Consider the following 56,591-nt stretch of genomic DNA (forward strand, 5'->3'; position numbering starts at 1 on the left):
AGACATCGTCCGGCGGGCCCGCGACGGCAAGCTGACCGCCGAGGACTTCAGCGGCGTCACCATCTCGCTGACCAACCCGGGCACCATCGGCACCGTGCACTCGGTGCCGCGCCTGATGCGCGGCCAGGGCGCCATCATCGGCGCCGGCGCCATGGAGTACCCGGCCGAGTTCCAGGGCGCGAGCGAAGAGCGCATCGCAGAGCTCGGCGTCGGCAAGCTCATCACCCTGACGTCGACCTACGACCACCGCATCATCCAGGGCGCCGAGTCCGGTGACTTCCTGCGCACCGTGCACCACCTGCTGCTCGACGACGACTTCTACGACGAGATCTTCCGCGAGCTGGGCATCCCCTACGAGCCGGTGCGCTGGCGCATCGACAACCCGGACTCGATCGCCCACAAGAACGCCCGCATCATCGAGCTGATCGCGGCCTACCGCAACCGCGGTCACCTGATGGCCGACATCGACCCGCTGCGGCTGGACAAGACCCGCTTCCGCAGCCACCCCGACCTCGACGTCAACACCCACGGCCTGACGCTGTGGGACCTGGACCGCGAGTTCAAGGTCGACGGCTTCGCCGGCAAGCAGTTCATGAAGCTGCGCGACGTGCTGTCGGTGCTGCGCGACGCCTACTGCCGCCACGTCGGTGTCGAGTACACCCACATCCTCGAACCCGAGCAGCAGAAGTGGCTGCAGGAGCGCGTCGAGGTCAAGCACGACAAGCCCACGGTCGGCGAGCAGAAGTACATCCTGTCCAAGCTCAACGCCGCCGAGGCCTTCGAGACCTTCCTGCACACCAAATACGTTGGGCAGAAACGCTTCTCGCTGGAAGGCGCGGAGGCCGTCATCCCGATGATGGACGCCGCCATCGACCAGGCGGCCGAACACAACCTCGACGAAGTGGTCATCGGCATGCCGCACCGCGGCCGCCTCAACGTGCTGGCCAACATCGTCGGCAAGCCGTACTCGAAGATCTTCAGCGAATTCGAGGGCAACCTGAACCCGGCGCTGGCGCACGGCTCCGGCGACGTCAAGTACCACCTCGGCGCCACCGGCCACTACCTGCAGATGTTCGGCGACAACGAGATCGACGTGTCGCTGGTCGCCAACCCCAGCCACCTCGAGGCCGTCGACCCGGTTCTGGAGGGCCTGGTCCGTGCCAAGCAGGACCTGCTCGTCGGCGACGAGCACGACGACAGCGACGCCCATGGCCGCTTCTCGATCATGCCGATGATGCTGCACGGCGACGCCGCGTTCGCCGGCCAGGGTGTGGTCGCCGAGACCCTCAACCTGGCGCTGCTCAAGGGCTACCGCACCGGCGGCACCGTCCACATCATCGTGAACAACCAAATCGGATTCACCACGGCGCCAACGGATTCGCGCTCCAGCGAGTACTGCACCGACGTGGCGAAGATGATCGGCGCGCCGATCTTCCACGTCAACGGCGACGACCCCGAGGCCTGCGCCTGGGTGGCCCGCCTCGCCGTCGACTTCCGTGAGGCGTTCAAGAAGGACGTCGTCATCGACATGCTGTGCTACCGCCGCCGCGGTCACAACGAGGGCGACGACCCGTCGATGACCCAGCCGTACATGTACGACGTCATCGACACCAAGCGTGGCGTCCGCAAGACCTACACCGAAGCCCTCATCGGCCGTGGTGACATCTCCATGAAAGAGGCCGAAGACGCCCTGCGCGACTACCAGGGCCAGCTGGAGCGGGTCTTCAACGAGGTCCGCGAGCTCGAGAAGCACGAGCTCGCGCCCAGCGAGTCGGTGGAAACCGACCAGACCATCCCGCAGCGCCTGCTGACGGCGGTCGACAAGTCGCTGCTGGCCCGCATCGGCGACGCGCACCTGGCGGTGCCAGAGGGCTTCAACGTCCACCCGCGCGTCAAGCCGGTGCTGGAGAAGCGCCGCGAGATGGCCTACGAGGGCAAGATCGACTGGGCGTTCGCCGAGCTGCTCGCCCTGGGCTCGATGGTCGCCGAGGGCCGGCTGATCCGGTTCTCCGGACAGGACACGCAGCGCGGCACCTTCACGCAGCGGCACGCGGTGCTCATCGACCGCGTCACCGGCGAGGAGTTCACCCCGCTGCAACTGCTGGCCACCAACACCGACGGCACCCCGACCGGCGGCAAGCTGCTGATCTACAACTCGGCGCTGTCGGAGTTCGCCGCGGTGGGCTTCGAGTACGGCTACTCGGTGGGCAACCCCGACGCCATGGTGTTGTGGGAAGCCCAGTTCGGTGACTTCGTCAACGGCGCGCAGTCGATCATCGACGAGTTCATCAGCTCCGGCGAGGCCAAGTGGGGCCAGCTGTCCGACGTCGTGCTGCTGCTGCCGCACGGCCACGAAGGCCAGGGCCCGGACCACACGTCGGGCCGCATCGAGCGGTTCCTGCAGGTGTGCGCCGAAGGTTCGATGACGGTCGCCATGCCGTCGACCCCGGCCAACTACTTCCACCTGCTGCGCCGGCACGGTCTCGACGGCATCCACCGCCCGCTGATCGTCTTCACCCCGAAGTCCATGCTGCGCAACAAGGCCGCGGTCAGCGACATCAAGGACTTCACCGAGATCAAGTTCCGCTCGGTGCTCGAGGAGCCGACCTACGAAGACGGCGTCGGCGACCGGTCGAAGGTCACCCGGGTGCTGCTCACCAGCGGCAAGCTGTACTACGAGCTGGTGGCGCGCAAAGCCAAGGACAAGCGCGATGACATCGCGATCGTGCGCATCGAGCAGCTGTACCCGCTGCCCAAGCGCCGGCTCAACGCCACGCTGGACCAGTACCCGAACGTGCAGCAGTACTTCTGGGTGCAGGAAGAGCCGGCCAACCAGGGCGCCTGGCCGACCTTCGGCCTGAGCCTGCCCGAATTGCTGCCCGAGAAGCTGACCGGCATCAAGCGCATCTCCCGCCGGGCCATGAGCGCGCCGTCGTCGGGCAGCTCGAAGGTGCACGCCATCGAGCAGCAGGCGATCATCGACGAGGCGTTCGCCCCGTAGCGTCGAACCTGAGCTTGGGTGCGAACTTCCGCCGGAATTTCGCACCCAAGCTCATTTTCGGCTGAGTATGGGCTCGCTTGTGGGCCAATGCAGCGCCGGCCACCGCAACACGGTCGGCATCGAATCCCGCCGGCGGGCCGGACAGCCCCAGCAGTGCCTGCAGCAGCGTGTCCTCGGCATCGGCCAGCGCCCTCCGGGTGAGGTCCGACGGCTCGGCCCCCACTCGACCGGGTCGCCGCTGTGGTCCCGCGGCCCAGGGCCGCACCACGTCATCGCCGACTCGTCCGACAGCCGACCTGATGGCGGCCAACTCCCGAGCCAGCACGCTGGGCGCCGGGTAGGCGCCGTCGCGTTCCAGCATGACGGCGGGCAGCACGGTTCGGCTCGCGAGCTCGGCGAGCAGATCCAGGATCGGCTCGGCGACGTCGGCGGTGTGGGTGTCGTGCCAGATGCCGTCGCGCAAGGCTCCCCCGGCGACGTGCACATAGGCGATCCGATCCAACGGCAACGTGTCGAGCGCAGCGATCGGATCAGCACCGAAGTTGACGGCGGACGTGTACAGGTTGGCCACGTCCAGCAGCAGGAGCGCGCCCGTGCGCTCGATGATCTCGCACAGGAACTGCGCTTCGGTGAACTCGTCGTCGGGCCAGGACACGACGGAGGCCACGTGTTCGAGGGCCAGCGGGACGGCCAACGCGTCCTGAGCGATCCGGACATTGGCCACGACGACGTCGAGCGCGGCACGGCTACGCGGCACCGGCAGGAGATGCCCGGCCTCGCGGTTTCCGGCGCGCACGAAGGCGATGTGCTCGCTCACCAACGGGGCACCCAGGGCCGCCGCACACGCGCCGAGGTGCTCGAGCCGGGCGGGGTCGGGCCGCTCCGCACCGCCCAACGAGAGCGAAATTCCATGTGGCACAACGGGAATTCCGCGACTACGGACCGCCTCCAGCGAAGCCGGCAGGGCGCCGGGCCGGATGCCTTCGGCGATCACCTCCATGAACTCGACACCGGGCAGTCGCTCGATGGTGAGGTCGATCTCGGGCCGCCAGCCGATACCGACGGCAGGCCCGGGAGCTCCGGTGGTCATCCGCCGCACCCGCCGCAGCCGCCACAGCCACCGCCGCCGCATCCCCCACCGCCACCGCCGCAGCTGCTGCCGCTGCCGCAACCGCCGCCGCCCGCGACACCGACGCTGCCGAGCAACGAGGTACGCAGATCGTCGTCGGTCAGCGCGACGAACCCGAGCAGCGCGACGCCGACCACCTGTGCCTGACGGGCCGCATCGGTGCGTCCGGTCTCGGCCGCAGGTTCGGTCAGGGCCACCCCGGACTCATACCGGTTGCGCATGCCCTGCAGGGCGAGTTGCCCTTCGGCGGACGGGCGGTGTGCCGCATCGGCAAGGAACGCGCGCACCAGGACGAGTGTCGACAGACCGGTTGCCACCAGGAAAACGAACAGCAGAAGGACCTTGTGGTGCAGCTCGATGCCGTTGATCAACCGGAGCACACCGACGACCCACACCGCGCACGGCAGCAGCGCACACGCCCGCAGGATGGTGGTCGACCCGCTGTCGAGAAGCAGGCCCCGGGCACGCAACCGCTCACCGATCGCCACGATCCGGGGATGCTTGCGCAGCCGCTTCATCGCCGTCTTCCGGCGGTGCGTGGCGGACACGCCGTCGGCGACGGCAGCGTCCACGTCGTCGATCAGCGTGGCGCCGGCGGCGACGGTGAGCGTGCCGCCGCGGGAAACCAGAAGCCGGTCGCTCAAGGCCAGGTTCGCGATCGCCGTGCTGACGGTACGGCCCGGCCCGCCGGCCAGATATGCAGTCTCATAAGGGTCCAGTAGCGGTCGCGGATTCGGGGCATCGGTTTCCGCAGTTCCCGAGCGCGTCAACACGGCCCGGAAGCCGTACATCAACGCCAGCGCAAGCAGATACGTGACGAGATAGACGCCCAGAAACTGCGGTCCGGTCAGGCCCCACGATGCTGTCATCGGAATCAACTCCCTGCCGTCGGGTCGAAGAAGAGAAGCAATGCAGCGAGCGTCGCGGCAGGGGCGGCGTGCGTCGATGAAAATGGGCCCGCACCGGCCATTTCCTAGCATGATTCACAGGTTGAGGGCGGTTTGGTACCGTTTGGTACCGCAGCTCTCGCAGCGCCACCCGGTGCTATCCGACACCGGCGGTACCGGCTACTGTCGCTAGCAGCACGCGCATCGACCACAAGGGAGTAAACATGTCGGGCTTCGCCGGGAAAGTCTGTGTCGTCACCGGAGCCGGATCGGGTATCGGTCAGGCCCTCGCCATCGAGCTCGCCCGCTCGGGCGCCAAGCTGGCGATCAGTGACGTCAACACGGAGGGCCTCGCCGAGACCGAGGAGCGGATCAAGGCCATCGGCGCCCCCGTCAAAGCCGACCGCCTCAACGTCACCGAGCGCGAGGCCTTCGCCCTCTACGCCGACGCCGTCGCCGAGCACTTCGGCAAGGTCAACCAGATCTACAACAACGCCGGCATCGCCTTCACCGGCGACATCGAGGTCAGCCAGTTCAAGGACATCGAACGGGTCATGGACGTCAACTTCTGGGGCGTCGTCAACGGCACCAAGGAATTCCTGCCGCACCTCATCGCCTCCGGCGACGGGCACGTCGTCAACGTCTCGAGCGTCTTCGGCCTGTTCGCCGTCCCCGGCCAGGCCGCCTACAACGCCTCCAAGTTCGCCGTCCGCGGCTTCACCGAGGCGCTGCGCCAGGAGATGAAGCTCGCCGGCCACCCCGTCAAGGTCACCACCGTGCACCCCGGTGGCGTGAAGACCGGCATTGCGCGCAACTCCACCGCGGTCGAAGGCATCGACCCGAAGGAACTGGCCAAGACCTTCGACGCGAAGCTGGCCAAGACCACGCCCGAACGCGCCGCCAAGATCATCCTGGAGGCCGTCCGCAAGGGCCACGCCCGCGTGCTCGTCGGACCGGACGCCAAGCTGCTGGACCTCATCATCCGGGCCACCGGCTCGGGCGCATACCAGGATCTGTTCTCCCGCGTCACGTCCCGCGTGATGCCGTCGCGCTCGCACTGACACCCACCACCCAACGCAAAGGAGCGGTCATGGAGGGATTCGCCGGCAAGGTCTGTGTGATCACCGGAGCCGGGTCGGGTATCGGTCAGGCGCTGGCCATCGAGCTGGCGCGCTCGGGTGCGTCGCTGGCGATCAGTGACATCGACACCGAGGGCCTGGCCAAGACCGAGGAACAGGTCAAGGCCATCGGCGCGCCGGTGAAAGCCGACCGGCTCAACGTCGCCGAGCGGGAGGCCTTCGAGCTCTACGCCGACGAGGTGGTCAAGCACTTCGGCAAGGTCAACCAGATCTACAACAACGCCGGCATCGCCTTCACCGGTGATCTCGAGGTCAGCCAGTTCAAGGACATCGAACGGGTCATGGACGTCGACTTCTGGGGCGTCGTGAACGGCACCAAGGTCTTTCTGCCGCACCTGATCGCCTCGGGTGACGGGCACGTCGTCAACGTCTCGAGCATCTTCGGCCTGTTCGCGGTGCCCAGCCAATCCGCTTACAACGCAGCCAAATTCGCCGTCCGCGGCTTCACCGAGGCGCTGCGCCAGGAGATGAAGCTCGCCGGGCATCCGGTGAAGGTCACCACGGTGCACCCCGGCGGCATCAAGACGAACATCGTGCGCAACTCGACCGCGGCGTCCGACATCGACTCCGCGGGCCTGAACAAGCTCTTCGACAGGGCGGCCCTGACCACGCCCGAACGCGCCGCACAGATCATTCTCGAGTCGGTCCGCAAGGGCCACGCCCGGGTGCTGGTCGGGCCCGACGCCAAGATCGTCGACGTGATCGTCCGCATCACCGGGTCGGGCGCCTACCAGGGCCTCTTCGCGGCCATCGCCGGACGGGTGCTGCCGAAGCTCGGTTGACTCCCGGGCCCAGTCGTTCGACTCCTGCCCTCGGGCGCCGAGACACGGAGTGGACTTGTTCACCAACAGCGGCGCGGCGATAAGTCCCTGAGTGCAACCGGGACGACGATCCGCGAGTTGTTGTTGAAGCCAGGGACGTTTCGCGGCGCGGAACGGTGCGTGGCTTCAATCAGGACGGCTACTGCTCCCCCGTGATTGAAACCACGCACTTCGCACCAGGGTCACCCACTACTGGTGAGCAGCGCGAGGGCATGTGAACCCCTGACCGCGGATTGCCCGCGCGGCTAGTGGTCCAGCGGGTGCTGGGCCAGCCACGCACCCGCCACGGCTGCCGGATCGGCACCCTTGTCGACCTGACCGATCATGTCGGTCAGCGTCGCGGTGTCCAGTTCGCCGGCAATGCCGTTGAGCGCCAACACCTGTTGCTCGGCCAGGACATTGCGCCGGTACAAGGGCACCACGTTCTCGGCGCGGATCAGCGACGTCCGGTCGGTCAGCACCGTCACCCCGGACGGTACCGCGGGCGCCGCCGTCGAGGTCCAGGCCACCGTCACCGCACCCGCCTGCAACGCGGCGAAAAGGCTTGCGCTGTCCTTGAATTCACGAGCGGCCGGCAGGATGCAGTCCCCCACCCGAGCCGGATGCGCGTCGCCCGTCACCACCCCGACGGACAATCCGCCGCAGTGCCCCGGCAGCGCCGCGACATCCCGCTTGCCCCAGCGGTCCGCGGTCGCCGCGGTGACCGCGACGGCCGGCTTGTCCTGTGCCGACGCCGTGTAGTCGGCGGCGGCGATACCTTCGGGCAGCGCCGAGATCATCGACCGGTACACCTGCTCGTCGGCCCGTGCCGTGGCATGCGGGACGAATCTGACGAGCAGTTCACCGGTCAGCCCGGGCGCCACCGTCACATCGGCGGAGTCAAGTGCCGCAACAGGATCCGGGACCAGGTGCACCCGGGTCGGGATACCGAAGTACCCCAGCGCCGCCGAGTACAGATGCGCGAGCAGTTTCGACTCGGCGGTCGGCGCCGCGCCGACGGTCAACCCCGGAGGCCCCGGCACGGACTGCCCGCTGCTGCAGCCCGCCGTCGCCGCGGTGAGCAGTGCGGCCAGCGCCACACCGCCCGCCGCGACCCGGCGGCTCATGGTGTTCAGGCTTGCGAGGCAGCCGCCACCGCGGCCGCCACGGCCGGCCCCACGCGCGGGTCGAGCGCGCTGGGCACGATGTAGTCGACCGACAGATCGTCACCGACGACCGAGAAGATGGCTTCTGCGGCAGCCACTTTCATGGCCTCGGTGATCCGGCGGGCACCGGCGTCCAGGGCGCCGCGGAACACGCCCGGGAACGCCAGCACGTTGTTGATCTGGTTCGGGAAGTCGCTGCGACCGGTCGCCACCACCGCGGCGTACTTGCGCGCGACATCCGGGTGGATCTCCGGGTCCGGGTTGGACAGGGCGAACACGATGCTGTTGGGCGCCATCTCGGCGATGAATTCCTCGGGCACCAGGCCGGCCGAGACACCGAGGAAGACGTCGGCGCCGTCGAGCGCCTCGGCGATGCCACCGGTGACGCCACGGGGGTTGGTGCGGCCGGCGAGTTCGGCCTTGAAGGAGTTCAGGTCGTTACGACCGGAGTGCACGACACCCTTGCTGTCGAGGACGATGATGTCGCGAATGCCGCTGGCCAGCATGATGTTGGTGCAGGCCACACCGGCCGCACCGGCGCCGGAGACCACGACCTTGAGGTTGTGCATGTCGCGCTCGAGCACCTTGGTGGCGCCCAGCAGCGCGGCGAGGACCACGATGGCGGTGCCGTGCTGGTCGTCATGCATGACGGGGCAGTCCAGCGCCTCGATGACGCGGCGCTCGATCTCGAAACATCGCGGCGCGGAGATGTCCTCCAGGTTGACGGCGCCGAACGTCGGACGCAGCCGGATCAGGGTCTCGACGATCTCGTCGGGGTCCTTGGTGTCCAGCACGATCGGGATGGAGTCGAGACCGCCGAAGGTCTTGAACAGGGCGCTCTTGCCCTCCATGACCGGCAGCGAGGCCGCCGGACCGATATCGCCGAGGCCCAGCACGGCACTACCGTCGCTGACGACCGCGACCAGGCGATTGGCCCAGGTGTACTTCTTGGCCAGGGTCGCGTCGGCCGCGATGGCACGGCTGACCTGCGCGACGCCGGGGGTGTAGGCGATCGACAACGCACGCTGGGTATCCAGCGGCTCGTTGAGGGCTACGGAGAGCTTGCCCCCTTCGTGGGCGGCGAAAATTTCCGCATCTTCGATGACCACCTGGGGTGTGCGCACAGCACCTGACTTATCTGACACCGCGTCAGGCTACTTCACTCAATTGTTACTCGCCGGTTCCGCGTAGCATTTGCGACTGGTCTACAGATCCGAGAAGTCCGCCCCACGGGAGGTCAGCCGCATGCCCTCGTTCCGCGCGCTCCAACCATCGAACTTCCGTCCCGTCCCGAAAAAGACGCACGCCGGCCCCGATGCCAGCTCCATCCACGTTCCGGTCGCCCGCGCCACTGTCGACTGCGGCGTCTACTCCATGGGCGCGCGGCTGCCCGGCAAGTACACCCACGGTGCCGCCGTCGCCAAGGTGCGCGAACTGCGCGCGGCCGGCGCCGAGGCCTTCGTGTGGATCGGGCTCCACGAGCCCGACCAGCACCAGATGCAGGCCGTCGCCGATGTCTTCGGGCTGCACGAACTGGCCGTCGAAGACGCGGTCTGCGCCCATCAGCGGCCCAAGCTGGAACGGTACGACCAGACCCTGTTCCTGGTGCTCAAGACGGTCAGCTACGTTGAACACGAGTCCGTGGCCAATGCCCGCGAGATCGTCGAGACCGGCGAGATCATGGTGTTCGTCGGGCCCGACTTCGTCGTCACCGTGCGGCACGGCGAGCACAGCGGACTGGCCGGTGTGCGGCACCGGCTCGACGAGTCGCCCACCATCCTCACGCTGGGGCCGTACGCGGTGATGCACGCCATCGCCGACCATGTGGTGGACAGCTACCTCGAAGTCACCGCGCTGGTCGAGACCGACATCGACACCATCGAACAGAGCGTCTTCTCCTCACACACCCAGACCGACATCGAGAGCATCTACCTGCTCAAGCGCGAAGTGGTCGAGCTGCGGCACTCGGTGAATCCGCTGACGATGGCGCTGCAGCGACTGCTGTCCGACCACAACGACCTGATCTCCAAAGAAGTCCGCCGTTACATCCGCGACGTCCACGACCACAACAGCCAGGCCGCCGATCAGATCACCGGGTTCGACGACATGCTGAGCTCACTGGTGCAGGCCGCGCTCGGCAAGGTCGGGATGGAACAGAACGCGGACATGCGCAAAATCTCGGCGTGGGTCGCCATCGCCGCGATGCCCACGATGATCGCCGGCATCTACGGCATGAACTTCGACAACATGCCCGAACTACATTGGCATTACGGCTATTTCGCCGTGCTGACGGTGATGGTGCTGGTGTGCACGGCGTTGTACCGGACGTTCCGCCACAACCACTGGCTGTAAGTCAGCTCGGGAGATGAGCGCGCGCCGTAGCCGCTGACGGCAATTCGCTTGGCACGCAGGGCCCGGGTTGGCTGATGTTGCCGTCCGGCCCAAAACCGATCTCGGATCGATTTTTCCTTGACGGCGACGATCGCCGACACCTAAACTCAATATCGAATCGAGTTTTGGTTTTACGAGCGGGCGGCCAGGAGGCAGCGAGAAATGACCAACCCACAGAGTGTCGACCGTGACGTCGACGTGGTCGTCGTAGGCGCCGGGCTGTCCGGCCTCACCGCGGCGTATCGGCTTTCCCAACAAGGACTTTCGGTAGTGGTACTCGAAGCCGGTGATCGGGTGGGCGGCCGGACCGTCAATGTCGACGTCGGCAACGGCGCCGTCACCGATGGTGGCGGTCAATGGATCGGCGCCCTGCACACGCGGATGTACGCGCTGATCGAAGAGCTGGGACTGTCGACCTTCCAGACGTACACCGCGGGAAACACCATCTACCTGCAGCACGGGAAGCGTCGCACCTACACGGGCACCATCCCGCCGCTGGGCCCCCTCGCCCTGCTCGACTTCGCGCAGGCCCAGTTCCGGCTGGAACGAATGGCCAAGCGGGTGCCCGCCAAGACACCGTGGACGGCGAAGAAGGCCGGCGCCTGGGACAGTACGACGCTCGGCCACTGGCTGGACACGAACTGCCTCGTCGACGAGGCACGACACCTGTTCACCACCTGCTTCACCATGATGTATGCCGAAGACCCGCACCGGGTCTCACTGCTCAAGGTGCTGCACCAGATCGCCACCTCGGGCGGAATCAGCTTCATGGTCAACACCCGAGACGGTGCACAGGACTCCCGGGTGGTCGGTGGCATGCAGCTGGTGTCCACGACGCTCGCCGACCGGCTGGATGACCGGGTGCTGCTGGACTCTCCCGTCACCGAGATTCACCAGCTCGACCACGAGGTGCTGGTCCGGTCGGCGCGTGCGGACGTGCGCTGTCGGCGCGTCATCGTGGCCATGAGCCCGGCCGACGCGGGCCGGATTCGTGTCACTCCCGAACTGCCGGTGCGTCGCTCGGCCCTGCAGCGGGCCTGGCACAACGGCACCGAAACCAAGGTGTTCGCGGTCTACGACAAGCCGTTCTGGCGCAAGCAGGGCTTCAACGGATCGGCCCTCACCGACCTGCCGATCGCGCATTTCGTGGTCGACAACTCCCCGGCGGACGGCAGTGTGGGCGTCTTGCTGGTCTTCGTCGGCACGGCAGGCGCAGGTCCGGGCTTCACCTGGACCGACGAGGTACTCAACGATCCCGCGGCGCGCCACGCGGCATTCGTGCGCGACCTGGTCACGCTGTTCGGCCCCGAAGCGGCGAATCCCGTTGAAGTGGTGGAGAAGTCCTGGGTCGACGAACCGTGGATCAACGGTTGTGTCGGCACGCGCGCACCGGGGGTGCTGACGGGATACACCGACGCCGCGACCGTCCCGGTGGATCGGCTGCACTGGGCCGGCACCGAGACCGCGCCCGAGTTCGAGAGCTACCTCGAAGGAGCGGTACGCGCGGCCGAACGCGCCGTGGCCGAGGTTCGCACCGCGCTGAGTGACACCGTCCTCTAGCAAAACGGACCGCCGGTGACAACCGTTCGGGCATGATCTTCCAATGAAAATTGGGCGCAGCTCCACCGTAGTCGCGTTGGTCGTTGCCAGTGGTGTGCTCACCGGCATCACCGCACCCGCCGCCCACGCCAATGGCGCGGACGCCGTGATCAGAGACCTCGAGGCCGAGGGCTACACCGTCAGGATCAACTGGCTCAACGGCAACAAGCCGGTGCTCCTGCCCCGCTGCACCGTGGTCCGCGTCAACAACCCGTCCTCCGACGAACCGGCCGAGGGTGACGTCGTGTGGGCCGACGTCACCTGTCCGAACAACACGTCCTAGGCCCGAGGTTCGGCGGCCCGGCGTCGCTGATCGAGGACGTCGACGCCGTCCTGCTGCCACGCATCCCGCATGGCGGCGGCGCCTTTGAGCCGCACCCAGGCGGCCTCGGTCGCGGTGATCGGTGTGGCGCTGAGGATCCGCACCGGCTGGTACGGCTCAGGCAGCTCGACGTCACCGATCTCGCTGACGCCCAACAGGAATGCGGTGAACGCCGCCCCCTGCCAGACCGGCTGCTGCAGATCGATCAGCGCATCCGGTTCCAGGATCAGGCCTTCGACGGCCGGTGCCGACGCCAACACCGCGATCGAGCGAGCCAGCGCCGTCGGGGTCGGACCGCGCAGGGACAGCACCGCCTCCGCCCGCGGGCCGCTGATCCCGTCGGCCACCATGTCCATCGGGTCCGTCATGGGGTAGCGCGAACAGCCCAGGGACGCATAGTGATACACGTCCCCGTCGGTCGGCCCGTAACGCAGTACCTCGATGGGGTCGGCACCGAGGAACGTGACGCTGGCGCCCACCGGATCGGCGGTGCTGCCGCGATCGGCGAAATGCGTTGTCAGACGGGCACGAACCGCGCCGAGGACGTCGGTCACTGCGGCAACGACAGGTTGCGGCCCGTGGCCGGGTCGAACAGCGTCAGCTTGGAGGTGTCCAGGGCCAGCTCGATCCGGCTGCCCGCCGTCGAGGGCGACTTGGCCGAAACCCGTGCCACATAGGTGTTTTCGCTCGATCCGGCGTCCGCGGTGTCGTCGGCCAGCTGTTCCAACTGGGCGGCCTGGGCGCCGGCGCCTTCGAGCCGGAAGTGCACGTACTTGTCCGCACCGAGCGATTCCACCAGCTCGGCGTCGACCTCGAAGGTCAGCGACTGGATGCGCGCGTAGGCGTCGATCACCGAGGCGTCGTCGAACTGTTCGGGGCGCACGCCCGCGATCAGGTCGGCCGACGGCCGCTGCCGCTCCAGCGCCGCGCGCGCGTCGTCGCTCAAGGTGACCTCGCCGAAGGGCAGCTGCACGCCGACGTCGGTCCGCGTGGCCGGGAAGAAGTTCATCGACGGGGAGCCGATGAAGCCGGCGACGAACAGGTTCGCGGGCTCGTTGTACAGCTCATCGGGGGTGCCGACCTGTTGTGCGACACCGCCGCTCATCACCACCACCCGGTCCCCCAGCGTCATCGCCTCGGTCTGGTCGTGCGTGACGTAGACGGTGGTGGTGCCGAGGCGGGCCTGCAGCCGGGCGATCTCGGTGCGCATCTGCACCCGCAGCTTGGCGTCCAGGTTGGACAGCGGCTCGTCCATCAGGAAGGCCTTGGGGCTGCGCACGATGGCGCGTCCCATCGCCACGCGCTGACGCTGGCCACCGGAAAGCTGGGCGGGCTTGCGGTCCAGAAGTGCGGTCAGGTCAAGGATTTTCGCGGTCTCCTCGACCTTGGCCGCGATCTCGGCCTTCGGCAGCTTCGCGAGGGTGAGCGGGAACGCGATGTTCTGCCGCACCGTCATGTGCGGGTAGAGCGCGTAGGACTGGAACACCATCGCGATGTCCCGGTCCCGGGGCTCCTTCTCGTTGACCCGCTCGCCACCGATGCGCAGTTCGCCGGAGCTGATGTCCTCGAGCCCGGCAATCATGTTGAGCGTGGTCGACTTTCCGCACCCCGACGGCCCGACGAGGATCAGGAACTCACCGTCGGCGATGGTCAGCGACAGGTCCTGCACCGCGGTCGCCCCGCCGGTGTAACTCTTGGTGACGTGGTCCAAAACGATTTCGGCCATGAACTACCCCTTCACCGCACCGGACGTCAGGCCCGCGACGATCCGTCGTTGGAAGATCAGAACAAAGATGATGATCGGCACCGTGATGACCATCGCCCCGGCGGCGATGGAACCGGTCGGCTCCTCGAATTGCGAACTGCCCGTGAAGTTCGCGATTGCCACGGGCGCGGTGATGGCCCGCTGCGTGGCGGTCAGCGACAACGCCAGCAGCAGGTCGTTCCAGGCGAAGATGAACACCAGGATCGCCGCGGTGACGATGCCGGGCGCCGCCAGCGGCGCGATGACCTTCCGGAAGGCCTGCCCCGGCGTGGCACCGTCCATCTTGGCGGCCTTCTCCAAATCCCAAGGGATTTCCCGGAAGAACGCCGACAGGGTGTAGATCGCCAGCGGCAGTGCGAAGGTGATGTACGGCAGGATCAGGCCCGGCCAGGTGTCGAACAGCCCGACGGTGCGCTCGATGTTGAACAGCGGTGTCACCAGCGAGATCTGGGGGAACATCGAGATCAGCAACGCCAGGCCGACCAGCAGCCGCTTGCCCGGAAAGTCCAGGCGCGCCACGGCGTAGGCGGCCATGCCACCGATCGTGACGGCGATGGCGGTGGTGATGAGCCCGATACCGATCGAGTTGAACAATGCCGAGCCGAAGGCGCCGCCGGTGAAGATGCCCTTGTAGTTGTCGAAGGTGATCTGACGCGGAATCAGGTTGCCGTCCTTGACCGATGACGTCGGCTTGAGGGACAGCGAAAAGATCCAGAGCACCGGCAGCAGCGCGTAGATGACCACCAGGACGTTGACCACGCCCCAGCCGGCCAGCCGGCCGCCACTTCTCTGCCCGCTCATCGCCCCACCCATTTCACTGCACCTCGGCCTGCGCACCGGGCGCCGCAGCACCGAAGATCTTGATGTAGATGAAGGCGATGATCGCGACGGTCGCGAAGATCAGCACGCTGATCGCCGAGCCGAGCCCGATGTTGAACGCCTTGAACAGGTTGTCGTAACCCAGGATCGACACCGAACCGGTGTTGTTGGTGCCGCCGGTGAGCACATAGATGTTGTCGAAGATCCGGAACGCGTCCAGCGTGCGGAACAACAGGGCCACCAGGATGGCCGGTTTCATCAGCGGCAGAGTCACTTTGGCGAACCGCTGCCAGCGGCTCGCGCCGTCCATCTCGGCGGCGTCGAGCAGTTCCCGGGGCACCAGCACCAGCCCGGCCAACAGCAGCAGCGACATGAACGGCGTCGTCTTCCACACCTCGGCGAGCACCACGATGGCCAGCGACGGCAACTGTTCGGTCAGCGGCGCGGTGCCCGTGGGCAGCAGGTTCGCGAGGTATCCGGTGCCCGGCGTCCACGCGTAATACCAACTGTAAGAGGCGGCCACGGTCACGATGCCGTACGGAATGAGGATGGCCGTGCGCACGACGGCACTGCCGAACATGGTCCGGTGCATCACCACCGCCAGCGCCATGCCGAGCACGAACTCGATGGCCACCGATACCACCGTGATGCCGAGGGTGACCACGAACGCCGTCCACCAGTAGTGGTCGGTGAGGATCGTCGTGTAGTTGTCCAGCCCCACGAACCGCGTCTCCGCCGGCGCCGCGAGGTTGTCCCGGTGCAGGCTCAGCCACACCGCATAGGCGACGGGATACGCGGCCACCGCCAGCATGACCAGCACGGCTGGGGCGATCAGGAGGTAGGCGAGCCGGCGCTCGGGGTTGGCTGCCGCGTTCGCAACTCCGGTGTCGCTCACGGGATCAGCCCCTTGCCGTCGATCGCCTGTTGCACCTCGGACGCCAGCTTGTCGGCGGTGCGCTCCGGGTCGATCTTGGTGACCGGGGCCAGCGTCGCCGAAATCCGCGTCGACACCGCCTGATACTGCGGCGTGGCCGGCCGGACCGCGGCGTCGGCGAGCTGGCGGCGGATCACCGCGTACTGCGGGTACTTGGCCTGGAACTTGGCATCGTCATACAGCGACGCGCGGACCGCGGGCAGTCCGCCCTCCACCGACGTGAACTGCTGGTTGGTCGCGCTGCGCATGCACCGGATGGCCTCGAAGGCCTCGGCCTTGTGCGTACTGGTCTTGCTCACCGCAAGATTCAGGCCACCGATGGTGACCTTGGCCGGCACCCCGGGCTGCACCGACGGGTAATCCGCGAAGCCGAACACCTTCTTGCTCTCGTCGTAGGCGGTGGCGAACTGCGCATCGTCGGGTGCGAAGGTGCCGACATCGTTGATGGCGCCCTTGAGCTCCGCGTGCTGATCGAGCGGCAGGAACGGCACGCCGCCCTTGACCGCGTTCTCCAGCAGCGACGGCAGCACGAACGGCCAGTTCACCTCGAGCGCGGCCTTGCCCTGCTCGAGAGCGAGCCGCGCCGTCCCCTCGTCGGTCTGGGTGATCGACGGGTCGGCGCCGGGTGCGGTGGCCACCGACTTGATGACCTGCAGGGCCTTGACCGTCGCGGCGCGGTGCTCAGGGGTGTCGGTCAAGGTGACGGTCTTGCCGTCGTCGGACAGCACGCTGCCGCCGGCACTGGTCAGCAGGGTGTTGAACCAGACCACCAGGCCCTCGTACTGCTTGGCCTGCACGGCAATCCAGCTGGGTCCGCCGGCGGCGTGCAGCCGCGTCGCCTGCGCCACCATGTCGTCCCAGGTGGCCGGCGCTTCGGGCATCAGATCGGCCCGGTACCAGAGCATTTGGGTGTTGGTCGTGATGGGCGCGGCGAACAGCCGGCCCTGCCACTGCGCGGTCTTCAGCGGTCCAGGCAAGGTGTCGTCGGCAGCGTCGGCTTCCGCTTTTCCGGCCGGGTCGTCGGCAAGCGGCACGGCCCAGCCGGCCTCGGCGAACTCGGCGGTCCACACGACGTCCAGGCCCATGATGTCGAGGGTCTTGTCGTTGCCGGTCAGCCGGCGCGCCAGTTGCAGCCGCTGATCGTCGGCGCCCTTGGGCAGACTGACCTGCTTGATGCTGAAGCGGCCGCCGAGTTCGGCGTTGCACCGCCTGGCGAGGGCCGAGAACGTCGCCTTCTCATTCGCCGACGTGTAGACGCTGACGACGGTGCCGCCCCCACCGGAACCGCAGGCGGAGACCAACGTGGCGGCCGTGCACGCCGCCGCACCCGCTGCCAGCGCAGCCCGCAGCTTTCCCGCGCGCACCACGGACGCCTCCTGTCTCACGGGAACCTCCCGCGCGCAAACCGTAGAGCGCCGCGGGTGTGCCGTGCAACATATCGCCGCTCAGTGGCGGATATGGCGACCGAGGCCCGAAGGCCCTAGAGCGACAGGCGGCCCAGCAGGTCGCGGCCCTGTTCGGCGCACACCGGATCGCACAGCACGTCGTAGCGGCCCGCGACGAGTTGCATGGTGGAGCTGAAATCCCTTGTGCCGCGGGACATCGCGTACTGCACGCCCGAGGTGATCAAGCCGAAGAAGATGCCGGCGATCAGGCCGGTGAGCAGCGAGCCCCACGCGTTCGTGCCGAAAAGCCCGAGCACCAGGCCGATGAACAGACCCAGCCACGCTCCGGTCAGGATGCCGCCGGCGAGCACCCGCGGCCAGGTGAGCCGCCCGGTGACGCGCTCCACCTGCATCAGGTCGACGCCCACGATGGTCACGTGCTGCACCGGAAACTCTTGATCCGACAGGTAATCGACGGCGCGCTGCGCCTCGGCATAGGTCGGGTACGAACCGATGGGCCAGCCCTTGGGCGGGGTCGGCAATCCGGGCTGACCACCCGGGCCCGGGGTCCGGTCAGGCTGCAGCGGATTCGTCATGCCCCTGGTCTCCTGTCACTCGCCGCGGAACGCACTTCGGCTACCACGATGCCATGAACTCGTGCGCTAGGTTGGTCGGCATGACAAGTCCGGGCGGGCAGTCGGGCCAACCCTCCTGGGATCCGTCGAGACCGGCCGGATCCGTGCCCCCGCCGACCGGCACCGATGCCGAAGCGACCAGCGACTACCCGGTGTACGAGTACCCGGCGACAGAAGAGCCGGGGCCCACTTCCGCGCCATGGCAGCAGGGTCCGCCCGCGCCCGCGCCACAGGTCCCACCGCAGCCACCGACGGGTCCGTTTCCGGTGCCTCCCGGGCCGCCGTCCATGCCTCCCGGCCCACCGCCGGGGTTCTACGGTGCGCCGCCTGCCGGGCCGTACGGCCCGCCGCCGGGCGCGGCACCGCCGGGATACCTGCCACCGTCCGGCTACCTGCCGCCCCCGCTGTACTCGTCGTATCCGGCGCCGAAGTCGAACGACGGCATGGCCATCGGGTCGCTGGTGTCGTCGCTGGTCGCCTTGCCGCTCTACTTCATCTGCTTCGTATTCGGCCCGGTCGGCTCGGTACTGGGCATCGTGCTGGGCACCGTGGCCTTGGCACAGGCTAAAGGCCGGCCGCGCACCAGCGGCAGAACCATGGCCATCGCGGGCATCGTCATCGGTGCCGTCACGCTCGTCGTCGGCCTGGTCGGCTTCCTGCTGTTGGTCGACTGGGCCTCACGCCAAGAACCGACCTTGTGATCGGCGCCCGCGTGAACCGGCTGGCGGTCGGCTCGATCGTGTGCGCGCTGACCGGCGTGGTGTTCGGCCCCCTGGCGCTCATCGGCGTCGGGCTCGGCGTGGTGGCCTACGAGCGCATCCCCGGCAGCGGCACCCGCGGGAGCCTGCTGGCCCTGACCGGCATCGGGTGCGGCGCGCTGGCGTTCCTGCTCAACCTGTTCCTGGTCGTCCGCGTCCTCGGCGGCTAGCCGGCGCGCTCACGCCGGCGGCGTGAACCGCTCACCGGTGCGCGTCATCCCGGCGGCCCGGCCCTTGCCCGCGATCACCAGCGCCATCTTGCGGCTGGCCTCGTCGATCATCTCGTCGCCCAGCAGCACGGCGCCGCGGGCACCGCCCGCCTGCGAGGTGTGCCATTCGTACGCCTCGAGAATCAGCTCGGCATGGTCGTAGTCGGCCTGCCGCGGACTGAAGATCTCGTTTCCGGCGGCGATCTGGTCTGGGTGCAGCACCCACTTGCCGTCGTACCCCAGCGCCGCGGTCTGCCCCGCGACGCGCGTGAACGCCTCGGTGTCCTTCACCTTGAAATACGGGCCGTCGATTGCGTTGATGCCGTGTGCCCGCGCCGCCACCAGGATCGTCATCAACACGTGGTGATAGGCATCGCCGACGCCGTAACCGACGGGCTGCTCGCCGACGACGAGGGTGCGCATGTTGAGGCTCGCCATCAGATCGCCCGGCCCGAAGATCAGCGCCTGCACCCGCGGCCCGCCGGCGATGGCGTGGGCGTTCACGAGCCCCTTGGCGTCTTCGATCTGCGCCTCGATGCCGATGCCGCCGACCGGCAGCCCGAGCGTGCGCTCCAGTTGGGTCAGCAACAGATCGAGCGCCTGCACGTGCGAGACGTCGCTGACCTTCGGTAGCACGATGATGTCCAGCACGCCGCCGCCGTGCGCCACCGCGGTGACGACCTCGATCACGTCTGCGTACGTCCACGGCGTGGTCCAGTCGTTGACCCGGAGGCCGCGCAGCTGGCCCGCCCAGCCCAGCTCGCACAACGCCTGCGCCACCCGGGTCCGCGCCGCGGCCTTGGCGTCGGCAGCCACCGCGTCCTCGAGGTCGAGGAACACCTGATCGGCAGGCAGCGTCTTGGCCTTGGCGATCATCTTGTCGCTACTACCCGGAACGGACAGGCAGGTACGGCGGGGCCGATACAGGTTCTCCACGACCCCACTCTCTACCCTGTGGAGCATGGTGGCGGTCAGCAGGGTCTACGTGGCCAGACTCGCTGGACTGGTCGTGCTGGGCCCCGACGGAGAGTCGGTCGGCCGGGTCCGCGACGTGGTCGTGAGCATGGGCATCGTCCGCCAGCAGCCGCGGGTGCTCGGCCTCGTCGTGGAATTGACCACGCGCCGAAGGATATTCGTCCCGATCCTGCGGGTGACCTCCATCGAGCACAACTCGGTCACCCTCACGGGAGCGACCATCTCGCTGCGTCGCTTCGAGCAGCGCCCCGGCGAGGCGCTGGTACTCGGGCAGATTCTGGACACCCGCGTCCGCGTCACCGACCCGGAGCTGCAACAGCTCGCCGGCATCGACGTCGTCGTGGTCGACCTCGCGATCGAGCAGGCCCGGTCGCGTGACTGGCTGGTGACCCGCGTCGCCGTGCGTCACCGCCGCCTGGGCCGGCGCACCACGGTGCACGTCGTCGATTGGAAGAACGTCACCGGGCTGACGCCGTCGGCGCTCGCGCTGCCGGGACAGGGCGTGGCGCAACTGCTCGAGCAGTTCGAGGGGCAGCGTCCCGTCGAGGTCGCCGACGCCCTGCGCGACCTTCCGGCCAAGCGCCGTCACGAAGTCGTCAAGGCCCTCGACGACGACCGCCTGGCCGACATCCTGCAGGAGCTCTCCGAACCCGAACAGGCCGAGCTGCTCAACCAGCTGGGTACCGAGCGCGCCGCGGACGTGCTGGAGGAGATGGACCCCGACGACGCCGCCGACCTCCTCGGTGAGCTCGACGCCACCCGGGCGGCCGTACTGCTGGACCGCATGGACCCCGAGGACTCCGAGCCCGTCCGCCGACTGCTGCAGCACTCCCCGGACACCGCGGGTGGTCTGATGACGCCCGAGCCCGTCGTGCTCACGCCGGACACGACCGTCGCCGAGGCGCTGGCCCGCGTCCGCGATCCCGAGCTGACGCCGGCACTGTCGTCGCTGACGTTCGTCACCCGGCCGCCGACCGCGACACCGACCGGTCACTACCTGGGCTGCGTGCACACCCAGCGGTTGCTGCGCGAACCCCCGGCCACCCAGCTCGGCGGCATCATCGACAGCGACCTGCCGGTGCTGTCCCCGACCAGCTCGCTGGCCGAGGTCACGCGCTACTTCGCCGCCTACAACCTGGTGTCCGCACCGGTGGTCGACGACGAGAGCCATCTGCTGGGTGCCGTCACCGTCGACGACCTGCTCGATCATCTGCTGCCGTCTGGCTGGCGGAGCGCAGACGAACCGGGGCCGGATTCGACGCAGGCCATCACTGACAACATCTCGGGAGCGGGCCGGTGAGCGAGCCTTCGGCGCGGCAGCGTCTCGACGTCCCGCGCACGTCCCGCTTCCGGCTCACGCCGCGGGTCGACGTGGAGGCCGTCGGTCAGTTCAGCGAGTCGATCGCGCGGTTCCTGGGCACGGGCAAATACCTGCTCATCCAGACGGTGATCGTCGTCATCTGGATCGCGTTCAATCTCATCGCGGTCAGCCTGCAGTTCGACCCATATCCGTTCATCCTGCTGAACCTGGCGTTCTCGACCCAGGCCGCGTATGCCGCGCCACTGATCCTGCTGGCGCAGAACCGGCAGGAGAACCGGGACCGCGTGGCGCTCGAAGAGGACCGCAGGCGCGCGGCCCAGACCAAGGCCGACACCGAATTCCTGGCGCGCGAACTGGCCGCGCTGCGGCTGGCCGTGGGCGAGGTGGCGACGCGCGACTACCTCCGCCGCGAACTCGACGAGCTTCGGACGTTGATTGCTCAGCAGAACGGCAAGAGCGGATCCGGCAAACGCAAGTCCGGGAAGTCACGGCCGCCCGTCGAAGAGGACGACGCTTTCGGCGGCCCCGCGGCCGAGTCCGCCGACTCCGCCACCGCGCCCGAATGAGAGATTCCACTCTGCGGAATCAATAGGCCGACAACCGACCGCGGAGTAGGTATGGTGACTTGGGTCACAACACAGGTCACCGGGGTCACTCCGGTATTCCACTTTCATAGGATGGCTCAGTGCACATCGGGGGCGACACCGCTGATTCCGCGGACAACGCTGCGCCTACTACTGAATTCCACGCACTTCCCGGCGATTCCGAGCCGGCTGACGACGCCATCGAGGATTACGACGCCGCGGTCGGCGATGACAACGACGCCGTCGCCGAAGCCGAGCCCGGCCGGCGTCGGCAGATCGCCAGGGCGCTGCGCCGGCCGTTGGCCGGTGTCGCGGTCGTCGCGCCGCTCGTCCTGATGCTTGCCGTCGGCGGTTCGGCGCCGACTCGGCAAACAACCGCGCACACCAGCGCCACCACGGGCGTCACGCCGCTGGCGGCCGTCACACCCACCACGCCCGGCCCCCGCAATCGGGCCGGGATGACGGTCGTCGCGTCCGATCAGATTCCCCGCGCGCTGCACATGGACCCGACCACTGCCCTGTCGCCGCCGCCGGCGTCGCTCGTGATGGCCCCCGGCGGGCTGCGCATCCCGCCGATCGTCCTCAACGCCTACCGCACCGCCGAGAAGATCATGGCGACCAGCGCACCGGGCTGCGGTATCAGCTGGAACCTGCTGGCCGGTATCGGCCGCATCGAGTCGGGCCACGCCAACAGCGGCGCCACCGACGCGCGGGGCACCGCGCTCACCCCGATCCTGGGACCCGTCCTCGACGGCACGCTGGCCGGCAACGAGGTCATCGTGCAGAGCATCTCGGCCGGACGCGTGACCTATGCCCGGGCACTGGGGCCCATGCAGTTCCTGCCCGGCACGTGGGCCCGCTACGCCTCGGACGCCGTCGGCGACGGCAAGCCCGACGTGCAGAACGTCTACGACGCCTCCCTGGCCGCTGCCCGCTACCTGTGCAGCGGCGGGCTGAACCTGCGTGATCCGTCCCAGGTGCTGACCGCGATCCTGCGCTACAACAACTCGATGCCCTACGCCCAGAACGTGCTCGGCTGGGCCAAGGCCTACGTCACCGGCATCGCGCCGGTCGACCTGCCGCCGATCGTCGGCCCGCCGCCCGCCATCGGCGACCAGCACCTGGACAACCCCGAGGGACTCGGGCCGGGGCTGCCGATCAACGCGATGGGACTGCCGTCCGACGACCCGCTGGCGATGACGCCCGCACTGCAGATGGGCCGCATGGGTCCGCTGCCCGGGCCGGCCGAACCGAAACAGAACTGCGCGGTCTTCTGCCTGCAGGGCGGCCCCGCGCCGAGCGCCGTGCCCATCCCCGCCCCGGATGCCCCGGCGCTGGACGCACCGGCGCCGAACCCGTTCGGGCTGCCGCCGTTCCAGTTGCCGCCGGCCCCGCTCGCGCCCGCACCCGCGCCCGTCGCGCCGCTGCCTCCGGGTCCCATCCCGATCACCGCGGTCGGCGTCGGCACCCCGGCCGCCGGTCCGGTCGGCGCCGCACCGGGACCCGCGCCCGGCCCGGCAGTGGTCCCGGCAGCGCCGGCTCCCGCCGGCCCGTTGCCCGCGGAAGCCATGGGTCCGCCGCCGCCCGCCTTCCCGGGCCTACCCTGACCAGCTGCCGGTGCGCTGACCGGCAGTTATAAACTCGCGAGTAATGTCTGCTGAGCTGAAAGCCGCTGTGCGCGCCGCACTGGGCAAAGTCATCGATCCTGAACTGCGCCGTCCGATCACCGAGGTCGGGATGGTCAAGGACGTGACGGTCGAGTCCGACGGCGCGGTGCACGTCGAGATCTACCTGACCACGTCGGCCTGCCCGAAGAAGACCGAGATCAGCGATCGGGTCACCGCGGCCGTCACCGATGTGCCGGGCACCGGGGCCGTCAAGGTGACCCTCGACGTGATGAACGACGAGCAGCGCGCCGAACTGCGCAAGCTGCTGCGCGGTGACGACAAAGAGCCGGTCATCCCGTTCGCCCAGCCCGGCTCGTTGACCCGGGTGTACGCGGTGGCGTCGGGCAAGGGTGGCGTCGGCAAGTCCAGCGTGACGGTGAACCTGGCCGCCGCGCTGGCCGCCAAGGGCCTGTCGGTCGGCCTCCTCGACGCCGACATCTACGGCCACTCGGTGCCCCGGATGATGGGTGTGCAGGACCGTCCCACCCAGGTGGATTCGATGATCCTGCCGCCGGTTTCGCACGATGTGAAGGTCATCTCCATCGCGATGTTCACCCAGGGCAACACTCCGGTGGTGTGGCGGGGGCCGATGCTGCACCGCGCGCTGCAGCAGTTCCTGGCCGACGTGTACTGGGGTGACCTCGACGTCCTGCTGCTCGACCTGCCGCCCGGCACGGGCGACATCGCCATCTCGGTGGCGCAGTTGATCCCCGGCGCCGAGATCCTCGTCGTCACCACACCGCAGATGGCCGCCGCCGAGGTCGCCGAGCGCGCCGGCGCCATCGCGGTCCAGACCCGTCAGCGCATCGTCGGCGTGGTCGAGAACATGTCCGGACTGACCCTGCCCGACGGCACCACGATGCAGCTGTTCGGCGAGGGCGGTGGCGCACAGGTCGCCGAAAGCCTCACGCGCACAGTCGGTGCCGAGGTTCCGCTGTTGGGCCAGGTCCCCCTGGACCCGCAGCTCGTGAGCGCCGGCGACACCGGTGTGCCCCTGGTGCTGTCCGGACCGGACACCGCCGCCGGCGCCGCGTTGCGCGGCATCGCCGACAAACTGTCCAGCCGCAAGCGCGGACTGGCCGGGATGTCGCTCGGGCTCGACCCGGCTGGGCGCTGAGCCTCCCCCGTCCGACAGGAATCCACAAGTGACACATATCCATACGCGCAGCGGCGCACAGAACGTCGGCCTGCTGAGCGTGGCGGCCTACCGCCCCGGCCGCGTCGTCACCAACGACGAAATCTGCGAGACCATCGATTCGTCGGACGAGTGGATCTACTCCCGGACGGGCATCAAGAACCGCCGCTTCGCCGGCCGCGACGAGTCGGCGGTCACCATGGCCTGCGAGGCCGGACGACGCGCCTGTGCCGCGGCGGAGCTGTCCGGCTCGGACATCGACGCCGTCATCGTGGCCACCAGCACCAACTTCCGCAACACCCCGCCGTGCGGGCCCCAGGTCGCCACCGAAATTGGCGCGCAGGGCATTCCGGCCTTCGACATCGCCGCGGGCTGCGCCGGATTCGGCTACTCGCTGGGTGTGGCCGCCGACATGATCCGGGCCGGTAGCGCGGGCCGCATCCTGGTGGTGGGCTCGGAGAAGCTGTCCGACGCCATCGATATGACCGACCGCAGCAACGCCTTCATCTTCGCCGACGGCGCCGCCGCGGTGGTCGTCGGACCGACCGAGGAGCAGGGCATCGGGCCCACCGTCGCCGGCAGCGACGGCGAGCAGTCCAGCGCCATCGTGCAGGACCTCAGCTGGATCGACTACACCGAGAACCCTTCCGGCCCACGGCCTTTCCTGCGCATGGAAGGCCAGACCGTCTTCCGCTGGGCGGCCTTCCAGATGGTCGACGTCGGCAAGCGCGCCATCGCGGCCGCGGGCCTCACGGTCGACGACATCGACGTGTTCATCCCGCATCAGGCCAACGGCCGGATCAACGAGCTGCTCACCAAGGGCCTCGGACTCAATCCGGAAACCGTTGTCGCACAAGACATCCAGGATGCCGGCAACACCTCGGCCGCCTCGATCCCCCTGGCTATGTACACCCTGCTGGACACCGGCGAGGCCAAGCCCGGCAGTGTGGCGCTGCTCCTGGGCTACGGCGCGGGCCTGGCCTACGCCGCCCAGGTGATCCGGCTCCCCGGCTAGTCGCTCAGCCGGCCACGGCGGCCAGCTTGCGCTTCTCCTCGTAGAACCGCGCGCGCTCGTCGAGCATCCCGAGGAACCCGATCAACTCCTCGCGAGCCTGCTCACCGACCGCACCGAAATCGTTGCGCTCGAAGATGTTCCAGAAACGCAACACCGGCACCAGCACGTCGTCGTGGTGGATGCGCAGGTCGTAGATGCCGGCCTTGGCGATGGTGAGCGCGTTCTTCGCGAAGTCGGCCATTCCCACCCCCGGCATGGCGAAGTTGATGACCTCGTCGCGAATGGCGGCCATCGCGTCGTCCGGGGCGATGTCGAGCGCCGCGGACATCAGGTTGCGGTAGAAGACCATGTGCAGGTTCTCGTCGGCCGCGATCCGGGCCAGGAGTTGGTCGGCCAGCGGGCAGCCCGACGCCCGGCCGGTGTTGCGGTGCGAGACGCGCGTGGCCAGTTCCTGGAATGACACATAGGCCAGCACCGACAGCGCGCTGCGGTCCCCCGCGTCATAGCCGGCGACGGTGTGCTCCATGCGAAGCCGTTCCAGCGCAACGGGATCGACGCCGCGGGTGACCACCAGGTAGTCCCGCAGCGCGATGCTGTGGCGGCCCTCCTCGGCCGTCCACTGCCCGATCCAGGTGCCCCATGCCCCGTCACGGGAGAACCGGGTGGCGATCTCGCGGTGGTATGACGGCAGGTTGTCCTCGGTCAGCAGGTTGACGGTCAGGGCCGTCTTGGCGACCGGATCGAGCGGCGAGTCCTCCGGCTGCCAGTCCTCGCCGCCGAGGAACGCGAAGTCCCGCCCGCGGCTCCACGGGACGTAGTCGTGCGGGAACCATTCCCGTGACATCTTGAGGTGCCGGTCGAGGTTCTGCGCGACGACGGGCTCCAGTTCGTACAGCACGGCGGCCTGGGTATCCATGGGTCATTCCCTTCATCGGTGGTCGGCGTCAGGTCCACACCCTCTCGAACCTACGGTACCGTAACCTACGGTAGCGTAGGTTAGCGTTCGATGACCAGACGGTGACGACCACTTCATGAAAAAAGCCCGGCCTGTGGCATGACCACAGACCGGGCTTTGCCCGGGTAACCCCGAGAAACCAGTCAGCCCCGCAGCGCCGACACGAAGATCGCGGGCAGCTTGGCCCAGCTCGGCTTGCCGGCGAACGCGGTGAGGAGCCGGCCGGTCGACGCGGCCGTGCGGTTGTTGACGAACCACGGCGGCTTCGGCGAGATCGACAGCTCGCCGCCGATCAGCGAGCGCGGCGACGGGCGGAACGGCCCCCGCACCACGGTGCGCTCCGGCTTCTCGATCAGGAAACCGTTGTGCACCACACCGATTCCGCTCTGCACGTCATTGAGCGTGTGCCCGGGGAAGGCGCCCCAGGTGGCGTGCGGCGTCAGGTAACCGACGCCGGTCCAGGCGTTCACCGCGATGGTGCCGTAGTGCAGCGCCTCGATCATGGCGTCGAAGGCCTTGCCCAGCGCCTTGATGGTGGCGGGCGCCGCGACGATGTTGACGCCCAGCGTGCCGACGAAGTCCTCGTTGGCCAGGCGGGTGGCCTCGCGGAGGAACTCGACGCCGTCGCTGTCGAGGTCGACGACGCCGTACACCGGCGAGAAGTACTCGGTGCCCAGCAGCGCGGTGCGGTCCTCGGGGTCCACCACCAGCACGCGGTCACCGAGGCGCTGGGCTTTCGGGTAGGCGGCCTCGGCACTGGCGACGCGCGCATCGGAGCCCGGGTAGTAGGCGGCGCGGTTGGGCGCGGCGGCGATGGCCTTGGTCAGGGCCGCGACGAACTCGTCGCGCTGCGCCCACTTCGAGGACAGCACCACGACCTGCGACGCCACGCAGTTGTAGCCGTTGTTGTGCAGCCGCTGGGTGGCGATGTGGTTGGCCTGGAACGCGATATCGGCCTTGCTCCACTTGCCGGGCACCACGATGGTCGGCGACACCCCGCCGAGCTCGCTGGTGATGTCCTTGTGGAGGATCGGCTCGCCCGCGGCCTTGCGCCGGGCACCCTCTTCGCCGACGCCGAAGACAATGGCGTCGTGCGTCAGGGCACTGCCCGTCATGTGCACGTGGTCGACCGCGTCGTGCTGCACCAGGTAGGTGCCGACGTCCGCGCCACCGGTGAGAATCCGCACCGCGCCGAGCTCGATGAACGGTGCCAGCACCTTGGTCAGCACCGGCAGGATCGGATCGGTGACCGGGTTGAGCTTGAGCGCCACCACGCGGTTGTTGGCGATCAGCTCGTAGACGGTGTCGAGCGGGGCGATCGACGTGATGTTGCCGGCGCCGAGCACGACGCCGATTCCGTTGGTCTTACCGGGATCCCGCTGCGCCAGACCGGCGGTCCGTAGCGCCTCGTCGCGGCTGACACCCGGCTGCAGCCACACCTCGGCACTGAACCCGGACAGCAGGAGCTTGTCGAAGACGTTGAGCGGCAACACATTCACGGTTGTCCGGCCCGCTGCGGTGCCGAAGGTGGCCCCGTCCAGCGGGCTCTTGCCGGCCTCCAACTTGGCCAGGCTCGCGGACAGCGCGGCGGCCCCGGCCGCCAGCGGGTACGGGCCGGAAATCCATTCCTCACCGACCAGCGGCGACTCCGGATTCAGTTGCTTGATCCGGATCGCGGCCTCGACCCACTCGGCGCCGTGCTGCACCGCCAACTGCTGCACGTCGTCGAGAATCTCCCGCCGGCGCGCCAGAGGCGTTGCCGCCCAAGCCTTCTCGCCTTCAGCGAGCTCATTCAGCGCCTGATCCACCAGGGCCGTGTACGCGATGTCCGTCATGTGCTGAATTCTCCCGGTGGTGCGGTCGGTATGGGCCGGAATCAGCCGGCGTGTGCTTCGAATTCCAGCAGCGCGTCGCTGTGGTTGTGCTCGTACGGCTTGGGGCCCTGCCCGAGTGCCCGCTTGGCCAGCAGCGCCTGATACTGCTCGAACGGCGTGGTCCGGCCCCACTTCGCGCGGGCCTCGGCCGGCGTGTAGGTGACGGGGTTCTGGGCCGGGATCTTCATCAGCGTCGGGCCGACGATCGGCGTGGTGTGCGGGGTGGTGAAGTCCAGGATCGCCAGCTCCAGGCGCGGGATGCCCGCGACCGCCCGCAGCAGTGGCCGCGCGATGAGCTTGGCGATGACGTCGTCGGAGTAGTTCTGCGGGATGCCGCCGAGGGTGCGCATCCACTTCGGCATGGTCGCGATGATGGCCCGGCGCATCGGCCAGTTGAACACGCGGCGCATCCAGCTCGGCACCCGCTCGGGCAGGATGTGATAGCCCAGGTCGACGAGGTAGTTCATCATGTTCTGGGCCACCTCGGAGCCGGCCATCTGCGGCCGGTACTGCTCGAAGTACTGCTGGATGCCCTCGCGCGTGCGCGGCACGTCGTCGGGGTTGATGGTCTGGAATTCCGCGGCCCGCGCGCACTCTTCCCAGTACTGCAGTTCCTCGGCCTCGGTCAGCTTGCCCGGCCCGAACATCTCATAGGTGTAGAGGATCGAGTGCCACGCGGTCAGGTGGATCCACAGCTGCGAGTACGGGTCGTTGGCGTCGAACGGCTTGCCGGTGATCGGCTCGGTGCCGATGGCCTTGCCGTGAATCTTGACCAGAATCTCCGAGGCGTCCAGCACCGCCTCGGCGTCACCGAACGCCACCAGGGCGAAGTACTGCATGGTGCGGTCGTAGCGCAGCCGGGTGCGGGCGTACACCTGACCACTGGCATCGACGGCCGCGGCGAGGTACGGGTCGAGGTGCTCGATGGTCACGGCGCGGGCGAAGCCCAGCAGCAACGAGGTCGGGTAGCTCCACACCCGCCAGGTGACCGAGTCGGGCCCGAAGAATCCGTAGTCGACCGCGGGCGTCAGTTTCGTGTCCGCAACCGGCAGACCGGCGACCCGGCGAAAAGTGGCGACAGCATCCATCGTCGTTCCCCTTTGAACATGAAGGCGCCCACGGCGCGGTTTCGTAGATGGTACGGCACGTACCACTAGATAGCCAGAGTCCCACTGATTGGCTGCATCAGGTAACTCCCGGGCAGGTACATGAGGTAAACAAGGAGCCATGGCGGATGCCACCACCGGTCGCTGGGCCGGCCAACGCGAGCGCAGGCGCGCTGAGTTCATCGACGCTGCCCTCGTCGTGATCGAGCAACACGGGCCCCAGACCTCGACCGAGCAGATCGCCGCGCACGTGGGCGTCAGCCGCACCAAGCTCTATCGGCACTTCGTCGACGCCGCGGACCTGCAACGCGAGGTCGCGCACCGGACCAGCGAGATGATCACCGCCGAACTCGCGCCGGTGTGGCGGCCCGAGGGCAGCATGGCGCAGATCGTCAGGGCCGGCGTGAGCGCGCACGTCCACTTCCTGACCCAACACCCGAACCTGTACCGGTACCTGCAGCGATGCTCTATCGACGAGGGCTTCAACGCGTTCGCCGACATCAAGATCACCATCGCCAACCTGCTGACCGCGGTCCTCAAGGTGTACGTGGCCGCCTTCGATGTGAAGGCTGACGCCGAGCGGTTGTCGTACGGCATCGTCGGCCTCGTCGAGACCGCCGCGGGGCACTGGCTCGAACAACCGCTGCGCGACACCCAGGACGCGCTGGTCGACGACCTGACCCGCTGGATCTGGTTGATGCTCGACGACTCACTGCGCGCGGGCGGCGTCTACGTCGCCGCGGACGAAATCCTGCCGCCGGCAGCAGAGATCGCCGAGAACGCCGATCGCTACCGCGACCCGGCCCGCCTGCAGGCCCTGAATCTCTAACGGCGTCAGGTCGCGTCGGGGTCGAACTGCGGCGTCTGCGACTGCGGGGCCGCCCCGGGAGCGCCCGGTGTGGGCGGGATGCCGTTGACCTCGGGCGTGGTCAGCGGCTTGGTCTGGTCCGGCGGCGCGGGAGTGTCAAAGGCGCCGGTGAGGAACGAGTCGTCACCGTCGAGCAGGTGCTTGGTCAGCGCCGCGCGCGGTGTCATACCGCGCAGTTTCTGCAGCTCACTGAGGGGCTGGCGCAGATCCTCGAACTCCGGCCCGAGATCCTGACGCAGCTGACTGGTCGCACCGCTGAGGTACTCGCGCACCTGCTTGAGGCTGCCGGCCGTCCACCGGATGGCGCCGGGCAACCGCTCCGGGCCCAGGATCACGAGGCCCGCGATGACCAGCACGAGCATCTCGCCCCATCCGATGTTGCCGAACATCAGCTGGCCGGGGTGTCTGCGTTGGGAACGACGGTGAGCGTCACGTGCCGGCCGTCGCGGATCACCTCGATGGGCGCGGGCTGACCGATCTGCAGCTGACGCACCGCGACCACGAACTCGTCGGCGTCGGCGACCTTGCGGTTGCCGACCTTGACCACGACGTCGTTCTCGAGGATGCCGCCCTTCTCCGCGGGGCTGCCGGCGACGACGTTCACGACCTGGGCACCCGAGGCGACCTTGTCGCTGGCCGACTTGGCGTTGAGGCCCAGCGTCGGGTGGAAGATCTTGCCGTCCTTGATCAGGACCTCGACGGTGGCCTTGACCTCGTTCACGGGGATGGCGAACCCGAGACCACTTGCGCTGTCGGACAACGACTTTCCGGCCGTGTTGATCCCGATGACCTCGGAGTTCATGTTGATCAGCGGGCCACCCGAGTTGCCGTGGTTGATCGAGGCGTCGGTCTGGATGCCATCGATGACGGTGTCGGTGTCGGAGCCTTCACCGGACAGCGGCACCGGACGGTGCAGTGCGCTGATGATGCCGTGCGTGACGGTGCTGCGCAGACCCAGCGGGGCGCCGGCCGCGATGACCTCGTCGCCGACCTTGACCTTCTCGGCGTCACCGAACTTCGCCACGGTCAGGTTGTCGACGTTGTCGACCTTCAGCACCGCGAGGTCGGTCTTGGGATCCCGGCCGACGAGGTTCGCCGGCACCTGCTTGCCGTCGTTGAACACCACGGAGATGTGGTACTGGCTGGGGTTCTTGGCCGCGTCGGAGATGACGTGGTTGTTGGTGACGACGTAGCCGCGGCCGTCGACCACGACACCGGAACCCTGCGATCCGTCGGTGTCGCCCATCGCCTCGATGGTGACCACCGAATCCGCCACGGCGGCAGCGACTTTCGCGAACCGCCCCTCGGGCAGGTCGCCGCCGTCACTGGTCTTCAAGGTGACCTTGGACGTGGTGAAGGCCTCGACCACCTCGGCGGTCTTGCGCCCGACGACACCGCCGAGCACGCCGATGACCAACGCCAGCAGGGCCAGCACCGCGAGCGCCGTCATCGAGACCTTGCGGCCGAACAGCACGTCACGCACACCGAGCTTGCCGACAGGAGCGGCGACCACCACCGGCGGCGGCGGGGGCAGTGCCGGGGTGCCGAGCGACGGCGCGGCCGACGGATCCCGCCACGGGTCGGCAACAGCGTCGTCGTCGTCCTGGGCCTCGGCCTCCAGCGCGCCGGCGTCGGCGGGGTGGCGCTGCAGGGAATCGACGCCACCGGCGGGCCGGCCGAAGGCTTCGGCGAGCACGGGATCGGGCGCCTGGTTGGTCGGGGTGTACTCGCCCTGGTTACGAATCTGATCCTCGGCGAGGAAGGAACCGGTGAAGCCCTCTGGCCGGCCGAACGCGCGCTGCGACGCCGGGTCCACCGGGGTACGCGTCACCGGACGCGGAGCCAGACGGGGGCGATCTCCGGACATGTCCTGATTCGTCACCGGTTTTCCACTCCCCATCTGCTGGCTCTATCCGCACGACCCGCATTGACGGGCGTCTCGGTCACTCAAAATTCAGGGTCAACCCTACCGGCGCCGACGACGTTCCCGCGGCGGCCGATCGGCAAAGTCCTGGTCATCGATTCCGGATGTCTGGATTTCCGCGAACTGCATCGATGTGTCGTTGGGGATGTTCGCCAACGCACCCAGCAACGCAGTGGGCGCGATGATCGGGCACGAATCGCGCAATGCGCTCCGGGCTTGCCCCTGGGCATCGACCTCGGCGGCGCAATCCGGGCACTGAGACAGGTGATGGGCGGCGCGCAGATGCGCACCCATCTGCAGCTCACCATCGACGAATGCGGCGATGGCCTCGATCGACAGGTGCTCCGTCGACCCGAAGCGGCGTGGGCCGACGGGTCCGTCAGTCTGGGAGGCGAACTGCGCGGGCAGCCAGGAGAACGCACGACGGAACAACTGTCCCCGGTCGACCATCACCGAGCTCCTCTCCGCGCCACGCCTTCGTCCGTGTTGCCGTTACTACTGAATGTAGCGCGACAACCTGGGACGGATACGTCACAACGCTCAGGCGGACTTGGCGGAGATGGCCGCGGCCGCCTCGGAGTAGTCACCCGGATGGCTGGCGAGGTACTCGCGCAGCGCCTGCCGGCCCCGGTGGATACGGCTGCGCACGGTGCCGAGCTTGACGTCGAGCGTCGCGCCGATCTCCTCGTACGACAGACCCTCGATGTCACACAGCACCACGGCGGCGCGGAACTCCGGCGGCAGCGAGTCGAGCGCGGCCTGCAGGTCCGGTCCCAGCCGCGAGTCGTGGTACAGCTCCTCGGGGTTCGGGTCGTCGGCCGGCACGCGGTCGTAGTCCTCGGGCAGCGCCTCCATACGGATGCGGGTGCGGCGGCGGACCATGTCCAGGAACAGGTTGGTGGTGATGCGGTGCAGCCAGCCTTCGAAGGTGCCGGGCTGGTAGTTCTGCACCGAGCGGAACACGCGGATGAACGTCTCCTGCGTGAGGTCCTCGGCGTCCTGCGGGTTACCCGACAGGCGGTAGGCCAGCCGGTACACCCGGTCGGCGTGCTGGCGGACCAGTTCGTCCCAGGACGGCATGGTGGCCACATCACCGGTGGCATCGAAGACGGCGGTGCCCGTCAATTCGTCGCTGACTTCAGCCCAATCCACTTCGGCTTCGGCGACCGGGACATGCGACATGTGGGTCGGGGCGAGCTTTGTGGGGGCCGGCATGGCGGTCGTGGCAATCTCCAGTTCCGTAGTTTCCGCGTCGTTGGCACATGACGCATCAGCAGAAACCGGTACCTGGAGTCCGATATTCCCGATCCCGCGGATGTCCGGCGACTGCCGGACTCCGGAATCGGCTTGCAGATCGTTCACACTCGCGTGCATGGCGATTACGGTTCCCCACCCTGGTGAGGTTGATGTATGAGCAAACTGAACTTTTCCTGAGAAACCCCGCGTCAGCTCCATGACCTGCGAATACCCGTTAAATGTTCGCCAAAACTCAACCTTGCGTCTCGGGCGTGGCGCGTCGCCGCTCAGGATTGCTCCGCCGCCGCCCGAGAGCGCGGCCGTATTGCGCGTGTACTGAGCGGCGGCACGCTGGGCGTTCGTTACGCTGCGCACATGTCCAGCACCGATGACCCGACGGTTTCGGCCGGTAGCAACCAGCCTGATCCGGCGCAGCCGGCCCCGGCGGCACCCGCGCAGGCACCGGCCCAGCCCGTCGCTGCTGCCGCTCCCAAAGCGAGCACGGCCGAGGCCATCGTCAAGCACGCCGAGCGGTCCATCACCGAGGAACCCATCACCGCCGCGGCCCGGGAGCGGGCCGAGGAGAGTGGGGCCAACCCCGTCACCCCGGCGGTCGGCGCACTGCTGAGCGTGCTGGCGAAGATCGCGTCGGCCAAGGCCGTCGTCGAGGTCGGCACCGGCGCCGGCGTCAGCGGGCTGTGGCTGCTGTCCGGCATGCGCGAAGACGGCGTGCTGACCACCATCGACATCGAGCCCGAGCATCAGCGGCTGGCCAAGCAGGCGTTCGTCGCCGCGGGTGTCGGGCCGTCGCGGACCCGGCTGATCGTGGGCCGCGCGCAGGAAGTGCTCACCCGGCTGGCCGACGAGTCCTACGACCTGGTGTTCATCGACGGCGAGCCCGTCGACCAGCCGCAGTTCGTCACCGAGGGCGTCCGCCTGCTGCGACCGGGCGGCGTGATCGTGGTGCACCGCGCCGCGCTCGGCGGCCGTGCCGGCGACGCCGCCGCCAATGACCGCGACGTGACCGCCGTGCGGGAGGCCACCCGCGCCATCGCCGAGGACGAGCGGCTGACCCCGGTCCTGGTCCCGCTGGGCGACGGGCTCCTGGCCGCCGTCCGCGACTAGCCATTCCCGCGAGCGTGCGTGTCTGCACCTAGACACGCCGCTCCACCCGTGCTGTTCGCGCACGTTCGCCGCCGCTGAGCGGGACCAAAATGCACACGCCTGACGGCGTGGCGGCTGCAGACACGCACGCTCGCCGCTGGATCAACGGCCGCCAAGCACCGGCTCACGCCGTGCCGTTGACGTCGCTGTCGAATCTTTACGGGCTCTTGACGGGTCAGATCCTTGACGACCGACTGAACGCGCGTTTAGCGTATTGAACATGCGTTCAGTCGAGGACCTCACCACCGTCGCCCGTATCCGCGATGCGGCCATCGAACAGTTCGGCCAGCACGGGTTCTCGGCCAGCGTCCGCAGCATTGCGACGGCCGCCGGAGTCAGTGCGGCGTTGGTGATCCACCACTTCGGCTCCAAGGAGAAACTGCGCGAAGCCTGCGACGCCTACGTCATCGAGACCGTCCGGGCCGCCAAGACCGCGTCGATGCAGAACGCCAGCCCGAGCGCGTGGTTCGCGCAGCTCGCCGAGATCGAATCCTTCGCACCCATGACCGCCTACCTGATGCAGGCATTTCAGACCGGCGGCGAACTGTCGAAGTCGCTGTGGCAGAACATGATCGAGAACACCGAAGGCTATCTCGAAGAGGGCGTCCGCGCCGGCACCATCAAGCCGAGTCACGACCCCAGGGCGCGCGCCCGCTTCCTGGCACTGACCAGTGGCGGCGCCTTCCTGACGTACATCCAGCTACACGACAACCCGAAGGACTACCGCCAGGTGCTGCACGACTACGCGCAGGACATGGTCCTGCCCGCACTCGAGCTGTACACCGAGGGCCTGATGGCCGATTCGACGATGTACGAAGCCTTTCTGGCACAACAGGAATCAGGCCAACCCATCGTCACCAGCACTGAGGAGTGAATGTGAACGCCGCTATCGAAATCGACACCCTGACAAAGAGCTTCGGGGCGGTCCGGGCACTCGACGGACTGAACCTGAGGGTCGAGCGGGGCGAGGTGCACGGCTTCCTTGGGCCCAACGGCGCAGGCAAGTCGACGACGATCCGCATCCTGCTGGGGCTCGTCCGCGCCGACTCCGGTTCGGTCCGGCTGCTCGGCGGTGACCCGTGGACCGACTCCGTGGCATTGCACCGCCACATCGCTTATGTGCCAGGCGATGTCACGCTGTGGCCGACGCTGACCGGCGGCGAGACAATCGATCTACTGGCCCGGATGCGCGGTGGCATCGATGAAAAACGCCGCGCCGAACTCACCGAGCGGTTCGACCTGGACCCCACCAAGAAGACCCGTACGTACTCCAAGGGCAACCGGCAGAAGGTCTCCCTGGTCTCGGCTTTCGCCTCCAACGCCGACCTGCTGTTGCTCGACGAACCCAGCAGCGGCCTGGATCCGTTGATGGAGAACGTCTTCCAGCAGTGCGTCGCGGAGGCCGCCGGCCGCGGCACCACCGTCCTGCTGTCGAGCCACATCCTGGCCGAGACCGAGCGACTGTGCCAGCGGGTGACGATCATCAGGGCCGGCCGGACCGTCGAGAGCGGAACGCTGGAGTCGATGCGGCACCTGTCGAGCACCACCATCAAGGCCGACATGATCAACAACCCGGGCCGGATCGACCACCTCCCAGGGGTTTCCGACATCTTCTTCGACGGCCGGATGCTCACGGCCCGCGTCGAATCGGAGAGTCTCGGCGCGGTCATCAAGGCACTCGGCGACGCCGGTGTGCGCTCACTGGTGAGCCAGCCGCCCACGCTGGAGGATCTGTTCCTGCGGCACTACGACAGTGGCCGGAACCGCCGCGAACCCGAGCAGGTGCGGGCATGACCGCCGTCCTGGACCGCCCGGCCCGGCCCGCCCGACCGGCCGCCGGGGCCTCCAGCTTCACCGGAACCCTTGGGCTGCTTCGTCTTTACCTGCGCACCGACCGTATCGTGCTGCCCCTGTGGGTGCTGCTGCTGTCTCTGCCACTGTCCACGGTGTACATCGGCAGCATCGAGGCCGTCTACCCCACCGCGGCGGCCCGCGCCGGGTTCGCGGCGAGCATCATGGCCAGCCCGGCCCAGCGCGCGATCTACGGCAACATCTACAACGACAGCCTGGGCGCGGCCGGCATCTGGAAAGCCGGCATGTTCCACGTGTTGATCGCCGTCGCCGTGATCCTCACGATGATCCGGCACACCCGCGCCGATGAAGAGGCCGGCCGCACCGAGCTCATCGACTCGACGGCCGTCGGCCGCAACGCGAGCCTGACCGCCGCGCTGCTGTTGACCGGTGGCGGCTCGCTGCTCACCGGTTTGCTCGGCTTCCTCGGCCTCCTGAATACCGATGTGCCCGTGGCGGGTTCACTGGCGTTCAGCTGCGCGCTGGCCGCCTCCGGGTTGGTGTTCACCGCCGTCGCCGCCGTGGCCGCGCAGCTCTCGGCCGGCGCGCGCGTCGCCCGCGGTATCGCCTTCGGCGTTCTCGGCGCCGCGTTCACACTGCGCGCGGTGGGCGACGCCAGTGGCAGCGAACTGTCCTGGGCATCTCCCCTGGGCTGGTCACTGCTGGTCCGCCCGTATGCCGGTGACCGGTTCGGTGTGCTGGCGCTGCACGTGACGCTGACCGTCGCCCTGGTGGTACTGGCGTACCAATTGCAGGGCGCCCGCGATGTCGGCGCCGGGATGTTCGCCGAGCGACGCGGCCGGCCTCGGGCCACCGGAATGCTGAGCGGCCCAACAGGGTTGGCCTGGCGGCTGACCCGCGGCTCGGTCCTGGTATGGACCGTCGGGCTGGGGCTGTACGGGCTGCTCGTCGGCAGCGTCGTACACGGCATCGGCGACGAGCTGGGCGGCAGCGGCTCGGCACGCGACATCATCACGCGTCTCGGCGGTACCAGCGCACTGGAGGAAGCGTTCGTCTCGATCGCCTTCAACATGCTCGGCATGGTCGCCGCCGCGTTCGCGGTATCGCTGGCCCTGCGGCCGCATCAAGAGGAGACCGGCCAGCGCGCCGAGACGTTACTCGCCGGAGCCGTGAGCCGGATCCGTTGGCTGACCGGCTATCTGGCGATCGCGCTCGCCGGCACCACGGTCGCGATGCTGACGTCGGGCCTGCTGGCCGGCCTGACGTACGGCGCGGCGGCCGACGACATCGGCGGCAAACTGCCCCTGGTGCTGGGTTCGGCAGCAGTGCAGCTGCCCGCCATCTGGCTCCTGATCGCAGTGACGACCGTGTTGTTCGGGGCGGCGCCGCGATTCGCCCCGGTGGCGTGGGGCGCCCTGGTCGGCTTCATCGCGGTGTACCTGCTTGGCTCGCTGGCGAATTCACCGCACTGGGTGCTGGACCTCGATCCGTTCAGCCATATCCCGCGGGTCGGTTCGGGCAGCTTCACCGCGACGCCGCTGGTCTGGCTGCTGGCTCTGGACGCAACTCTGATCATCCTGGGCGCCTTGGCTTTCCGGCGCCGCGATCTACGGTAGGAGAAATCATGAAACTCGCTTTGCAGGCGCTCGCCTCGGCGGCCGGGGGCATCGTCTTCTTCGCGGTGCTGCTGTGCGTGCCGGCCGGCACCATCCACTATTGGCAGGCTTGGGTTTTCATCGCGGTCTTCATGGTCGCCACCATGGGCCCGAGCATGTACCTGGCCATCAAGCACCCCGAGGCGCTGGCGCGACGGATGCACGGCGGCCCGACGGCCGAGACCCGCCCGATTCAGAAGGTGGCCATCTGGGCGATCCTCGCGTCCGTGATCGGGACCGGCATCGTCAGCGCACTCGACTGGCGTTTCGGGTGGTCCTACGTGCCGACGGCCGTCGTCATCCTCGGCAACGTCGTCGTCGCGGTGTCACTGCTGGCGGCCCAGTGGGTCGTCATCCAGAACAACTTCGCGGGCGCGAGCATCTCGGTCGAGGAAAACCAGCCGGTCATCTCCACCGGCCTGTACGGCATCGTGCGGCACCCGATGTACATCTGCGCGCTGATCATGATGCTCGCGACCCCGCTGGCGCTGGGCTCCTACTGGGGGCTCATCCCGGTGCTGGCCGCCGCCCCGGCGCTCATGGCGCGCATCTTCGACGAGGAGAAGATGTTGCGCGCCGAACTGCCCGGCTACATCGACTACACCCGCAAGGTCCGCTACCGGTTGCTCCCCTACGTCTGGTGACACCGCGGGATTTGTGCACGAAAATCCGCGGACAGCGCGGGAAATCGTGCACAAGTCCCGGAGACTGATCGGGTGGAACTGTTCACCGGGCTCGGTCTCGCCACCGCGTCGGGCCTCAACGCCTACATTCCCCTGCTGGCGATGGGCCTGCTGGGACGCTTCACCAACCTCGTGGAGCTCCCGCACCCGTGGGCGTGGTTGACCAACGGCTGGGTGATCGGCATCGTGGCCGTGCTGTTGGTCGTCGAGATCGTCGCCGACAAGGTGCCCGCCCTCGACAGCATCAACGACGTCATCCAGACGTTCGTGCGGCCGACCTCCGGCGGCATCGTCTTCGGCTCCGGCACGGCCGCACAGACCGCTGCCGTCACCGATCCCGGCGCGTTCGCCAGTTCCGGTCAGTGGATTCCCGTGGTGATCGGGGCCGTCACCGCGCTCGTGGTGTCGCTGACCAAGTCGACGGTGCGGCCGGTCGCCAATGTCGCCACCGGCGGGCTCGCGGCGCCCGTGCTGAGCACGGTGGAAGACGTGGCCAGCGTCGGGCTGGTGATCGTCGCGATCGTGCTGCCGGTGCTGGTTGTCGTCGCGCTCGCGCTGCTGGTCTGGGCAGCGGTGGCGCTGCTCCGCCGCAGACGCCGCCGGACGCCCGATGCGGCCGTCTAGATCCAGACGCCCTTACCGACCGCGACCACCCCGCCGGCACTGACCGAGAAGCGTTCGCGGTCCTTCTCCAGGTCCACGCCGACCATCTCGCCCGGGCCGACGACGACGTTCTTGTCCAGGATGGCGTGCCGCACCACGGCACCGCGACCGACGCGGGCGCCGGGCATGATCACGCTGCCCTCCACGATGGCGCCGTCGTCGATCACGACGTTGGACGACAACACCGAATTGCGCACCGACGCAGCCGAGATGATGCTGCCCGCGCCGACGACCGATTCCTGCGCCGAGCCGCCGTTGACGAACTTGGCCGGGGCCAGATGCTCCGACTCACCGAGGATGGGCCAGCGCCGGTTGTAGAGGTTGAACACCGGGTGCACCGACACCAGGTCCATATGGGCGTCGTAGAACGCGTCGAGCGTGCCGACGTCGCGCCAGTAGCCGTGGTCGCGCTCGGTGGCGCCGGGCACCTCGTTGTCGTTGAAGTCGTAGACGGCGGCCATTCCGTCGGCCACCATCTGCGGGATGATGTTTCCGCCCATGTCGTGGTCGGAGTCGTGGTTCTCGGCGTCCACCCGGATGGCGTCGATGAGCGCCTTGGTGGTGAACACGTAGTTGCCCATGGAGACGAACGTCTGCTCGGGGTCGTCGGGCGTGCCCGGCGGGTCGGCCGGCTTCTCGACGAAGCTGCGGATGCGGCCGGACTCGTCGGCGTCGATGCAGCCGAACGCCGACGCCTCGGCGCGCGGCACCCGGATGCCGGCGACCGTCGCGCCCGCTCCGCTCTCGATGTGGAACCGCACCATCTGCTCGGGGTCCATGCGGTACACGTGGTCGGCCCCGAAGACCACGATGTAGTCGGGGTCCTCGTCGTAGATGAGGTTCATCGACTGATAGATGGCGTCGGCCGAGCCGGTGTACCAGCGCGGGCCCAGGCGCTGCTGCGCCGGGACCGGGGTGATGTACTCGCCGGCCAGGCCCGACAGCCGCCAGTTCTGCGAGATGTGCCGGTCCAGCGAGTGCGACTTGTATTGCGTCAGAACACAAATCCGCAGGTATCGGGCGTTGACGAGGTTCGACAGGACGAAGTCGATGAGGCGGTAGGCGCCGCCGAACGGGACGGCGGGCTTGGCGCGGTCCGCCGTCAGCGGATACAGCCGTTTGCCCTCACCGCCGGCCAAGACGATTCCCAGCACCTGCGGCTGTTCCCTCATGCCACCAAACCTAGTAGCCACCAACCGAAGCGGCCAGACATACGCCCCAACCCGTCGCACGCGTTAACGTCATCGACATGCGGGTGGCGATGATGACGCGGGAGTATCCACCGGAGGTTTACGGCGGCGCGGGCGTGCATGTGACCGAGCTCGTCGGGCAGCTCACGAAGCTGTGCGACGTCGACGTGCACTGCATGGGCGTACAGCGGCGGGACGCCTTCGTGGCCCAGCCCGATCCCCTGCTCGCCGGCGCCAATGCGGCCCTGACGACGCTCTCGGCAGATCTGGCGATGGTCAACAACGCGTTCGCCGGGCCGGCTGCCATGCCGAACGTGGTGCATTCGCACACCTGGTACACCGGGATGGCCGGGCACCTCACCGCGCTGCTCCACGGCATCCCGCACGTGCTGACCGCGCACTCGCTCGAGCCGCGGCGGCCGTGGAAGGCCGAGCAACTCGGCGGCGGCTACCGCATCTCCTCGTGGGTCGAGCGCACGGCGATCGAAGCGGCCGACGCCGTCATCGCGGTCAGTGCCGGCATGCGGGCCGACGTCCTGGCCACCTACCCGCAGCTGGACCCCGCGCGAGTGCACGTGGTGCGCAACGGGATCGACACCGACGACTGGTATCCGGTCGAGGCGGGCCAGACCCTGGTTGACCTCGGGATCGACCCGGACCGGCCGATCGTGGCGTTCGTCGGGCGGATCACCCGGCAGAAGGGTGTCGGTCACCTCATCGCGGCGGCCCACCGGTTCGACCCCGACGTGCAGCTGGTGCTGTGTGCGGGCGCACCCGACACCCCGGAGATCGCGGCCGAGGTGGCGGCCGCGGTGAAAGAGCTCAGCGCGACGCGCGCCGGCGTGCACTGGATCCAGGAGATGCTGCCGCTCGAGAAGATCCGCGAAATCCTGGCGACGGCAACAGTTTTCGTCTGTCCGTCGGTCTACGAACCGCTCGGCATCGTCAACCTCGAAGCGATGGCCTGCGGCACCGCCGTGGTCGCCTCGGACGTCGGCGGCATTCCCGAGGTGGTCGACGAAGGCAGCACAGGGTCACTGGTGCACTACGACGCCGCGGATGCGGTGGGGTTTGAGACAGGGCTCGCGGACGCGGTCAATGCGTTGGTCCGGAACCCGGAACAGGCCCGCGCGTTCGGGCAGGCCGGCCGTCGGCGGTGCATCGAGGAGTTCTCCTGGATGCAGGTCGCCCAGCAGACGCTCGACATCTATCGGAGCGTCTGCGGCTGAACTAGCTGGTGACGTTCTTCAGTTCGTCGCCCAGGGCTGCGGCCTCATCCGGGGTCAGCTCGACCACCAGACGACCGCCACCCTCCAGCGGTACCCGCATGACGATGCCGCGCCCCTCTTTGGTTGCTTCCAGTGGACCGTCGCCGGTCCGGGGCTTCATCGCCGCCATCGGGTGCTCCCTCCGCACGCGCCCGGACCGCATCCACGGTCCCGGATCAAGGCCGGATCTACCCACTCAGTGGGTCGGATCACGGCACTGAACTGCAACTGAACTATGTCTATTGTTCCCTATCGCTACCTGAGGGTGTGAAAGACCCGCCCGTCACGCCTCCGACAAGCTGTAACGGGGCACCCAACAGGCCTCGACATGGTCGTCCACCATCCCGGTGGCCTGCATCAACGCATACGCCGTGGTCGGGCCGACGAACCGGAAACCGCGGCGCTTCAGCTCCTTGGCCATGGCCACCGATTCCGGTGTGGTCGCCGGAACCTGCGCCAGGTCGGCCGGCCGCGGCCGCGCCGGTGGCGCGAACGACCACAGCAGCTCGTCGAGGTCCAGGCCCCCGTCGATCACGCGGGCGTTGGCGATGGTCGCCTCGATCTTGGCGCGGTTGCGGACGATGCCCGGGTCGGCCAACAGCCGGTCGATGTCCTTCTCCCCGAAGCCGGCGACCGTGGCCACGTCGAACCCCTTGAACGCCGCCCGGAAGTTCTCCCGCTTGCGCAGGATGACCAGCCACGACAGGCCGCTCTGGAACGCCTCCAGCGAGACCCGTTCGAACAGCGCCTGGGTGCCGCGCAACGGACGGCCCCATTCGGTGTCGTGGTAGTCGCGGTACAACACCGCGTCCGCCGACTCACCGATGTTGACCCACCCGCAGCGGGTCCGCTCGGCACTCGTCACTGCTCGGCGTCCGCGGTCTGCGCCCGCAGCGTTGTCAGCTCGCCGCGCAACGAGTCCAGTTCCTGCGCCAGCCGGTCCAGCACCCAGTCGACCTCACTGGTCTTGTAGCCGCGCAGGGTCTGCGTGAACTTGACGGCGTCGACGTCGGCGCCGGTGACACCGGATGCGGGTAGCACGGTGGCCGTGGTGCCGCGTGCCAGCGGCGGCAGCTGCTCGCTGCGACCGAACAGCACGGTGCCCAGCGCGAAGAGCACCACCGCGACGAGGATCAGCACCACGAGGTAGATCAAAATCAGTGTCACACCGACGATCCTGCCGGATGGCACCGACAAGCGCCGCCAGGGCGGGTCAGCGCAGGGTGTTCATGGCGGGACGGTCGATCAGTGACACCGTCGACGTGCGCGGCGTGAAGGTGTCACCGTCGGCGAAGAACTGCGTCAGCCCGACGCCCGAGTCGCTGATGCCGCAGCGCGACAGCAACGTCGCGATCACCTGACGGCTCATCGAGGCCAACTCGTTCAACGGCCGGTTGCGGTGCGTGCGCACCCCGAGATTGACCTGCGCGATGGCGTCGAGGCCCAGCTTGTCGTAGGTGTCGATCAGCAGACCGATCTCGACGCCGTAGCCCGGCGCGAACCCGACCGACGTCAACAGCTCCCGGGTACCGGCGTATTCGCCGCCCAGCGGCTGCAGCAGGCACGTCAGCTCGGGCCGCAGGGATGCCAGCAGGGGCCGTGCCACGAGTTCGGTGACCCGGCCGCCGCCGTTGGCGTCTTCGGTGCCGCCGACCTTCAGCGGCCGCCGGTAGAAGCCCTTGACCAGATGCACCCCGTCGGCGAGCAGCAGGGGGCCCAGGAGCTTGGGCACGAACATCGGGTCGGGGTCGAGCAGGTCGGAGTCGACGAACACGATGATGTCGCCGGTGGTGGCCGCCAGCGAGCGCCACAGCGCCTCACCCTTGCCGGGCTGTACCGGCACCTCGGGCAGCGCCTGTTCCCGGCTGACGACCCGGGCGCCGGCCTCGATGGCACGCAATTCGGTCTCGTCGGTGGAACCGGAGTCGAGCACGACGAGCTCGTCGACCAGACCACCCAGCAGCGGGCTGATGCTGTCGATGACGTCGGCGACGGTGTCTTCCTCGTTCAGCGCGGGCAACACGACAGAGACGGTGCGGCCGGCCTTGGCGGCCTCGAGCTCGGCGATGGTCCACGCCGGCCGGCTCCAGCTGCGTTCGGCCAGCCACGCATGGCGAGCGATGGATTCAGCAGTCATCTCGGGCATTAGGGTCACGCGAGTCCCCTCACTGTTCGGCTCGGTGGACGCCCGCCCTGGATCGACGCGACCATTTCCAGCACGCGTCGGGTGGGGCCCACCTCGTGCACCCGGAACATGGCGGCGCCGTCAGCGGCGGCGAGTGCCGTCGCGGCCAGCGTCCCCTCCAGGCGCTCGGTCAGTTCGACACCTAAAGTCTCCCCCACGAAATCCTTGTTACTGAGGGCCATCAGGACTGGCCATCCGGTATTTACAAGATCTTTTACGTGGCGCAACAAACTAAGACCGTGGTAAGTGTTCTTGCCGAAATCGTGCGTCGGGTCGATCAGGATGGCGTCCCGCGCGACGCCGACATCGACGGCGTGCTGCGCCGCTGAGGTGACCTCGGCGATGACGTCGTCCACCACACCCCGTTCGGTGACGCCGTAGTTGACGCGAAAGGGCCGGGTTCGCGGCACGGCCCCGCCAGTGTGCGAGCAGACCAGCCCGGCGCCGAATTCGGCGGCCACCTCGGGCAGTCCCGGATCGGCGCCGGCCCAGGTGTCGTTGATCAGGTCGGCCCCGGCCGCGCAGGCCTGCTTGGCCACGTTCGCGCGCCAGGTGTCGACGCTGATGAGTTGGTCGGGGTACTCGCCGCGGAGCCATTCGATGAACGGCACGACGCGCGCGATCTCCTCTTCGGCGTCCACGGTGCTGCCCGGACCCGCTTTGACGCCGCCGATGTCGATGACGTCGGCCCCGTCGGCGATCTTCTGGTGCGCGGCGTCCTTGGCCGCGCCGTCGCTGAAGGTCGCCCCCCGGTCATAGAAGGAATCCGGGGTGCGGTTGACGATCGCCATGATCAGCGCGCGATCGCCGGCCACCTGGCGACCCAGGAACTGGCCCCTTGCGGAGGACTGCACGACTCCCAGGCTATCGGGCTGCCGCAAATCCGCTGATTCCGCGGCCACCGCTGTGGCAAATGCCGCGAAGTGTAGGGAATTCCCTGATTCGAGGAGGTGCCGCGGTCAATAGGTTCGATTCACGTCCAATCGGATCGAGAGCAAACTCCCAGGAGGCCGCAGATGAGCAAGCGAGCACTGTATTTGACGCGCGTCGCCGTCGTTGCCGCGATGACGAGCTTCCCCGTGTTGGCACCGGCGCCCGCCGGGGCCTTACCCAACGGTCTCGACGTGAACTGCAATCAGGAACCCGGCGAGATCACCACCGCGATCTGCGTCATCAGCGGCTGCCCCCGGGTGCACGGCGACTATGTCGTCGACGCGGTGCACTGGAAGATCGACGGCGGCGAGCAGCAAGAAGAGGGCTTCAAGTGCATCAACGGCGCGACCACCCGATTCACGCTCGGCGGCGGCCCGGGTGCCCACTGGAACATCGCGGTGCAGGGGTGCCGCAAGAAGGATCTCGAGGGCGACTGGTGCGGTCCGTGGTCGAACACGACGTTCACCATGCCCGGGGACGCGAAACCCACCCCAAAGGCACCGCCGGTCGTGACCCCGCCACCGGCGGAGAAGCCCCCGGTGCAGTGCCCCGCGGGCTCGCCCACCCCGACGGTGCCGGCCGGCCAGACCTGCGCCCCGATTCCTGACGTCACCAACGCCATTCAGGCGTCGTTCGGTGCACCCGGCGTGTCCAGCATCGCGTTCAACGTCACCAACACCTCCAACATCACGGCGACGTGCAACTACACCGCGACAGCGGATTCGATCAACCCGCTGGTCCCGAAGAAGACGACGCGGCAGTTCAACGTTCCCGCCAACGGCAGCCACACCGAATCCTTCAGTGGCGCACCAACATTGAGCACCTACAACGTGGTGCTGTCGTGCAAGGACGCCAGCGGCAAGCAGAAAGCCGAACTCGGCCACGTCGAGACGTCGGTGACGTGGTGAGCAGCTGACCAAATTCGGCTCGCCACCATGTGATTTGTGCACGATTTTCCGCGGTAAGCGCGGAAAATCGTGCACAAATCCCTGACTAACGCGGCTTCTTGCCGTCCTTCACCTCGGCGGGGTACTCGGGGTAGAACGGCACGTAGCCCTCGTCGCGGCCGGCCAGCACGTAGATCGGGTCCTTCACCTCGTCGCCGTAGCCCTGCTTGCGCAGGTCGACCTTCTGGCTCTTGAACGTCGAGGTGTGTGCCAGGGCGGGCACGACCCGGATGAACAGCGGTACCGCGTAGGCGGGCAGGTGCTCGAAGCCGGCCTTGGCCAGGCGGGCTCCGTCGAACTCGGCGCCCTCGCGCAACTGCACCGACGCCATGCCGGCGCGGCCGCCGCAGCCCGGCACCTCGACGCCGTACACCGTGCACTCCTCCACCTGGTCGTCGGCGCCGAGCGCGGCCTCGACCTCGGTGGTGGCGACGTTCTCGCCCTTCCACCGGAAGGTGTCGCCGAGACGGTCGGCGAACGCGGCATGCGCGAAGCCCTGCGACCGCATCAGGTCACCGGTGTTGAACCAGACGTCGCCGTCCTTGAATGCATTGCGCACCAACTTCTTCTCGCTGGCGGCCTTGTCGGTGTAGCCGTCGAACGGCTGCAGGTTGTTGACCTTGCTGAGCAGCAGGCCCGGCTGGCCGCGCTTGACCTTGCGCAACCGGCCGTCGGGTCCGCGGGTCGGCTCGCCGGTCTCCAGGTCGTATTCCACGTAGACGACGGGCGACGGGCAGATGCCCGTCGTCTTGTCGATGTTGAAGACGTTGACGAAGCCGGTGTTGCCCTCGCTGGCGGCGTAGAACTCGCACACCCGCTTGATGCCGAAGCGCGAGGTGAACTCGTCCCAGATGGCGGGGCGCAGCCCATTGCCGGCGATGACCCGGACCTTGTGTGCCCGGTCGGTGGGCTTGGGCGGCTGGTTCAGCAGGTAGCCGCAGATCTCGCCGATGTAGATGAACGCGGTGGCGTCGTACTTGATGACCTCGTCCCAGAACCGCGAGGCGGAGAACGACTTGCCCAGCGCGAGCGCCGCACCGGCGTTGAGGGCCGACGACGTCGCCACCGTCAGCGCGTTGTTGTGGTACAGCGGCAGGCAGCAGTACAGGGTGTCGCTGCTGTTCAGACGCAGCCCCAACCCGCCGAACCCGCCGAGGGCGCGCAGCCACCGGTAGTGGGTCATGACACTGGCCTTGGGCATGCCGGTCGTGCCCGAGGTGAAGATGTAGAACGCCTTCTCCTTGGCCAGGATCTGGCTGGTGCCCACCGGGTTGGCGGTCGACTGGCCGACGGCCTGCTCGCGCAGCTCCTCGACCGACATGAGACCCGCGGTCAGCTCCGGAGCGGCACCGCACTCGATGACGGGCTCGTGGAAGTCCGGCTCGGTGACGAGCACCTTGGCGCCGAGCAGGCCCAGGCTGTGCGCCAGCACGTTGCCGCGCTGGTTGTAGTTGATCATTCCGGCGATCGCGCCGCACTTGACCGTCGCCAGCATCAGCAGGACGGCGTCCGGCGAGTTGCGCAGCATGATGCCGACGACCGAACCCGGGCCGACGCCCTTGGCCGCCAGCACCGCCGCGTAGCGGTTCACTGTCGCGTTGGCCTGGCCGTAGGTGATGCGCTGGTCCTCGAACTTGATGAAGACCTTGTCCTTGTTGGCCTCGGCGCGTTCCTGGAAAACCTTGCCGATGGACGTCTTCGCCGTCGGGGTCGCACCGAAGCCGGTGATCAGGCCGCGCAGGATCACCGGGGCGTCGGACAGGAAACCGGGCAGTTGCTTAGCAATATCGAGCAGCCCGACGCCGGTGCGTGATGTCTCGTCACTCATGCCCGGTGAGCCTAGTGAGCGATGTCACGCGGCGCACAAGCAGCCATGGCCGCGTCCACGTCTTTCACGACGATGAGCCGGTCGAGCGCGGCCCGCTGGACATAGCCGGTGTCGACCAGCGTGTGCAGCCACGCCAGCAGGCCGTCGTAGTGGCCGTGCGGGTCGAGCATCACCAGCGGCTTGTCGTGCATGTTGAGGTAGCCGGCCGTCCAGGCCTCGAAGAATTCCTCGAGGGTGCCGATCCCGCCCGGCAGCGCGATGAACGCGTCGGACCGGTCCTCCATGATCTGCTTGCGCTCGCGCATGGTGTCGGTGACGATCAGCTCGCTGGCGTTCACATCGGCCAGCTCACGGTGCACCAGCTTCTTCGGGATGACACCGATGGTGCGGCCGCCGTTCTCCCGGGCTCCGTCGGCGACGGCGCCCATGGCCGAGACGTTGCCGCCGCCGGACACCAGCGTCCAGCCCCGGGCCGCGATCGCCCGGCCGACATCGCCGGCGAGGGTGAGCAATTCGGGATGACGGGGACCAGCGGCGCAGTAGACACAGACGGCGTAGGCGTTTTCGGTTGTCACACCGCAACGCTAATCGAGCCGTGCCGGGCATCGCGCAGCCATAGGATCGGACCGTGGTGCTGAGCCAGCTCGAAGCGGGCGTCGAAACCCGGTCCGGTGCGCTGCTCACCGGTGCCCGCGGGTCCGGCAAGACCACATGGGCACGGGCCGCATACGACGAGCTGGCGCCCGGCTTCGAGCGCGCCGCCTGGATCACCGGCACCGCGGCCGACTCCCGCGTACCGTTCGGCGCCTTCGAGCGGTTGTTCACGGTGCCCGAGACCGGCCGGACGGTTCAGGTGCTGAGCGCGGCCCGCGAGGCCCTCGGGACCGGACTGCTGTTGGTCGTCGACGACGGGCATCTGCTCGACCGGTTGTCGGCGTCGCTGGTCTACCAGCTCGCGGTGTCGGGAGCGGCCCGGGTCATCGTCACCGCGGAATCGAATCAGTCTCTGCCCGAGGGCATTTCGTCACTGGTACGGGACCGGCTGGTGGTGCCGGTGACCGCCGACGGGCCGGTCCCTCCTGCCGAGTCCCCCGCTGCCGACCCGCTGCCGGCGCCGGACGACGACGGTGTCGTCGGCCGGCTGCGGCGTGCGGTGCGGGCACTCGACGGCGGTGACGCCCTACCCGTCGCCGAGCTGGCTGCCGCCGCCGACGATGCCCTGCGGCTGGGTGATCTCGAGCTGGCGGAACGCCTGGGCCGCGCCGCGCTGCCGGGCGGCGGCCTGGCCACCCGGGTGACGCTGAGCTACGCCCTGGCCTGGCAGGGTCGCGGTCCGGATGCCGATGCCGTGCTGGCCGAGGTCGACGCGACCGCACTGACCGAACCCGCGTTGCTGATGTGGGCGCTGCCCCGCGCGGCCAACCAGTTCTGGATGCTGTCCGAGCCCGAGCGGGCGACGGCCTTCCTGCGCACCGTCCGCAGCCGGGTCCAGACGCCGACGGCGCAGGTCACCCTGGACGCCTTGTCGGCGACGTTCGCGATGAACGCGGGCAATCTCAATCGGGCGATGCAGCTGGCCGACTCGGTGCTGTCCAGTCCTGATCCGAGCGATACCGCCGTCGGCTGGGCGGCATCGGCGGCGGCGCTGAGCTGTGCCCGCACGGGCCGGTTGACCGAGGTGGACGGCCTCGCCGAGCGCGCGCTGGCCGCCGGCCAGCCGGGCCTGTTGCGGTTCACCAGTGGCTTCGGGCAGACCACGGCCCTGCTGTTGGCCGGTGAGCCCGACACCGCGCAGCGGCTGGCCCGGGAGCTGATCGATTTCACGCAGTCCCAACAGCCCGGGCGGGCCATCGGTGAGGTGCTGTTGGCCGATGTGTTGATCTCGCGGGGCGAACTCGACTCGGCGATCGAACTGCTCGAGAACGCGGCGAAAGCGCTGGCGCGCACCGGTTATTCGTGGGGCCCGCTGGCATGGATGCTGCTGGCGCGAGCCCTCGGACAGCGCGGGGCGACCGCCGAGGCGGGCCGGGCACTGGCCCGCGCCGAGGCCAGGCACGGCTTGAAGTCGATGTTGTTCGCTCCCGAACTGGCCCTGGCTCGCGCCTGGACCAACGCGGCGCGGCGGGACCGGCACGGCGCGATCGCCGCCGCCCGCGAGGCGTTCCGTGCCGCCGAGCGCGGCGGCCAGTCGGCCGTGGCGCTGCGTGCGTTGCACGACGCGGCGTTGTTGGGCGATGTCCGCGCCGCAGACTGTTTCGGCCGCGTCGGCGTCGACTGTGCGTTCGCCAGGCAGGCTCGCGCGGTGGCGGCGGAGGTTGCCGCCGATCGCACCTGACCATTTGCCGCAGGGCAGGTCGTCGACGCCGCCATAGGATTGACCGCAACAGATCTTCGAGGGGTCAGGTCATGGGCGATCCGCTGTACGTCAATACCGAGGGTGTGCTGGGCATGGCCCGGGTGCACGACGCCGTGGCGGCCGGGCTCGGTCAGCTGCAGAACGGCGCGGGTCTCGGCCAGTCGGTCGGCCCGGCCGGTCCGGCGGCGACGCACGGGCTGATCGCCCACGGCATGAATTCGGCACTTGGTGGGGTCATGGCGCGACGCGACAGCATCCTGCAGTCGACGGGCGCCGCCGGTCAGCAGCTGTCCGAGCAGCTGCACCGTGCCGCCGAGGCCTACCGCGCCGGTGACGAGCAGGGTGCGCGTGGGCTGTCCTCGGCCGCCGAGGGCATTCCCGGCGGTGGTGGCGGTGGTGGCGTCAGTGCCGGCGCGCCCGGGGGACTCGGTGCCGCGGTGCCGGGTTCCCCCGCCGCCGGTGGTGGTGACGCCGCGCAGACGCTCGGGCAGGTGGGCCAGCAGGCCGGTCAGATCGCGCAGGGTGTGGCGCAGACGTTGGGCCAGATTCCGGGGCAGATCGCCCAGGGCGTGAGTGGCGTGTTGGGCGGGCTGCTCGGCGGACTGGGCGGGGCTGACGGTGTCGGCGCCGGCCATGCGGCGGGCACGGGACTGGGCGGACCGCGCGGCTCGGGCGGCGTGGATTCCGTTGGGGAACATGACAAGCCGGACATTGACGACCGGGACCGGGAACGCCGGGATCCCGAACGCCACGAGAAGGGTGACGACGACAGGCGGATCCTGTCGGTCGAGCACCGCGGTCCGGCAAGCGGCACCGGCGACGGGAGCGGAGATCCGGCAGCCGGTCCGTCGGGCGTCGCCGCTCCCCCGCCACGCCGCCCGGCCCAGACCCGGCCGCAGGACATCTAGATCGGGCCGGGCCTCACCCGGTGACCCGGAGCTGTCACCAAACCCGACATTGTCAGCCGATGTTGACAGTTTCAAATCGCAAGCGCCGCAGGAGAGCCGACACGCGGACCCGTGCACGCCGGTTTCACTCCAGCGTCATCCGCCGCTCGATGCCGATCGCATCGAGGAAGCGCTCGTCGTGACTGACCACGATGAAGGCGCCGCGGTAGGCGTTGAGCGCCGACTCCAGCTGCGCCACGCTGACCAGGTCCAGGTTGTTGGTCGGTTCGTCGAGCAGCAGCAGGTGCGGCGCCGGTTCGGCGTACAGCACGCAGGCCAGTGTGGCGCGCAGCCTCTCGCCGCCGGACAGGACCGACACCGGTAGGTCAATCCTGTTGTCCTGGAACAGGAACTGCGCCAGCAGATGCCGCCTGCGGGTGATGCTGAGGGTCGGCGCCCAGGCCATCAGGTTCTCCAGGACACTGCGCTCCTCGTCGAGCAGGTCCAGGCGCTGCGACAGGTAGGCGATGCGGCCGTCGCCCCCGGTCAGGGTTCCGGCGTCGGGTTCGAGGTCGCCGTTGATCATCTTGAGCAGCGTCGACTTGCCCGCACCGTTCCGGCCGGTCAGAGCGATCCGCTCGGGTCCACGAATGTCGAGGTCGATTCCGTTGCCGGCGAACAACGTCCGGCCGCCGCGCTGGATGTTCAGGCCGGTCGCGCTCAGCACCGTCCGGCCTGCGGGCACTTCCGTGTCCGGCAGGTCGAGGGCGATGACGTCGTCGTCGCGCACCGCACGCTCGGCGGCGTCGAGGCGCGCCCGGGCATCGTCGACGCGCCGGGCGTGCACCTCGTCGGCCCGGCCTGCCGATTCCTGGGCATTGCGCTTGAGTTGTCCGGCAATGATTTTCGGCAGCCCGGCGTCCTTGACGTTGCGGGCAGCAGTGCCGGCCCGGCGGGCGGCGCGCTCGCGGGCCTGCTGCATCTGCCGCTTCTGCAGCTTCAGTTGCGACTCGGCGTTACGCATCTCATCGACAGCCGCTCGCTGCAATTCAGCGATCGCATCCTGGTACGCCGTGAAGTTGCCGCCGTAGAACTGGACGTCACCGTCACGCAGTTCGGCGATGCGGTCCATGCGGTCCAGTAGTGCACGGTCGTGACTGATCAGCAGTAGAACGCCCGGGTAGCGGTCCAGCTCGTCGTACAGCCGTTGTCGTGCAGCGGAATCCAGGTTGTTGGTCGGTTCGTCGAGCAGCAGGACATCGGGACGCCGCAGCAGTTGCGCGGCCAGGCCGAGGGTGACGACCTCACCGCCCGACAGCGTGCCGAGCACCCGATCGAGCGGGGCGTCGAGACCGAGCCGGGCCAGCTGCGCCGTGCTGCGTTCCTCGATGTCCCAGTCGTCACCGATGGTGGCGAACACGGCCTCGGAGGCGTCACCATCGGCAAGTGCCGCCAGGGCGGCCAAAACGGGTGCCACACCGAGCATTTCGGCGACGGTCAGATCGGTGGCGAACGGCAGTGTCTGCGGCAGGTAGCCGAGCGTGCCGTCGACGGTCACATTGCCGCCAGTCGGCTGCAGTTCTCCGGCAATGAGTTTGAGCAGCGTGCTCTTCCCGGCACCGTTGGGCGCAACCAGTCCGGTGTGACCGGCACCGACCGTGAACGACAGATCCGAGAACACTTCGGTGCCATCGGGCCAGGAAAACGACAAATGGGAACAGGTGATAGAAGACATGCAAGAGCTCTCGTGAGAGTGACAGGGCGAGGGCGTACTCCGGTTATCCGGAGATGTCTTCTCCCAGCATGTTTTCGGCCCACCTCGGTTGACAGCAGTTGCAAGACCCACAGTACTCACGGGCGCAACTGATTTATTGCCGCTCAGTACCCGCGCAACTGATCCAGCTGTCGCCGTTCACGTTTGGTGGGCCGGCCGGCTCCGCGATCCCGGACGGGCACTGCAGGCATCGTCTCCTTGGCCGGTGGCGGCGGGCTGCGGTCGATCAGGCATTCCGGCACGACGGCCGCGCCGACCCGCTTGGCGATCGGGCGGATGACCTCGACGATGCGCTCGCGGCCTTCCAGCCGGACCCGAACCTCGTCGCCCGGGCTGACCAGCTGCGCCGGTTTGACGGTGACGCCGTTGACGCGGACGTGGCCCGCCCGGCAGGCGGCGGCCGCCAAAGACCGGGTCTTGGTGATCCGGACGGCGAAAATCCAGCTGTCGACGCGGACGCTACTCAACTTGTCAGATACCGCCGCAGCATCTCGGTGACGGCGGTGATGTCCGCCGTCGTCACGCGCTCGTCGACCTTGTGCGCCAGGTTCGGGTCGCCCGGTCCGTAGTTGACGGCCGGAATACCAAGGGCGGCAAAGCGTGCCACGTCGGTCCAGCCGTACTTGGCCCGGACCTGTCCCCCGGCCGCGGCCACCAGCGCGGCGGCGGCCGGCTGCGTCAGACCGGGCAGCGCGCCGGCGGCGGAGTCGGTGAGCTCGATGCGGACATCGACACCGGCGAACACCTCGTGGACGTGCGCGAGGGCCTGCTCGACGCTGCGGTCCGGCGCGAACCGGAAGTTGACGGTGACCGACGCGGCGTCGGGGATGACGTTGCCGGCGATGCCGCCGTCGATCCGGACCGCGGACAGTCCCTCGCGGTAGACGCAGCCGTCGATGTCGACCGAGCGTGCCTGGTAGGCGGTGAGCCGGTCGAGGACGGCACCGAGCTTGTGAATCGCGTTGTCGCCCAGCCACGATCGCGCCGAATGCGCGCGGGTACCGGTGGCGTGGATGATGACGCGCAGGGTGCCCTGGCACCCGGCTTCGATGAGACCACCCGACGGCTCGCCGAGGATCGCGACGTCGGCTTTGAGCCAGTCGGGCAGTTCCCGCTCGATGCGGCCGAGACCGTTGGCGCTGGATTCGATCTCCTCGCAGTCGTACATGACGAGGGTGATGTCGTGCGTCGGCTCGGCGATGGTGGCCGCCAGGTGCAGGAACACCGCGTCGCCGGCCTTCATGTCGGAGGTGCCGCAGCCCCAGAGCTCGCCGCCGACGAGCCGACTGGGCAGGTTGTCGGCCGCCGGGACGGTGTCGGTGTGCCCGGCCAGCAACACGCGCGACGGCCGGCCCAGGTTGGTCCGGGCCAGCACCGCGTCGCCGTTGCGGATCACCTCGAAGTGCGGAGCCTGGGCCTTGATCGCGGCCTCGATCTCGTCGGCGATGAGCTGCTCGTGCCGCGATTCGCTGGGGATGTCGACCAGGGCGGCGGTCAGAGCGATCGGGTCGGCGGTGAGATCCAGCATTCAGCCAGATTAGCTGGTCACCTTTCACCCGCGAGCAGACGCAAAACTGTCGTTTTCACGGCCGAAAACGACAGTTTTACGTCTGCTCGCGAGGGAGAGTGCCCCAGCTCACGAGGTTCAGGCGACGGCGCGCAGGGCCCGGATGGCAGGCGCCGTCGAGGCGCCGAGCAGCGTCGAGCGGTCGGCCGGGTAGCGCACGTCGATGACGGCGTCGTCACCGAACCGGTAGGGCTTGCCGAGAATCAAGCCCGCCAACTGCTTTCGCATCCGGGACAGCTCGGCCCGCACCGTGACCACCCGGCTCCGGTCGCCGTACAGGTCCTCGGCGAGCTCCGATGCCGAGCGCCCGTTCCGGTGGATCGCCAGCACCAGCAGGATTTCGGCGTGCCGCAGCGAGATGTCGTGGCGCCAGCCGCCGAACTGCCCGGCCATCTCGAGGACCGGGGCGGCGCGCAGGTCCAGGACGACGCGGGTGGCGGTCGCGTCGTCGTCGGTCGCGGCGGTCGACGGCCGGACCAGCCACCCGCCGGGCAGCATCTCGACGTCGCACCGCCCGAGGGTCGGTATCCACGCCCGCCCCGGGGCCAGTTCGTCGGGCAGCAGAATCCGATTGTGCAGTGGCATCTGATCGACGGCGGCCACCCACCCGTCGGCGTCGACCGCCAGCGCCGGGCTGCCGATGCGGGCCAGGATGGGCGCGGCGACCATCCGCAGCCGGTTCAGCGTGCCCTCGTGCTGCTCGCGCAGGTGCGCTTCGGCCAGCCGGGCGACCGCGTCGACGAGCGCGACGGTGGTGGGATGCACCGTCGCGGCCGGGCCGGAGACGTCGACGACGCCGATGACCTGGCCGGTGCGCGGGTCACGGACCGGGGCGCCCGCGCAGGTCCAGGCGTGGTGGCTGCGCAGGAAATGCTCGGCGGAGAACACCTGCACGGCCCGGTTGGACGCCAGCGCGGTCCCGATGGCGTTGGTGCCGACGGCGCCCTCGCCCCAGTTGGCGCCTTCGACGAACCCGAGCCGGTCGGCCTTGCCCAGCACGGCCGCGGACCCGGACCGCCACAGCACACGACCCCGCGCGTCCGCCAGCACGAGGATGTTGTCGCCTTCGGCGACAATGGATTCCAGCCCGCGCGACACGTCGTCGAGCACGGCGAGCAAACCCGACGACTTGCGCAGCGCATCCAGACCGGACGATTCGATGACCGGCGGGATGTGGGTGTCGGGGTTGACGCCGCGGGCCAGCATCCGCTGCCACGACTCGCCGATGACGTCGCGGGGCCGCGCCGGCGCGCGGCCGCCGGACATGGTCGCGTCGTAGACAGCCGACATCAACCGCGCGTAACTGCGCGGGTCCTCGCCAACAGCTACCGCTGGTTCAGGCACGGCCGGGCTCTGCATCAACGCCGATTGTGCTCCGCATGTCAGCGATAAACCAGGCCGCCGTCGATGAGACCAGCCTGCCCGGTCATGTAGTCGGCGTCGGGCCCGGCCAGGTACGACACGAACCCGGCGACGTCATCCGGGGTTTCCGCACGGCCCAGCGCGATGCCGCCGACGAACTTCGCGTACGTCTCGCCGACCGGGGCGCCGGTGAGTTCGGCGAACCGCTTGTCGATCTCCACCCACATGTCGGTACCCACCACGCCGGGGCAGTAGGCGTTGACGGTGATGCCGTCGGCGGCGTGCTCCTTCGCGGCGGCCTGGGTCAGGGCGCGTACGGCGAATTTGGTGGCGCTGTACGGCCCCAGCATGGCGAAGCCGTCATGCCCGGCGATCGATGAGGCGTTGATGATCTTGCTGACCTTGCCGTGCGCCTGGTTGCCGAGTTCCTTGAATTTCGCGACCGCGGCCTGGATGCCCCACAGCACGCCGTCGACGTTGATCGACCACAACCGCTGCAGGTCCTCGGGCGTGACGTCGGCGAGCGGGCCGACCAGTGCGACACCGGCATTGTTGACCATGATGTCGAGCCCGCCGAGTTCGGTTGCCACATAGTCGACGGCGGCGAACACCTGGTCCCGAGCACTGACATCGGCGACGAAAGTGGTTAATTTGGAACCGATTTCGGATATCTCGGCGGCCACCTCCGCCAAGGGATCGGCTTCGACGTCGACGAGCG

General features: G+C 68.5%; 55 protein-coding genes (2 of these 55 running past the window's edge). 24 read left to right on the forward strand and 31 right to left on the reverse strand.

The genetic code is table 11. The features are described 5' to 3' along the window. On the forward strand, positions 1-3,001 hold the 3' portion of the coding sequence (locus tag VXD91_RS28370) for a multifunctional oxoglutarate decarboxylase/oxoglutarate dehydrogenase thiamine pyrophosphate-binding subunit/dihydrolipoyllysine-residue succinyltransferase subunit (RefSeq protein WP_212812606.1). 722 nt of this gene lie to the left of the window's left edge; the window shows 3,001 of its 3,723 coding nt (coding positions 723-3,723); its start codon lies beyond the left edge, outside the window; the stop codon is at positions 2,999-3,001. On the opposite strand, the gene VXD91_RS28375 is transcribed toward VXD91_RS28370, so the two are convergent. After that, a complete protein-coding gene (locus VXD91_RS28375) occupies positions 2,976-4,091 on the reverse strand; it encodes a DUF692 domain-containing protein (RefSeq protein ID WP_318986601.1) in 1,116 nt (371 codons plus the stop codon). The two genes, VXD91_RS28370 and VXD91_RS28375, sit on opposite strands and share 26 nt — an antisense overlap. Continuing rightward, the gene (locus tag VXD91_RS28380; RefSeq protein ID WP_318986602.1) at positions 4,088-4,999 is read right to left on the reverse strand and encodes a TIGR04222 domain-containing membrane protein; all 912 of its coding nucleotides are present in this window, start codon (positions 4,997-4,999) and stop codon (positions 4,088-4,090) included. The genes VXD91_RS28375 and VXD91_RS28380 overlap by 4 nt, the downstream gene beginning before the upstream one ends. A 242-nt stretch (positions 5,000-5,241) precedes the next feature. On the opposite strand from VXD91_RS28380, the gene VXD91_RS28385 reads away from it, so the two are divergent. Further along, positions 5,242-6,078, forward strand: coding sequence for an SDR family NAD(P)-dependent oxidoreductase (locus VXD91_RS28385; protein WP_318986603.1), 837 nt, complete (start codon positions 5,242-5,244; stop codon positions 6,076-6,078). Between the two features lie 29 nt (positions 6,079-6,107). Then, on the forward strand, positions 6,108-6,938 hold the full coding sequence (locus tag VXD91_RS28390) for an SDR family NAD(P)-dependent oxidoreductase (RefSeq protein ID WP_318986604.1): 831 nt from the start codon (positions 6,108-6,110) through the stop codon (positions 6,936-6,938). A gap of 284 nt (positions 6,939-7,222) precedes the next feature. Here VXD91_RS28390 and VXD91_RS28395 read toward each other — a convergent pair whose 3' ends face one another. Then, a complete protein-coding gene (locus VXD91_RS28395; protein WP_346416935.1) occupies positions 7,223-8,083 on the reverse strand; it encodes a glycine betaine ABC transporter substrate-binding protein in 861 nt (286 codons plus the stop codon). 5 nt (positions 8,084-8,088) lie between these two features. Then, complete coding sequence (locus tag VXD91_RS28400) at positions 8,089-9,231, reverse strand: NADP-dependent malic enzyme (RefSeq protein WP_318986610.1); 1,143 nt, start codon at positions 9,229-9,231, stop codon at positions 8,089-8,091. A 136-nt stretch (positions 9,232-9,367) separates the two neighbouring features. Here VXD91_RS28400 and corA point away from each other — a divergent pair, with 136 nt between their 5' ends. The 3 genes from corA to VXD91_RS28415 all read left to right on the forward strand — a co-directional run bounded on the left by corA (position 9,368) and on the right by VXD91_RS28415 (position 12,395). Next, positions 9,368-10,474 carry a magnesium/cobalt transporter CorA gene (gene corA, locus VXD91_RS28405; protein ID WP_212812612.1) on the forward strand — a complete coding sequence of 369 codons (1,107 nt, stop codon included), beginning with the start codon at positions 9,368-9,370 and terminating at the stop codon, positions 10,472-10,474. Between the two features lie 201 nt (positions 10,475-10,675). After that, a complete protein-coding gene (locus VXD91_RS28410) occupies positions 10,676-12,073 on the forward strand; it encodes an NAD(P)/FAD-dependent oxidoreductase (protein WP_346416936.1) in 1,398 nt (465 codons plus the stop codon). Positions 12,074-12,116: 43 nt separating this feature from the next. After that, entirely contained in the window at positions 12,117-12,395 is a 279-nt protein-coding gene (locus VXD91_RS28415) for a hypothetical protein (RefSeq protein ID WP_318986183.1), read from the forward strand. Here the strand turns inward: VXD91_RS28415 and VXD91_RS28420 are convergent. The 6 genes from VXD91_RS28420 to VXD91_RS28445 all read right to left on the reverse strand — a co-directional run bounded on the left by VXD91_RS28420 (position 12,392) and on the right by VXD91_RS28445 (position 17,933). Then, complete coding sequence (locus tag VXD91_RS28420) at positions 12,392-12,988, reverse strand: suppressor of fused domain protein (protein WP_318986184.1); 597 nt, start codon at positions 12,986-12,988, stop codon at positions 12,392-12,394. The genes VXD91_RS28415 and VXD91_RS28420 overlap by 4 nt on opposite strands. After that, positions 12,985-14,160, reverse strand: a complete 1,176-nt coding sequence (gene ugpC, locus VXD91_RS28425; RefSeq protein WP_346416937.1) for a sn-glycerol-3-phosphate ABC transporter ATP-binding protein UgpC — start codon at positions 14,158-14,160, stop codon at positions 12,985-12,987. Before ugpC ends, VXD91_RS28420 begins: the two co-directional genes overlap by 4 nt. 3 nt (positions 14,161-14,163) lie before the next feature. Continuing rightward, on the reverse strand, positions 14,164-15,000 hold the full coding sequence (locus VXD91_RS28430) for a carbohydrate ABC transporter permease (protein ID WP_346416938.1): 837 nt from the start codon (positions 14,998-15,000) through the stop codon (positions 14,164-14,166). Between the two features lie 13 nt (positions 15,001-15,013). Continuing rightward, the gene (locus VXD91_RS28435; RefSeq protein ID WP_346416939.1) at positions 15,014-15,913 is read right to left on the reverse strand and encodes a sugar ABC transporter permease; all 900 of its coding nucleotides are present in this window, start codon (positions 15,911-15,913) and stop codon (positions 15,014-15,016) included. After that, on the reverse strand, positions 15,910-17,319 hold the full coding sequence (locus VXD91_RS28440) for an ABC transporter substrate-binding protein (protein ID WP_346416972.1): 1,410 nt from the start codon (positions 17,317-17,319) through the stop codon (positions 15,910-15,912). The genes VXD91_RS28435 and VXD91_RS28440 overlap by 4 nt, the downstream gene beginning before the upstream one ends. Positions 17,320-17,432: 113 nt before the next feature. Then, entirely contained in the window at positions 17,433-17,933 is a 501-nt protein-coding gene (locus tag VXD91_RS28445) for a general stress protein (protein ID WP_212812619.1), read from the reverse strand. An 80-nt stretch (positions 17,934-18,013) separates the two neighbouring features. Here VXD91_RS28445 and VXD91_RS28450 point away from each other — a divergent pair, with 80 nt between their 5' ends. Then, on the forward strand, positions 18,014-18,673 hold the full coding sequence (locus VXD91_RS28450) for a DUF4190 domain-containing protein (RefSeq protein WP_346416940.1): 660 nt from the start codon (positions 18,014-18,016) through the stop codon (positions 18,671-18,673). Further along, positions 18,670-18,900, forward strand: a complete 231-nt coding sequence (locus VXD91_RS28455) for a DUF4190 domain-containing protein (protein ID WP_212812621.1) — start codon at positions 18,670-18,672, stop codon at positions 18,898-18,900. Before VXD91_RS28450 ends, VXD91_RS28455 begins: the two co-directional genes overlap by 4 nt. A 9-nt stretch (positions 18,901-18,909) precedes the next feature. Here VXD91_RS28455 and VXD91_RS28460 read toward each other — a convergent pair whose 3' ends face one another. Next, positions 18,910-19,875, reverse strand: a complete 966-nt coding sequence (locus VXD91_RS28460) for a CoA ester lyase (protein ID WP_346416941.1) — start codon at positions 19,873-19,875, stop codon at positions 18,910-18,912. Between the two features lie 25 nt (positions 19,876-19,900). Between VXD91_RS28460 and VXD91_RS28465 the strand changes: the two genes are divergently transcribed. The 5 genes from VXD91_RS28465 to VXD91_RS28485 all read left to right on the forward strand — a co-directional run bounded on the left by VXD91_RS28465 (position 19,901) and on the right by VXD91_RS28485 (position 25,636). After that, positions 19,901-21,214 (forward strand): CBS domain-containing protein, encoded by a 1,314-nt coding sequence (locus tag VXD91_RS28465; protein ID WP_346416942.1) that lies wholly within the window; start codon positions 19,901-19,903, stop codon positions 21,212-21,214. Next, the gene (locus VXD91_RS28470) at positions 21,211-21,801 is read left to right on the forward strand and encodes a DUF1003 domain-containing protein (protein ID WP_346416943.1); all 591 of its coding nucleotides are present in this window, start codon (positions 21,211-21,213) and stop codon (positions 21,799-21,801) included. The genes VXD91_RS28465 and VXD91_RS28470 overlap by 4 nt, the downstream gene beginning before the upstream one ends. A 119-nt stretch (positions 21,802-21,920) precedes the next feature. Further along, positions 21,921-23,426: a lytic murein transglycosylase gene (locus VXD91_RS28475; protein ID WP_346416944.1), complete on the forward strand. Its 1,506-nt coding sequence runs from the start codon at positions 21,921-21,923 to the stop codon at positions 23,424-23,426. Between the two features lie 43 nt (positions 23,427-23,469). After that, positions 23,470-24,603, forward strand: a complete 1,134-nt coding sequence (locus VXD91_RS28480; protein ID WP_020099368.1) for an Mrp/NBP35 family ATP-binding protein — start codon at positions 23,470-23,472, stop codon at positions 24,601-24,603. Positions 24,604-24,631: 28 nt separating this feature from the next. Then, positions 24,632-25,636: a beta-ketoacyl-ACP synthase III gene (locus VXD91_RS28485; protein ID WP_346416945.1), complete on the forward strand. Its 1,005-nt coding sequence runs from the start codon at positions 24,632-24,634 to the stop codon at positions 25,634-25,636. 4 nt (positions 25,637-25,640) lie between these two features. Here VXD91_RS28485 and VXD91_RS28490 read toward each other — a convergent pair whose 3' ends face one another. The 3 genes from VXD91_RS28490 to VXD91_RS28500 form a co-directional block, all read right to left on the reverse strand. Continuing rightward, complete coding sequence (locus VXD91_RS28490) at positions 25,641-26,552, reverse strand: acyl-ACP desaturase (RefSeq protein WP_346416946.1); 912 nt, start codon at positions 26,550-26,552, stop codon at positions 25,641-25,643. Between the two features lie 182 nt (positions 26,553-26,734). Next, the gene (locus tag VXD91_RS28495; RefSeq protein ID WP_346416947.1) at positions 26,735-28,426 is read right to left on the reverse strand and encodes an aldehyde dehydrogenase family protein; all 1,692 of its coding nucleotides are present in this window, start codon (positions 28,424-28,426) and stop codon (positions 26,735-26,737) included. Between the two features lie 41 nt (positions 28,427-28,467). Next, positions 28,468-29,553, reverse strand: coding sequence for an oxygenase MpaB family protein (locus VXD91_RS28500; protein WP_212812628.1), 1,086 nt, complete (start codon positions 29,551-29,553; stop codon positions 28,468-28,470). A 139-nt stretch (positions 29,554-29,692) separates the two neighbouring features. On the opposite strand from VXD91_RS28500, the gene VXD91_RS28505 reads away from it, so the two are divergent. Beyond that, positions 29,693-30,400 (forward strand): TetR/AcrR family transcriptional regulator, encoded by a 708-nt coding sequence (locus tag VXD91_RS28505; protein WP_212812629.1) that lies wholly within the window; start codon positions 29,693-29,695, stop codon positions 30,398-30,400. A gap of 5 nt (positions 30,401-30,405) precedes the next feature. Here VXD91_RS28505 and tatB read toward each other — a convergent pair whose 3' ends face one another. From tatB to sigE, 4 genes are all read right to left on the reverse strand, one after another. Beyond that, positions 30,406-30,828 carry a Sec-independent protein translocase protein TatB gene (tatB, locus tag VXD91_RS28510; protein WP_212812630.1) on the reverse strand — a complete coding sequence of 141 codons (423 nt, stop codon included), beginning with the start codon at positions 30,826-30,828 and terminating at the stop codon, positions 30,406-30,408. Beyond that, positions 30,828-32,321: a trypsin-like peptidase domain-containing protein gene (locus VXD91_RS28515; protein ID WP_346416948.1), complete on the reverse strand. Its 1,494-nt coding sequence runs from the start codon at positions 32,319-32,321 to the stop codon at positions 30,828-30,830. Before VXD91_RS28515 ends, tatB begins: the two co-directional genes overlap by 1 nt. 84 nt (positions 32,322-32,405) lie before the next feature. Continuing rightward, on the reverse strand, positions 32,406-32,813 hold the full coding sequence (gene rseA, locus VXD91_RS28520; RefSeq protein WP_212812631.1) for an anti-sigma E factor RseA: 408 nt from the start codon (positions 32,811-32,813) through the stop codon (positions 32,406-32,408). Positions 32,814-32,903: 90 nt separating this feature from the next. Further along, positions 32,904-33,737 (reverse strand): RNA polymerase sigma factor SigE, encoded by an 834-nt coding sequence (gene sigE, locus VXD91_RS28525; protein ID WP_212812632.1) that lies wholly within the window; start codon positions 33,735-33,737, stop codon positions 32,904-32,906. A gap of 237 nt (positions 33,738-33,974) precedes the next feature. Between sigE and VXD91_RS28530 the strand changes: the two genes are divergently transcribed. The 6 genes from VXD91_RS28530 to VXD91_RS28555 all read left to right on the forward strand — a co-directional run bounded on the left by VXD91_RS28530 (position 33,975) and on the right by VXD91_RS28555 (position 39,537). Next, the gene (locus tag VXD91_RS28530; protein WP_346416949.1) at positions 33,975-34,724 is read left to right on the forward strand and encodes an O-methyltransferase; all 750 of its coding nucleotides are present in this window, start codon (positions 33,975-33,977) and stop codon (positions 34,722-34,724) included. Between the two features lie 259 nt (positions 34,725-34,983). After that, on the forward strand, positions 34,984-35,637 hold the full coding sequence (locus VXD91_RS28535; protein WP_346416950.1) for a TetR family transcriptional regulator: 654 nt from the start codon (positions 34,984-34,986) through the stop codon (positions 35,635-35,637). Further along, on the forward strand, positions 35,634-36,557 hold the full coding sequence (locus VXD91_RS28540; protein WP_346416951.1) for an ABC transporter ATP-binding protein: 924 nt from the start codon (positions 35,634-35,636) through the stop codon (positions 36,555-36,557). The genes VXD91_RS28535 and VXD91_RS28540 overlap by 4 nt, the downstream gene beginning before the upstream one ends. Next, positions 36,554-38,191, forward strand: a complete 1,638-nt coding sequence (locus tag VXD91_RS28545) for an ABC transporter permease (protein ID WP_346416952.1) — start codon at positions 36,554-36,556, stop codon at positions 38,189-38,191. The genes VXD91_RS28540 and VXD91_RS28545 overlap by 4 nt, the downstream gene beginning before the upstream one ends. 8 nt (positions 38,192-38,199) lie before the next feature. Then, complete coding sequence (locus tag VXD91_RS28550; protein WP_346416953.1) at positions 38,200-38,874, forward strand: isoprenylcysteine carboxylmethyltransferase family protein; 675 nt, start codon at positions 38,200-38,202, stop codon at positions 38,872-38,874. A 72-nt stretch (positions 38,875-38,946) separates the two neighbouring features. Next, the gene (locus VXD91_RS28555) at positions 38,947-39,537 is read left to right on the forward strand and encodes a DUF4126 domain-containing protein (RefSeq protein ID WP_346416954.1); all 591 of its coding nucleotides are present in this window, start codon (positions 38,947-38,949) and stop codon (positions 39,535-39,537) included. Here VXD91_RS28555 and glgC read toward each other — a convergent pair. Beyond that, complete coding sequence (gene glgC, locus VXD91_RS28560; protein ID WP_064857802.1) at positions 39,534-40,748, reverse strand: glucose-1-phosphate adenylyltransferase; 1,215 nt, start codon at positions 40,746-40,748, stop codon at positions 39,534-39,536. The two genes, VXD91_RS28555 and glgC, sit on opposite strands and share 4 nt — an antisense overlap. A 77-nt stretch (positions 40,749-40,825) precedes the next feature. On the opposite strand from glgC, the gene glgA reads away from it, so the two are divergent. Next, the gene (gene glgA / locus VXD91_RS28565; RefSeq protein WP_346416955.1) at positions 40,826-41,995 is read left to right on the forward strand and encodes a glycogen synthase; all 1,170 of its coding nucleotides are present in this window, start codon (positions 40,826-40,828) and stop codon (positions 41,993-41,995) included. A 1-nt stretch (position 41,996) separates the two neighbouring features. Here glgA and VXD91_RS28570 read toward each other — a convergent pair whose 3' ends face one another. The 5 genes from VXD91_RS28570 to folP all read right to left on the reverse strand — a co-directional run bounded on the left by VXD91_RS28570 (position 41,997) and on the right by folP (position 45,010). Beyond that, positions 41,997-42,164, reverse strand: a complete 168-nt coding sequence (locus VXD91_RS28570) for a DUF3117 domain-containing protein (RefSeq protein ID WP_005059648.1) — start codon at positions 42,162-42,164, stop codon at positions 41,997-41,999. Between the two features lie 153 nt (positions 42,165-42,317). Further along, a complete protein-coding gene (locus tag VXD91_RS28575; RefSeq protein WP_212812639.1) occupies positions 42,318-42,899 on the reverse strand; it encodes a DNA-3-methyladenine glycosylase I in 582 nt (193 codons plus the stop codon). Beyond that, positions 42,896-43,201 (reverse strand): DivIVA domain-containing protein, encoded by a 306-nt coding sequence (locus tag VXD91_RS28580; RefSeq protein WP_060999033.1) that lies wholly within the window; start codon positions 43,199-43,201, stop codon positions 42,896-42,898. Before VXD91_RS28580 ends, VXD91_RS28575 begins: the two co-directional genes overlap by 4 nt. A gap of 46 nt (positions 43,202-43,247) precedes the next feature. Beyond that, complete coding sequence (locus tag VXD91_RS28585) at positions 43,248-44,180, reverse strand: glucosyl-3-phosphoglycerate synthase (RefSeq protein WP_212814938.1); 933 nt, start codon at positions 44,178-44,180, stop codon at positions 43,248-43,250. A gap of 5 nt (positions 44,181-44,185) precedes the next feature. Further along, complete coding sequence (gene folP, locus VXD91_RS28590) at positions 44,186-45,010, reverse strand: dihydropteroate synthase (RefSeq protein WP_346416973.1); 825 nt, start codon at positions 45,008-45,010, stop codon at positions 44,186-44,188. A 225-nt stretch (positions 45,011-45,235) separates the two neighbouring features. On the opposite strand from folP, the gene VXD91_RS28595 reads away from it, so the two are divergent. After that, positions 45,236-46,060 carry a hypothetical protein gene (locus VXD91_RS28595; protein ID WP_346416956.1) on the forward strand — a complete coding sequence of 275 codons (825 nt, stop codon included), beginning with the start codon at positions 45,236-45,238 and terminating at the stop codon, positions 46,058-46,060. 85 nt (positions 46,061-46,145) lie between these two features. Here VXD91_RS28595 and fadD6 read toward each other — a convergent pair whose 3' ends face one another. Further along, a complete protein-coding gene (fadD6, locus tag VXD91_RS28600) occupies positions 46,146-47,927 on the reverse strand; it encodes a long-chain-acyl-CoA synthetase FadD6 (RefSeq protein ID WP_346416957.1) in 1,782 nt (593 codons plus the stop codon). An 11-nt stretch (positions 47,928-47,938) separates the two neighbouring features. After that, the gene (locus tag VXD91_RS28605) at positions 47,939-48,502 is read right to left on the reverse strand and encodes a TIGR00730 family Rossman fold protein (RefSeq protein ID WP_212812643.1); all 564 of its coding nucleotides are present in this window, start codon (positions 48,500-48,502) and stop codon (positions 47,939-47,941) included. Between the two features lie 53 nt (positions 48,503-48,555). Here VXD91_RS28605 and VXD91_RS28610 point away from each other — a divergent pair, with 53 nt between their 5' ends. Together VXD91_RS28610 and VXD91_RS28615 are read left to right on the forward strand one after the other, a co-directional pair. Continuing rightward, on the forward strand, positions 48,556-50,262 hold the full coding sequence (locus VXD91_RS28610; protein ID WP_346416958.1) for an AAA family ATPase: 1,707 nt from the start codon (positions 48,556-48,558) through the stop codon (positions 50,260-50,262). Between the two features lie 71 nt (positions 50,263-50,333). After that, positions 50,334-51,191, forward strand: coding sequence for a type VII secretion target (locus tag VXD91_RS28615; protein WP_346416959.1), 858 nt, complete (start codon positions 50,334-50,336; stop codon positions 51,189-51,191). A gap of 124 nt (positions 51,192-51,315) precedes the next feature. On the opposite strand, the gene abc-f is transcribed toward VXD91_RS28615, so the two are convergent. From abc-f to VXD91_RS28640, 5 genes are all read right to left on the reverse strand, one after another. Further along, positions 51,316-52,905: a ribosomal protection-like ABC-F family protein gene (abc-f, locus tag VXD91_RS28620; protein ID WP_346416960.1), complete on the reverse strand. Its 1,590-nt coding sequence runs from the start codon at positions 52,903-52,905 to the stop codon at positions 51,316-51,318. A 143-nt stretch (positions 52,906-53,048) separates the two neighbouring features. Continuing rightward, complete coding sequence (locus VXD91_RS28625) at positions 53,049-53,411, reverse strand: RNA-binding S4 domain-containing protein (RefSeq protein WP_029121642.1); 363 nt, start codon at positions 53,409-53,411, stop codon at positions 53,049-53,051. Then, a complete protein-coding gene (gene dapE, locus VXD91_RS28630) occupies positions 53,408-54,472 on the reverse strand; it encodes a succinyl-diaminopimelate desuccinylase (RefSeq protein ID WP_346416961.1) in 1,065 nt (354 codons plus the stop codon). The genes VXD91_RS28625 and dapE overlap by 4 nt, the downstream gene beginning before the upstream one ends. Before the next feature lie 117 nt (positions 54,473-54,589). Next, entirely contained in the window at positions 54,590-55,870 is a 1,281-nt protein-coding gene (locus VXD91_RS28635) for a GAF domain-containing protein (RefSeq protein ID WP_346416962.1), read from the reverse strand. Between the two features lie 23 nt (positions 55,871-55,893). Then, positions 55,894-56,591 carry the 3' portion of an acetoin reductase gene (locus VXD91_RS28640; RefSeq protein ID WP_346416963.1) on the reverse strand. 97 nt of this gene lie beyond the right edge of the window, so only the last 698 of its 795 coding nucleotides appear in the window; its start codon lies beyond the right edge, outside the window; the stop codon is at positions 55,894-55,896.

The organism is Mycobacterium sp. SM3041, from assembly GCF_039668335.1.
Lineage (GTDB): Bacteria > Actinomycetota > Actinomycetes > Mycobacteriales > Mycobacteriaceae > Mycobacterium.

Excerpts from the sequence above, each read along its gene's own strand:
- VXD91_RS28375 (WP_318986601.1), bottom strand. The coding sequence starts at position 4,091 with ATGACCACCGGAGCTCCCGGGCCTGCCGTCGGTATCGGCTGGCGGCCC.
- VXD91_RS28380 (WP_318986602.1), bottom strand. The coding sequence starts at position 4,999 with ATGACAGCATCGTGGGGCCTGACCGGACCGCAGTTTCTGGGCGTCTAT.
- VXD91_RS28385 (WP_318986603.1), top strand. The coding sequence starts at position 5,242 with ATGTCGGGCTTCGCCGGGAAAGTCTGTGTCGTCACCGGAGCCGGATCG.
- VXD91_RS28390 (WP_318986604.1), top strand. The coding sequence starts at position 6,108 with ATGGAGGGATTCGCCGGCAAGGTCTGTGTGATCACCGGAGCCGGGTCG.
- VXD91_RS28395 (WP_346416935.1), bottom strand. The coding sequence starts at position 8,083 with ATGAGCCGCCGGGTCGCGGCGGGCGGTGTGGCGCTGGCCGCACTGCTC.
- corA (WP_212812612.1), top strand. The coding sequence starts at position 9,368 with ATGCCCTCGTTCCGCGCGCTCCAACCATCGAACTTCCGTCCCGTCCCG.
- VXD91_RS28410 (WP_346416936.1), top strand. The coding sequence starts at position 10,676 with ATGACCAACCCACAGAGTGTCGACCGTGACGTCGACGTGGTCGTCGTA.
- VXD91_RS28415 (WP_318986183.1), top strand. The coding sequence starts at position 12,117 with ATGAAAATTGGGCGCAGCTCCACCGTAGTCGCGTTGGTCGTTGCCAGT.
- ugpC (WP_346416937.1), bottom strand. The coding sequence starts at position 14,160 with ATGGCCGAAATCGTTTTGGACCACGTCACCAAGAGTTACACCGGCGGG.
- VXD91_RS28430 (WP_346416938.1), bottom strand. The coding sequence starts at position 15,000 with ATGAGCGGGCAGAGAAGTGGCGGCCGGCTGGCCGGCTGGGGCGTGGTC.
- VXD91_RS28445 (WP_212812619.1), bottom strand. The coding sequence starts at position 17,933 with ATGACGAATCCGCTGCAGCCTGACCGGACCCCGGGCCCGGGTGGTCAG.
- VXD91_RS28450 (WP_346416940.1), top strand. The coding sequence starts at position 18,014 with ATGACAAGTCCGGGCGGGCAGTCGGGCCAACCCTCCTGGGATCCGTCG.
- VXD91_RS28465 (WP_346416942.1), top strand. The coding sequence starts at position 19,901 with ATGGTGGCGGTCAGCAGGGTCTACGTGGCCAGACTCGCTGGACTGGTC.
- VXD91_RS28480 (WP_020099368.1), top strand. The coding sequence starts at position 23,470 with ATGTCTGCTGAGCTGAAAGCCGCTGTGCGCGCCGCACTGGGCAAAGTC.
- VXD91_RS28490 (WP_346416946.1), bottom strand. The coding sequence starts at position 26,552 with ATGGATACCCAGGCCGCCGTGCTGTACGAACTGGAGCCCGTCGTCGCG.
- VXD91_RS28495 (WP_346416947.1), bottom strand. The coding sequence starts at position 28,426 with ATGACGGACATCGCGTACACGGCCCTGGTGGATCAGGCGCTGAATGAG.
- VXD91_RS28500 (WP_212812628.1), bottom strand. The coding sequence starts at position 29,553 with ATGGATGCTGTCGCCACTTTTCGCCGGGTCGCCGGTCTGCCGGTTGCG.
- VXD91_RS28505 (WP_212812629.1), top strand. The coding sequence starts at position 29,693 with ATGGCGGATGCCACCACCGGTCGCTGGGCCGGCCAACGCGAGCGCAGG.
- tatB (WP_212812630.1), bottom strand. The coding sequence starts at position 30,828 with ATGTTCGGCAACATCGGATGGGGCGAGATGCTCGTGCTGGTCATCGCG.
- rseA (WP_212812631.1), bottom strand. The coding sequence starts at position 32,813 with ATGGTCGACCGGGGACAGTTGTTCCGTCGTGCGTTCTCCTGGCTGCCC.
- sigE (WP_212812632.1), bottom strand. The coding sequence starts at position 33,737 with ATGCACGCGAGTGTGAACGATCTGCAAGCCGATTCCGGAGTCCGGCAG.
- VXD91_RS28530 (WP_346416949.1), top strand. The coding sequence starts at position 33,975 with ATGTCCAGCACCGATGACCCGACGGTTTCGGCCGGTAGCAACCAGCCT.
- VXD91_RS28535 (WP_346416950.1), top strand. The coding sequence starts at position 34,984 with ATGCGTTCAGTCGAGGACCTCACCACCGTCGCCCGTATCCGCGATGCG.
- VXD91_RS28545 (WP_346416952.1), top strand. The coding sequence starts at position 36,554 with ATGACCGCCGTCCTGGACCGCCCGGCCCGGCCCGCCCGACCGGCCGCC.
- VXD91_RS28550 (WP_346416953.1), top strand. The coding sequence starts at position 38,200 with ATGAAACTCGCTTTGCAGGCGCTCGCCTCGGCGGCCGGGGGCATCGTC.
- glgC (WP_064857802.1), bottom strand. The coding sequence starts at position 40,748 with ATGAGGGAACAGCCGCAGGTGCTGGGAATCGTCTTGGCCGGCGGTGAG.
- glgA (WP_346416955.1), top strand. The coding sequence starts at position 40,826 with ATGCGGGTGGCGATGATGACGCGGGAGTATCCACCGGAGGTTTACGGC.
- VXD91_RS28570 (WP_005059648.1), bottom strand. The coding sequence starts at position 42,164 with ATGGCGGCGATGAAGCCCCGGACCGGCGACGGTCCACTGGAAGCAACC.
- VXD91_RS28585 (WP_212814938.1), bottom strand. The coding sequence starts at position 44,180 with ATGCCCGAGATGACTGCTGAATCCATCGCTCGCCATGCGTGGCTGGCC.
- folP (WP_346416973.1), bottom strand. The coding sequence starts at position 45,010 with ATGGCGATCGTCAACCGCACCCCGGATTCCTTCTATGACCGGGGGGCG.
- VXD91_RS28595 (WP_346416956.1), top strand. The coding sequence starts at position 45,236 with ATGAGCAAGCGAGCACTGTATTTGACGCGCGTCGCCGTCGTTGCCGCG.
- fadD6 (WP_346416957.1), bottom strand. The coding sequence starts at position 47,927 with ATGAGTGACGAGACATCACGCACCGGCGTCGGGCTGCTCGATATTGCT.
- VXD91_RS28615 (WP_346416959.1), top strand. The coding sequence starts at position 50,334 with ATGGGCGATCCGCTGTACGTCAATACCGAGGGTGTGCTGGGCATGGCC.
- abc-f (WP_346416960.1), bottom strand. The coding sequence starts at position 52,905 with ATGTCTTCTATCACCTGTTCCCATTTGTCGTTTTCCTGGCCCGATGGC.
- dapE (WP_346416961.1), bottom strand. The coding sequence starts at position 54,472 with ATGCTGGATCTCACCGCCGACCCGATCGCTCTGACCGCCGCCCTGGTC.
- VXD91_RS28635 (WP_346416962.1), bottom strand. The coding sequence starts at position 55,870 with ATGCAGAGCCCGGCCGTGCCTGAACCAGCGGTAGCTGTTGGCGAGGAC.